The sequence below is a fragment of the Flavobacterium segetis genome (assembly GCF_900129575.1).
Lineage (GTDB): Bacteria > Bacteroidota > Bacteroidia > Flavobacteriales > Flavobacteriaceae > Flavobacterium > Flavobacterium segetis.
The window spans coordinates 1-57,671 of sequence record NZ_FQWE01000011.1 but is presented as its reverse complement, the minus strand read 5'-3'; the positions used below and the strand labels follow the sequence as shown (position 1 = coordinate 57,671).

49 protein-coding genes and 2 pseudogenes (1 of these 51 running past the window's edge) are annotated in these 57,671 nt (G+C 31.7%); 33 read left to right on the top strand and 18 right to left on the bottom strand.

Annotation, left to right across the window (positions count from 1 at the left end; translation table 11 throughout):
- Positions 1-517, bottom strand: the 5' portion of a protein-coding gene (locus BUA99_RS13655) for a ketopantoate reductase family protein (protein WP_072993501.1). The gene continues 407 nt to the left of window position 1, outside the view; 517 of the gene's 924 nt are visible here — the first part of the coding sequence; its start codon is at positions 515-517; the stop codon falls past the left edge of the window.
- 138 nt (positions 518-655) lie between these two features.
- Here BUA99_RS13655 and uvrA point away from each other — a divergent pair, with 138 nt between their 5' ends.
- From uvrA to BUA99_RS13640, 3 genes are all read left to right on the top strand, one after another.
- Positions 656-3,487, top strand: coding sequence for an excinuclease ABC subunit UvrA (gene uvrA / locus BUA99_RS13650; protein ID WP_072993498.1), 2,832 nt, complete (start codon positions 656-658; stop codon positions 3,485-3,487).
- A 160-nt stretch (positions 3,488-3,647) separates the two neighbouring features.
- On the top strand, positions 3,648-6,113 hold the full coding sequence (locus BUA99_RS13645; protein ID WP_072993495.1) for an AAA family ATPase: 2,466 nt from the start codon (positions 3,648-3,650) through the stop codon (positions 6,111-6,113).
- 11 nt (positions 6,114-6,124) lie between these two features.
- Complete coding sequence (locus tag BUA99_RS13640; RefSeq protein WP_072993492.1) at positions 6,125-7,849, top strand: McrC family protein; 1,725 nt, start codon at positions 6,125-6,127, stop codon at positions 7,847-7,849.
- 339 nt (positions 7,850-8,188) lie between these two features.
- Here the strand turns inward: BUA99_RS13640 and BUA99_RS13635 are convergent, their stop codons facing one another.
- Positions 8,189-8,539, bottom strand: coding sequence for a heavy-metal-associated domain-containing protein (locus tag BUA99_RS13635; RefSeq protein WP_072993490.1), 351 nt, complete (start codon positions 8,537-8,539; stop codon positions 8,189-8,191).
- A 991-nt stretch (positions 8,540-9,530) separates the two neighbouring features.
- On the opposite strand from BUA99_RS13635, the gene BUA99_RS13630 reads away from it, so the two are divergent.
- The 22 genes and pseudogenes from BUA99_RS13630 (at position 9,531) to BUA99_RS13535 (ending at position 28,937) form a co-directional block, all read left to right on the top strand.
- Positions 9,531-10,259 carry an LOG family protein gene (locus tag BUA99_RS13630; RefSeq protein ID WP_072993487.1) on the top strand — a complete coding sequence of 243 codons (729 nt, stop codon included), beginning with the start codon at positions 9,531-9,533 and terminating at the stop codon, positions 10,257-10,259.
- A 101-nt stretch (positions 10,260-10,360) separates the two neighbouring features.
- Positions 10,361-13,189, top strand: a complete 2,829-nt coding sequence (locus tag BUA99_RS13625) for a gluzincin family metallopeptidase (RefSeq protein WP_317045045.1) — start codon at positions 10,361-10,363, stop codon at positions 13,187-13,189.
- Positions 13,190-13,374: 185 nt separating this feature from the next.
- A complete protein-coding gene (locus BUA99_RS13620; RefSeq protein ID WP_072993484.1) occupies positions 13,375-15,783 on the top strand; it encodes an alpha-ketoacid dehydrogenase subunit alpha/beta in 2,409 nt (802 codons plus the stop codon).
- Positions 15,784-15,986: 203 nt separating this feature from the next.
- Positions 15,987-16,280: a putative quinol monooxygenase gene (locus BUA99_RS13615; RefSeq protein WP_072993481.1), complete on the top strand. Its 294-nt coding sequence runs from the start codon at positions 15,987-15,989 to the stop codon at positions 16,278-16,280.
- Positions 16,281-16,390: 110 nt separating this feature from the next.
- Positions 16,391-17,068, top strand: coding sequence for a peptidoglycan DD-metalloendopeptidase family protein (locus BUA99_RS13610; protein ID WP_072993478.1), 678 nt, complete (start codon positions 16,391-16,393; stop codon positions 17,066-17,068).
- Between the two features lie 3 nt (positions 17,069-17,071).
- Positions 17,072-17,551: a hypothetical protein gene (locus BUA99_RS13605; RefSeq protein WP_072993475.1), complete on the top strand. Its 480-nt coding sequence runs from the start codon at positions 17,072-17,074 to the stop codon at positions 17,549-17,551.
- Positions 17,552-17,584: 33 nt separating this feature from the next.
- A pseudogene (locus BUA99_RS13600) lies at positions 17,585-17,887 on the top strand (response regulator); the annotation flags it as partial.
- Positions 17,888-18,412: 525 nt separating this feature from the next.
- Positions 18,413-19,795, top strand: coding sequence for an NAD-dependent succinate-semialdehyde dehydrogenase (locus tag BUA99_RS13595; protein ID WP_072993469.1), 1,383 nt, complete (start codon positions 18,413-18,415; stop codon positions 19,793-19,795).
- 152 nt (positions 19,796-19,947) lie between these two features.
- Complete coding sequence (locus BUA99_RS13590; RefSeq protein WP_200778670.1) at positions 19,948-21,036, top strand: alkene reductase; 1,089 nt, start codon at positions 19,948-19,950, stop codon at positions 21,034-21,036.
- Between the two features lie 299 nt (positions 21,037-21,335).
- Complete coding sequence (locus tag BUA99_RS13585) at positions 21,336-21,809, top strand: Dps family protein (RefSeq protein ID WP_072993674.1); 474 nt, start codon at positions 21,336-21,338, stop codon at positions 21,807-21,809.
- Between the two features lie 269 nt (positions 21,810-22,078).
- The gene (locus BUA99_RS13580) at positions 22,079-22,519 is read left to right on the top strand and encodes a hypothetical protein (RefSeq protein WP_072993671.1); all 441 of its coding nucleotides are present in this window, start codon (positions 22,079-22,081) and stop codon (positions 22,517-22,519) included.
- A 409-nt stretch (positions 22,520-22,928) separates the two neighbouring features.
- Complete coding sequence (locus BUA99_RS13575; protein WP_084673562.1) at positions 22,929-23,720, top strand: MlaE family ABC transporter permease; 792 nt, start codon at positions 22,929-22,931, stop codon at positions 23,718-23,720.
- Position 23,721: 1 nt separating this feature from the next.
- Positions 23,722-24,498: an ABC transporter ATP-binding protein gene (locus BUA99_RS13570; protein WP_072993466.1), complete on the top strand. Its 777-nt coding sequence runs from the start codon at positions 23,722-23,724 to the stop codon at positions 24,496-24,498.
- Positions 24,499-24,516: 18 nt separating this feature from the next.
- Complete coding sequence (locus BUA99_RS13565; protein ID WP_072993463.1) at positions 24,517-25,398, top strand: MlaD family protein; 882 nt, start codon at positions 24,517-24,519, stop codon at positions 25,396-25,398.
- A gap of 190 nt (positions 25,399-25,588) precedes the next feature.
- Positions 25,589-25,795, top strand: a complete 207-nt coding sequence (locus BUA99_RS13560; protein ID WP_072993461.1) for a hypothetical protein — start codon at positions 25,589-25,591, stop codon at positions 25,793-25,795.
- A gap of 346 nt (positions 25,796-26,141) precedes the next feature.
- Positions 26,142-26,603 carry a sll1863 family stress response protein gene (locus BUA99_RS13555; protein ID WP_072993458.1) on the top strand — a complete coding sequence of 154 codons (462 nt, stop codon included), beginning with the start codon at positions 26,142-26,144 and terminating at the stop codon, positions 26,601-26,603.
- A gap of 193 nt (positions 26,604-26,796) precedes the next feature.
- Positions 26,797-27,420 carry a porin family protein gene (locus BUA99_RS13550; protein ID WP_072993455.1) on the top strand — a complete coding sequence of 208 codons (624 nt, stop codon included), beginning with the start codon at positions 26,797-26,799 and terminating at the stop codon, positions 27,418-27,420.
- A 30-nt stretch (positions 27,421-27,450) separates the two neighbouring features.
- On the top strand, positions 27,451-27,603 hold the full coding sequence (locus BUA99_RS15030) for a lmo0937 family membrane protein (protein WP_143151777.1): 153 nt from the start codon (positions 27,451-27,453) through the stop codon (positions 27,601-27,603).
- A gap of 46 nt (positions 27,604-27,649) precedes the next feature.
- Positions 27,650-27,802, top strand: a complete 153-nt coding sequence (locus BUA99_RS15025) for a lmo0937 family membrane protein (protein ID WP_139257287.1) — start codon at positions 27,650-27,652, stop codon at positions 27,800-27,802.
- Between the two features lie 36 nt (positions 27,803-27,838).
- Complete coding sequence (locus BUA99_RS13545; RefSeq protein ID WP_072993452.1) at positions 27,839-28,165, top strand: YtxH domain-containing protein; 327 nt, start codon at positions 27,839-27,841, stop codon at positions 28,163-28,165.
- A gap of 66 nt (positions 28,166-28,231) precedes the next feature.
- Entirely contained in the window at positions 28,232-28,579 is a 348-nt protein-coding gene (locus BUA99_RS13540; protein ID WP_072993449.1) for a hypothetical protein, read from the top strand.
- Between the two features lies 1 nt (position 28,580).
- Positions 28,581-28,937: a hypothetical protein gene (locus BUA99_RS13535; protein WP_072993446.1), complete on the top strand. Its 357-nt coding sequence runs from the start codon at positions 28,581-28,583 to the stop codon at positions 28,935-28,937.
- A 271-nt stretch (positions 28,938-29,208) separates the two neighbouring features.
- Here the strand turns inward: BUA99_RS13535 and BUA99_RS13530 are convergent, their stop codons facing one another.
- The 8 genes from BUA99_RS13530 to BUA99_RS13495 all read right to left on the bottom strand — a co-directional run bounded on the left by BUA99_RS13530 (position 29,209) and on the right by BUA99_RS13495 (position 38,236).
- Entirely contained in the window at positions 29,209-30,252 is a 1,044-nt protein-coding gene (locus BUA99_RS13530) for an o-succinylbenzoate synthase (protein WP_072993444.1), read from the bottom strand.
- A gap of 141 nt (positions 30,253-30,393) precedes the next feature.
- Positions 30,394-31,599 (bottom strand): tetratricopeptide repeat protein, encoded by a 1,206-nt coding sequence (locus BUA99_RS13525; RefSeq protein WP_072993441.1) that lies wholly within the window; start codon positions 31,597-31,599, stop codon positions 30,394-30,396.
- A gap of 171 nt (positions 31,600-31,770) precedes the next feature.
- On the bottom strand, positions 31,771-32,448 hold the full coding sequence (locus tag BUA99_RS13520) for a metal-dependent hydrolase (protein WP_072993438.1): 678 nt from the start codon (positions 32,446-32,448) through the stop codon (positions 31,771-31,773).
- A 209-nt stretch (positions 32,449-32,657) separates the two neighbouring features.
- Complete coding sequence (menA, locus tag BUA99_RS13515) at positions 32,658-33,620, bottom strand: 1,4-dihydroxy-2-naphthoate octaprenyltransferase (protein ID WP_072993435.1); 963 nt, start codon at positions 33,618-33,620, stop codon at positions 32,658-32,660.
- Between the two features lie 55 nt (positions 33,621-33,675).
- On the bottom strand, positions 33,676-35,190 hold the full coding sequence (locus BUA99_RS13510; RefSeq protein WP_072993432.1) for a PH domain-containing protein: 1,515 nt from the start codon (positions 35,188-35,190) through the stop codon (positions 33,676-33,678).
- Positions 35,190-35,711 (bottom strand): PH domain-containing protein, encoded by a 522-nt coding sequence (locus tag BUA99_RS13505; protein ID WP_072993429.1) that lies wholly within the window; start codon positions 35,709-35,711, stop codon positions 35,190-35,192. Before BUA99_RS13505 ends, BUA99_RS13510 begins: the two co-directional genes overlap by 1 nt.
- 195 nt (positions 35,712-35,906) lie before the next feature.
- Positions 35,907-36,737, bottom strand: a complete 831-nt coding sequence (locus BUA99_RS13500; protein ID WP_072993426.1) for a 1,4-dihydroxy-2-naphthoyl-CoA synthase — start codon at positions 36,735-36,737, stop codon at positions 35,907-35,909.
- Between the two features lie 644 nt (positions 36,738-37,381).
- Positions 37,382-38,236, bottom strand: a complete 855-nt coding sequence (locus BUA99_RS13495; protein ID WP_072993423.1) for a CvfB family protein — start codon at positions 38,234-38,236, stop codon at positions 37,382-37,384.
- Positions 38,237-38,429: 193 nt separating this feature from the next.
- Between BUA99_RS13495 and BUA99_RS13490 the strand changes: the two genes are divergently transcribed.
- Positions 38,430-38,768, top strand: a complete 339-nt coding sequence (locus tag BUA99_RS13490) for a cupin domain-containing protein (protein WP_072993420.1) — start codon at positions 38,430-38,432, stop codon at positions 38,766-38,768.
- Positions 38,769-39,646: 878 nt separating this feature from the next.
- Complete coding sequence (locus BUA99_RS13485; protein ID WP_072993417.1) at positions 39,647-41,002, top strand: M20/M25/M40 family metallo-hydrolase; 1,356 nt, start codon at positions 39,647-39,649, stop codon at positions 41,000-41,002.
- Positions 41,003-41,073: 71 nt separating this feature from the next.
- Here the strand turns inward: BUA99_RS13485 and BUA99_RS13480 are convergent, their stop codons facing one another.
- The gene (locus tag BUA99_RS13480; protein WP_072993414.1) at positions 41,074-41,415 is read right to left on the bottom strand and encodes a DUF2853 family protein; all 342 of its coding nucleotides are present in this window, start codon (positions 41,413-41,415) and stop codon (positions 41,074-41,076) included.
- An 87-nt stretch (positions 41,416-41,502) separates the two neighbouring features.
- Positions 41,503-43,164 carry a 2-succinyl-5-enolpyruvyl-6-hydroxy-3-cyclohexene-1-carboxylic-acid synthase gene (gene menD / locus BUA99_RS13475; RefSeq protein ID WP_072993411.1) on the bottom strand — a complete coding sequence of 554 codons (1,662 nt, stop codon included), beginning with the start codon at positions 43,162-43,164 and terminating at the stop codon, positions 41,503-41,505.
- A gap of 96 nt (positions 43,165-43,260) precedes the next feature.
- On the opposite strand from menD, the gene BUA99_RS13470 reads away from it, so the two are divergent.
- The 3 genes from BUA99_RS13470 (at position 43,261) to BUA99_RS13460 (ending at position 45,743) form a co-directional block, all read left to right on the top strand.
- Positions 43,261-43,758, top strand: coding sequence for a GNAT family N-acetyltransferase (locus BUA99_RS13470; protein WP_072993408.1), 498 nt, complete (start codon positions 43,261-43,263; stop codon positions 43,756-43,758).
- 291 nt (positions 43,759-44,049) lie between these two features.
- Entirely contained in the window at positions 44,050-44,631 is a 582-nt protein-coding gene (locus BUA99_RS13465) for an LOG family protein (protein ID WP_072993405.1), read from the top strand.
- Positions 44,632-44,792: 161 nt separating this feature from the next.
- Positions 44,793-45,743 (top strand): tRNA dihydrouridine synthase, encoded by a 951-nt coding sequence (locus BUA99_RS13460; RefSeq protein WP_072993402.1) that lies wholly within the window; start codon positions 44,793-44,795, stop codon positions 45,741-45,743.
- Positions 45,744-45,821: 78 nt separating this feature from the next.
- On the opposite strand, the gene BUA99_RS13455 is transcribed toward BUA99_RS13460, so the two are convergent.
- Complete coding sequence (locus BUA99_RS13455) at positions 45,822-46,409, bottom strand: glutathione peroxidase (protein WP_072993399.1); 588 nt, start codon at positions 46,407-46,409, stop codon at positions 45,822-45,824.
- 142 nt (positions 46,410-46,551) lie between these two features.
- Positions 46,552-48,765, bottom strand: coding sequence for a TonB-dependent receptor (locus tag BUA99_RS13450; RefSeq protein WP_072993396.1), 2,214 nt, complete (start codon positions 48,763-48,765; stop codon positions 46,552-46,554).
- Positions 48,766-49,006: 241 nt separating this feature from the next.
- On the opposite strand from BUA99_RS13450, the gene BUA99_RS13445 reads away from it, so the two are divergent.
- From BUA99_RS13445 to BUA99_RS15530, 3 genes and pseudogenes are all read left to right on the top strand, one after another.
- A complete protein-coding gene (locus tag BUA99_RS13445; RefSeq protein ID WP_072993395.1) occupies positions 49,007-49,537 on the top strand; it encodes an RNA polymerase sigma factor in 531 nt (176 codons plus the stop codon).
- Positions 49,537-50,322 carry an anti-sigma factor gene (locus tag BUA99_RS13440; protein WP_072993389.1) on the top strand — a complete coding sequence of 262 codons (786 nt, stop codon included), beginning with the start codon at positions 49,537-49,539 and terminating at the stop codon, positions 50,320-50,322. Before BUA99_RS13445 ends, BUA99_RS13440 begins: the two co-directional genes overlap by 1 nt.
- Positions 50,323-50,656: 334 nt before the next feature.
- A pseudogene (locus tag BUA99_RS15530) lies at positions 50,657-51,096 on the top strand (tRNA-dihydrouridine synthase family protein).
- 485 nt (positions 51,097-51,581) lie between these two features.
- Here BUA99_RS15530 and BUA99_RS13430 read toward each other — a convergent pair.
- The 4 genes from BUA99_RS13430 to BUA99_RS15155 all read right to left on the bottom strand — a co-directional run.
- A complete protein-coding gene (locus BUA99_RS13430) occupies positions 51,582-53,030 on the bottom strand; it encodes a hypothetical protein (RefSeq protein WP_072993387.1) in 1,449 nt (482 codons plus the stop codon).
- Between the two features lie 107 nt (positions 53,031-53,137).
- Positions 53,138-53,323 carry a hypothetical protein gene (locus tag BUA99_RS13425; protein WP_072993385.1) on the bottom strand — a complete coding sequence of 62 codons (186 nt, stop codon included), beginning with the start codon at positions 53,321-53,323 and terminating at the stop codon, positions 53,138-53,140.
- 124 nt (positions 53,324-53,447) lie between these two features.
- Entirely contained in the window at positions 53,448-55,928 is a 2,481-nt protein-coding gene (locus BUA99_RS13420) for a fibrinogen-like YCDxxxxGGGW domain-containing protein (protein ID WP_072993383.1), read from the bottom strand.
- A gap of 53 nt (positions 55,929-55,981) precedes the next feature.
- A partial coding sequence (locus tag BUA99_RS15155; protein ID WP_159430954.1) for a beta strand repeat-containing protein occupies positions 55,982-57,671 on the bottom strand: 1,690 nt, incomplete at its 5' end.

Sequence of the window (57,671 nt, the reverse complement as noted above, 5' to 3'; positions counted from 1 at the left end):
TAAAAATGGAATGTATTTTATTTAAAGTGGCAATTGGTGCCATAGTAGAACCAAAAAACAACTTCTCATATGCACCAATTTTCTTAATTATTCCTGTAGAAGCGATCATTGAAACAATATAAGCACAACCCTGTAAAACTTCATTTTCAGGAAATAAAGTATTAATTCGCTCAGGAGCATCGACACCGTTGTATAAGGGCAGAAAAACAGTGTTTTTAGTAATACAGTTTTTAATAGAAAGCAAACTCTCCTCAAGATCGTAAGTTTTTGTACAGCAAATAATAAAATCCAATTTTCCAATTGTATGCGGATCATTAGAAACTAAATGAGGAAACACGACGGTATCACCAGTATCTGTAATAATTTTTAAACCATTATTTTCGATCGCTTTTTGCATTTCACCTCTTGCTATAAATACAACTTCTACAACATCTGATTTGTAAAATTCTTTAGCCAGCAACCCCCCAAAATAGCCACCTACTCCACCTATTCCTACTATTCCAATTCTTGTTTTCATATAAAAATTATGTACTTATAATTGTAAAACAGCTTTATTTCGCTTTTTTCAAAAGTACATAATCTTTAACATAAACTTCTAAACTGTTGTAACGAAAGAATAAATCAAAATGTTAACTTTGCGTTTTTGCAAAAAATTATGTTAGACAAAGACAATACTATTGAAGTTCAAGGCGCTCGAGTTCACAACCTTAAAAATATAGATGTATCCATCCCTCGGGAGAAACTAGTTGTAATTACTGGACTTTCAGGATCTGGAAAATCATCCTTAGCTTTTGATACCATTTATGCCGAAGGCCAACGCCGTTATGTAGAAACTTTTTCAGCCTATGCGAGACAGTTTTTAGGTGGATTAGAGCGCCCAGATGTGGATAAAATTGACGGACTTTCGCCTGTAATTGCCATCGAACAAAAAACAACCAGCAAAAGTCCTCGTTCTACAGTAGGAACGATAACTGAAATTTACGATTTTCTACGTTTACTCTATGCTCGTGGTGCAGATGCCTATAGTTATAATACTGGAGAAAAGATGGTCTCTTACTCTGACGAGCAAATAAAAGATTTAATCATTCAGGATTTTACAGGGAAACGGATTAATATTTTAGCACCTGTTATTCGTGCTAGAAAAGGACATTATGCTGAACTTTTTCAACAAATTGCTAAGCAAGGTTTTCTTAAAGTTCGTGTGAATAATGAAATCTTAGATATTACTCTTGGAATGAAATTAGACCGGTACAAAACACATGATATTGAAATCGTTGTGGATAGAATGGTCATTGATGATAGTCCGGAAAATGAAAAACGATTAATAGAGAGTATCAATACTGCCATGCATCATGGTGAAAATGTTTTGATGGTTTTAGAGCAAGACACAAATGAAGTACGATACTTTAGTCGGAACTTAATGTGTCCAACCACTGGAATTTCATATCAAAATCCAGAGCCTAATTTATTTTCTTTCAACTCTCCAAAAGGTGCTTGCGATCATTGCAATGGTCTAGGAACTGTAAATGAAATTAATGTCAAAAAAATTGTTCCAAATCCAAAACTAACAATTAAAGCGGGCGGATTTGCTCCTTTAGGCGAATATAAAAGCTCTTGGATTTTCAAGCAACTTGAGATCATTGGAGAAAAATACGGATTCAAATTAACGGATGCCATCGAGAAAATTCCCGCTGAGGCAATGGAAATGATTTTGAATGGCGGTAAAGAAAAATTCACCGTTAACTCAAAAGATTTAGGGGTTGGTCGTGATTATAAGATTGATTTTGAAGGAATATCACATTTTATCAAAAATCAGTTTGATGAAAGTAACTCCACTTCCATAAAGCGTTGGGCTAAGGAATTTATGGATGAAATTAACTGTCCTGTTTGTGCCGGTTCACGCTTAAAAAAAGAAGCACAATTCTTTAAATTAAACAAAAAAAATATAACCGAATTGTGTGACATGGACATTTCGGATTTGACCGCTTGGTTTCAAGATTTAGACAATCATTTATCGGATAAACAAAAAAGAATAGCTACCGAAGTTATTAAAGAAATCAAAGATAGATTGAACTTCTTGATGAACGTAGGTTTAGATTATTTGGCTCTAAGCCGTAGTTCAAAATCACTTTCGGGCGGCGAAGCGCAACGCATTCGACTAGCAACCCAAATTGGCTCGCAGCTCGTGGGTGTTCTCTATATTTTAGATGAACCAAGTATAGGTTTGCACCAAAAAGACAATGAAAAACTAATTCACTCACTCGAGCAATTACGCGACATAGGAAACTCAGTAATTGTAGTCGAGCACGATAAAGACATGATTGAACGTGCGGATTATGTTATTGATATAGGTCCAAAGGCTGGTAAGTATGGTGGTGAAATTATCAGTAAAGGAACGCCGGCTGAAATCCAAAAACACCATACCATTACAGCAATGTACATGAATGGTGAAATGAAGATTGAGGTTCCTAAAAAACGTCGAGAAGGGAACGGTAAGTTTTTGAAACTGACTGGAGCAACAGGCAATAACTTAAAAAATGTTTCTATTGAATTGCCTCTAGGCAAAATGATTTGTGTTACGGGTGTTTCAGGAAGTGGGAAATCCACGTTGATTAATGAAACGTTATACCCTATTTTGAATGCCTATTATTTTAATGGTGTCAAAAAGCCAAAACCATATAAAAAAATTGAAGGATTAGAACATATCGACAAGGTGATTGATATAGACCAAAGCCCAATTGGCAGAACGCCGCGATCGAATCCAGCTACATATACCGAAGTGTTTACAGAAATTAGAAATCTGTTCACAATGACTTCAGAGAGTATGATACGGGGTTATAAAGCAGGACGTTTTAGCTTTAATGTCAAAGGAGGACGCTGCGAAACCTGTGAAGGTTCTGGTGTTCGAACAATCGAAATGAACTTTTTACCTGATGTTTACGTAGAATGTGAAACGTGTCAAGGAAAACGTTTTAATCGAGAAACATTAGAAATTAGATACAAAGGAAAATCTATTTCAGATGTGTTGAATATGACTGTCGATGAAGCAGTACCATTCTTTGAGTTGATTCCCAAGATTTATAGAAAAGTAAAAACAATTCAGGATGTAGGTTTAGGATATATTACCCTTGGTCAGCAAAGTACCACTCTTTCAGGCGGTGAAGCACAACGCATCAAACTAGCTGGAGAATTATCTAAAAAAGATACTGGGAATACATTTTACATTCTGGACGAGCCCACCACAGGACTCCACTTTGAAGATATTAGAGTTTTGATGGAGGTAATTAACAAACTTGTAGATAAAGGAAATACGATCCTTATTATCGAGCATAATATGGATGTCATAAAACTGGCAGATTATATAATTGACATTGGCCCCGAAGGAGGAAAAGGCGGTGGACAATTGATTGCAAAAGGAACGCCTGAGGAAGTAGCAAAAAGCAAAAAAAGTTATACAGCGCAGTTTTTGAAAAAGGAGTTAGAGTAAATTCCCCGCGTCTGGAGGGATACCCACCGCGGCGGGCAGGGTGGTTTTTCTTTAGTTAGTGAAAATTGTCTCTGATTATTAAAGAAAATACTTATTAAGCGCTTAAATTATTACTACATTGCAATCTATTTTGAAAAAAAACACTATTAAACCTCAAATTATGAGCAAAATAATTATAAAAAAAAGTAATTCTACCTCCTGGGAAAACAAAACTGGATTAGTGTTACCTATCTTTAAAATTGAAAGTAACGAATTTACTACAGTTGAACCTAAAGAATATCCCAATAATGGGAATATATTTGTCACAATAGGCTTTGAAAGATTTGAAAACAATTGTTTTTACGAACTAAATGCAGATAAAATACAAGATAATACTAAAAATTATGAAAATGACTTGAAAGCGTTTTTAGATGGTAATACAACTAAAAACCCAAGTTTTAAAATCATAACTAATCATAATGGAGATACAAGAAAATTAGCTCCAAATGAAATAATACCAATTTACCATAATAAATTTTCAATAAATTCAAATAAACTTATTACAACAGAAGGTATTATAAATGACATCTTTTTTTTAAAAGAAACAAGTTCAGACAAAATATTTGGTCCTTTTGAGAGAGATGGAAATGAATTAAAAGCCGCTAATTTTAAAAATTATGAGGAAGATTTTGAAAAGGATATTGACTTTTTGGATTTTATAGATAGTTATAACCATTACAATGGAACTATCATTTTTGACATCGATACCGAAAATGCGACTAATTTTATCATTGTAGATATTGAAAAGAATGAATTTTTGGTGGGTTTTAAAAATTTTATTGATAATAGCATTGGAAACCCAATTGATTTTACCCCAATACCAATATTACATAAATGGGCAATCGATAAATTAACCGAAAACTCTCCAAAAATAGCTAGTACCCTTAATGAAATTAAAAGTTTACAAAAAACTAATAACAATAAAATTGATAAACTTAAATGGAATAAGTATATCTCACTCCTTGATGAAATTGAGGATAATGAAAAAGAAATTAATGATTTAGTAAAAATATTACACACCAAAAACTTTATTGAAAAAGGAATTGATAGCTCTGAAATTGAGATTTTAGAGAAAGAAAAAGAGGACATAAGAATTGAGCGAGATTCTAAAGATAAGGTTATTATAACTTTGAAAGATAGGATTAAAGAACTAAATATCGAAATTGAAGAGGATAGAAGCAAGAACAAAGAAAATAATAAAATAGATTCAGTATTATATCCTATTTTATCTAAAGCTATAAATGTTGAAAGTAAGCTGAATGAAATAGAGCAAATATTGAAAGAAAAAGTAATATCTAATTCATTAAAAAGTGAAAACGATCGACTTTCTATTAGAAAAGACTTGCTGGAAGAAGATATCAAGAAAATTGAAAACAACCACAGAAAAATCAATGATGCTGTAAAAGACATTACAAAAACATTTGAAAGATCTGCATCTGAGCATACTGCAAAATTAGCCGAGGCAAAAATATATACAGATCTTTTAAATGGTATAGAAATTATGCCAATTAAGATCCATACTGAGGTGACACATTCAATGAAAGCTAAAATAATTTCGTTAAATTCGGAAATTAGTTCACCTAAAAATTATATTTCAGAGATTCAGAAAAGATTAGCTGATCAGGGTAGAGAGCTGGTTTTCAACGATGTTGCAAATCTAGTTATTACAATAAATCAAACTTTTATTACGATCATTGCAGGGGCACCTGGAGTTGGTAAAACTTCATTAGTTGAAAAATTATCTAAAAGTTATGGTTTAAGCGAGGATTTTGGTTATTTGGAAATTGCATGTGCAAAAGGTTGGACATCAGCAAAAGATTTGATAGGTTTTTTTAACCCATTGACTAATAAATTTCAACCTGCTAAAACTAAGTTAAAAGAAGCTCTAAAAAAATCAGAAGAAAAGCAAAACTCGCCATATATCGTATTACTTGATGAAGCTAATCTAAGTCCTATTGAACACTATTGGTCTGATTTTATAAAACTTGCAGATGTCGATTATCCAAGAAAAATTAAAATTTCTGAGGGGGAGGAAATAAACTTTGGATCTGGATTTAGATTTGTAGCTACAATTAACCACGATCATACTACTGAAACTCTTTCAAATAGATTAATTGATAGAGCATCTATAGTGCAATTAGAAAAACCAAATTCTATTACTGAAATAACTGAAAATACAACTAACATTGATACTATTTTTGATTTTTTAGAATTACAGAAACTCTTTACAGAAACTCCTAAATGGAAAACCGAAGAAGAATTAATAAAAGACACTTTTAATAAAATTAAAGAAAAATTAGAATCAAATCACACAATTATTATAAGTCCAAGAAAAGAAATTGCAATTTATAAATATTGTAAAGTTGCTACTGGGTTAATGGAAGGTAATAGTTATGTTGCGCTAGATTATGCAATATCACAGCACATACTTCCATTAATTAACGGAAGAGGAGAATCTTTTCAAAAATTACTCGAAGGCTTAAAAAGTGATTTGAATGATAAAGGAATGACCAAATCAGAAAAATTATTGACCAAAATAATTGAGAGAGGTAAAGAGTTAAAACACTTCAGATACATTTACTATTAAGCGATATATTTATGATGAATTGTATTTTACATTGCTTCAAAAACAATCAGAATCAAACTTTTGGATTATACCAAGGAGATTATATTGATGAAACTGATAATTTTTCTTTCTATTTAGAGAGTGATTCCGATTGTGGTGATGTTAGAATTGATATTACAGATATACCTTTAAAAATCACTAGACTAACACAAATAAAGCATAAATATATCTATGTGCTTGATTACGATTCTCTTCAAGATTATTTTCAAAGTCAAAAATTTAGGATTGAGAATTACAGTAAAGAATTGTTTTGTGCTTCTCTTCATCAAAAAATATGGTTTTATAGGCTATTTGTTAACTATCCTATTGGTCGCTGTGACATTCTTTTAATTGACAATAAAACCGAAAAAACAATACATTCTTTTAGTATAAATGTTAATTCATCAAAAATTAATGAGACGGAGTTTGATTCACTGGTTAAATATATAGAATCAAAAAGTACCAAAATATGGACAAAACATTCCTTATTAAAACATACAGCTAGTCCATCAAATAATGATGATAAAGTAGAATGGTTACTTACTTTTTGTGAAAATTTTATTAATGATTTAAAAAAAGAATATCTTAACTCTTTTAGTTTTGACAAAATTAGGATTATCAGACAAAAAAATGAAATTGTAAACTATACATCAGAAGTAAATACTTCGGACGAATCATTAATTTGGTTGATAAATAATTTAGACACTTTATATCCTACTACATCTTGTGATCTTAACAAAATAATAATAAATAATAGACTCTTCTCTCCTGTAGAAATACTTTCAAATGAGCTTGACGAAAGTACAGATACGATTGAAAATCAAATAATACATGGTTTTATAACTGAATTAAAACTTTTTTTAAATCATATTAAAGATTCATTTGAAGAAGATATTAAAAATTTTTCTAAAATTACTTTTGAGGGTCGATTAAATTTTTATTCCTACAAAAGGAGTCTAAAGCGTTTAAAAGACATAGATGAAAACATAATTAAAATTAAATTTCATTTAGATCAACATATTCCCGTAAGTACTGAAACTTTAGATTTCCTAAATACAAACAAAATAGAATCGAAAGAACATTATAATTTCGTGTTTGAAAAATTAATAGAATGGTTACTTAATAAAAATGCTACTTATTCAAAAGATAAAAAATTATTTAAAGGAATAAATAGAATGGATCAATTATTTGAAAAAGCTTGTTTTTATAAGCTAATAGACTCCTTCAAAAAATTGGAATATGACGCTGAAGAAATTAGTCAAAATGATGATGGTTTTCCTAATAAAATAAAATTGATTAAAAAAGGAATTAATCATTATTTGTATTTTGAAATTATACCAAACAAACTTATTACAGTTCGAAACAATTCTGGAAAATTAAAACCTGATTTTTTCATCGAATTAGAAAATGGTAAATTCATCATTATCGATGCTAAATACAAAAAATTAAGAACTATTGAACAAAAAGATTATCCTGAATTAACTTTGAAGTACTTACACGGTATAGGAAATAAAACTGGTGCTTATTTCGACCCTTTAGCATTATTTGTATTATTTCCTGGAATTGAAGATTCTATTGATTACTATCAAAAAAAGGAATATGATTTAAATAGTGATAACCCTGTCTATCCCTCAATTGGCAGCATTGGCCTAAACTTTGAAGATGAAAGCGATTTATTGAATAATAGCATCAAAAAGTTATTAGAAATTAATTCATAAATAATATATGATGAACATGATAACTCCAAAGAAGTAGCAAAAAGCAAAAAAAGTTATACAGCGCAGTTTTTGAAAAAGGAGTTAGAGTAAAGTTTTGTTACAATAAACTTGACCACGGCGTAATAATTAACTGCAGTAATACTATCGAGTGTTTTTTAACCAACTTTCATTGCGGTGAAATGGTATGCAATGAAAGTAAATAGCTGCATTATAATCGGTATTTTTTAAACCTTTACAGCTTTCTCTCGGCTGCAGGGTTTTTCGTAGAGGATTGATTACGGCCTGCTGGTACGATTAAAATATAAAAAAATATATTCTAATTTCGCTGGCCTTCTAAAATTATACTTTTTTACAACAATCATCGAGTTGACTTACTCCTGATGCATCAGCTTTAATATCATCAGCATCATAGCCCATTTTTGAAATAGCGCCTTTAATAGTATCTAAATTTGTTTTTTGAGTATTATAAAAAACAGTGATTGTCATATTTTTTTCATCCAGTTCATACATCTTTACACCTTTTATTTTAAGCATATTAGATTTAAAATTCCCTCCACAAGTTTCACATTCTTGACAATGATCACACACAATATTAGTTTTTATTATTGCTTTTTGATTTTTCTTTACTTCTTGAGCTGACAAAACAATTGTAAATAGCGAGAAGAAAATTAGTAATAATGAATTTTTCATATTTAGATATAGTTTATTATTTATTGATTCTTATAGCTATCAGCGCTAATTAATTTACTTTTATCGGTTCATGGGACCAAACTGAGTTCATACATAATGAACGTATAATTTTTCCAAATATATTGAATCTATCGTTATTGTTAACTAGTTTAACATAGTTGTAACAACAATTTGATTGTATTAATTTTCAAGAATACTCGCTACAAAATAAAATGTAGAGCAATGAAAAATGGAGTGGATTAGCTAATTAGTTGTGAGTACTTTAACTGAAATCATTAAAAATTAAAAAATTGATTTTTTCTATATCTTGAGTCGATAATTTCACTTGTTTTTACGTTAATTGTATTCGATGGTTTCATCAGTCACAGCATTTTAAACGAATTTTAGTATAAAACTATTATTGTTTTAAAGTTCCCAGAAAAGAGAATTCAAATTTTTCATTTTGAATACAACGTAATAATTATAATGAAGCACGTAAAACTGTTTGAAATTCGTTTATAATCTCAAAGAAAATTTCTTAGTAAATGCAAAAACTACAACGCCAATTTATACTTATAAAGTTAAAATATCATGTTTAAACGCATCAACAATTGAAAATAGAAATAATTACATTCCCTTTCTGGCAGAAAACAGCAAAAATAGCATTATCAAACAGTTGTCTAGAGCAATAAAAATGCTATTGATGGTACAGCTTCACAAATTATTTCTGGTAAAAAAATAAGTGCAAATGACTACAGCTATAAAAACGAAATAAGGAATGCTTTTAAAAAAACATATACTGACATTGTAAAATAAATATGTACTTTAGTGGATCGATTTTAGCCCTGATTGCAGTGAAAATCCTTTTAAGCTATTGGTGAATTTTCTTGAAAATACAAAGCGACCAGCGGAAGCTCTTGTAAGTTCTTAGAAAAAAAACCGATGGCGGAAAAGATTGAAGCGGAAAACAGGATTAAGCTTAAAAAATAAAAATTTAATGATATTTTAAAATATGAGAATAGAAGATTTTGATAATGATGATGATAAAGTAATCCAAGATCGATTAAAGCAAAAGAACTGGAACGAAATTCGTACCAATGATAGTTGGGCAATTTTTAAGATCATGGCCGAATTTGTTAACGGTTATGAAAGCATGGGGCGAATAGGACCTTGCGTAAGTATTTTTGGTTCAGCGAGAACAAAATCAGATAGTCCAAATTATTTATTGGCTGAAAAAATCGCTTTTAAAATCAGTAAAGCTGGTTATGGTGTAATTACTGGTGGTGGACCAGGAATTATGGAAGCGGGGAACAAAGGTGCTCATCTTGGTGGTGGCACATCGGTAGGATTAAATATTGAGCTTCCATTTGAACAGCACTTTAATCCATATATTGATAGAGATAAAAATCTAAATTTTGATTATTTCTTTGTTCGCAAAGTGATGTTTGTCAAGTACTCCCAAGGTTTTGTAGTAATGCCAGGCGGTTTTGGAACTATGGATGAACTATTTGAAGCGATAACGTTAATACAAACTAAGAAAGTTGCTCGTTTTCCTATAATATTAGTGGGAACCAGTTTTTGGTCCGGTTTAGTTGATTGGATTAAAAACGTTTTGGTCGCGCGCGAAGCTACTGTTAGCGAAGATGATTTAAATTTATTTAAAATTGTAGATACTGCAGATGAGGTTGTTGAAATCCTCGATAAATTCTATAAAAAATATGATTTATCACCTAATTTTTAATGCAAAGCTGTCGTCCTGACAGCTTTTTTTATTTAACTACATTATACATTTTGAAGTGAATTTTAAGTATATTTATTTTTTCAAATTTTAATTCTCACTGCTTGAAATTATCCTCTAAAATTGTTTTGATTTTTATTGTTTTGTTAATATCTGCAAAACAGTATGCGCAACATCATTCTAAAATGGTAGTTGAGCTAAATTCTGAAAAGAAAACAGTGCTGGTAAATCAGCAGCTCACATTTTTCAATGAGACAAATGATACTTTAAAAACGATTGTTTTAAACGATTGGAACAACGCATACTCTAACAAAAATACTCCCTTAGCAAAGCGTTTTTCTGATGAATTTTATAGAGGTTTTCATTTGGCTAAAGAACAAGAACGCGGCAGCACAACGGATTTAGTTATAAGCAATACTAAAAATAAAATTTTGCTTTGGCAGCGACCAGAAAAAAATCCAGATTATATTATCTTACAATTACAAGAGCAACTTCTTCCACAGCAAAAATTAATTGTAAATCTTTCCTATGAAAGTAAAATTCCAAGTGATAAATTTACAAGATATGGTTACGGTGAAAACGGAAATTTTACTTTAAAAAATTGGTACCTCACTCCCGCTCGATATGAAAATCATATTTTTATAAGTAATAGTAACAACAATTTAGATGATATCGCTAATGCCAACACCAACTTTGAAATAAAACTAAAAATTCCAAATCCGCTTGTTGCGACAACTGATTTAGAAAGTACAAATTCAAAAATAAGTAATGGCTTTGTTACTTATGAATTATCAGGTAACAATAGAACTGATTTTAATTTGACAATTGAACCAAATTCTAATTTTGTTGTTTTTAAAAACGAAGCAGTTGAAGTCGCAACTGACTTAAAAGATAATAAGCTAAATGACATTCAAAAGGCAATTGTAATTGATAGAATTGTAAATTACACCAAGGATTTAATTGGTGATTATCCTTATAATAAGATAGTTGTTAGTCAAGTAAATTATGAACGTAATCCGTTTTACGGTTTAAATCAACTGCCGTCATTTTTGAGTCCGTTTCCCGATGAATTTATTTATGAAATAAAATTTTTAAAAACGTATCTAAATGAGTTTTTGAAAAGTAGTTTGCATTTAGATCCCAGAAAAGACAACTGGATTTATGATGGAATTCAGGTTTATGCTATGATGAAGTATATTGATGAGCATTATCCTGATACGAAAATGATAGGAAGCGCCTCGAAAATTAAATTATTAAAAAGCTTTAATCTTGCCAAAATAGACTTCAATGGCCAATACAGCTATTTCTACATGCTGATGGCTAGAAGAAATTTAGACCAACCACTTGGAAATCCCAAGAATACGTTGATCAAATTTAACGAGCAAATAGCTAGTAAATATCGCGCTGGTTTAAGCATTCGTTTTTTAGACGATTATTTGCAAAACAATACGGTACAACATAGCATTGGTCAGTTTTACAAAAAAGATAAGATATCGCAAGTTTCTAGATTTGATTTTGAATTCATATTAAAAGAAAATTCAAAGAAAGATATTAGTTGGTTTTTCAATACGGTCATTGATTCAAGAGCGATTATTGATTATAAATTCTCAAAGGTTACGAAAACTAAAGATAGCATAACTTTTTCAGTGATAAATAAAACAGGGGCACCAATACCTATTCCTATCTATGGAACAAAGAAAGGTGAGATTGTATTTAAACAATGGTTAGATATTGAAGAATGTGACAGTACTTTTACAATTTCCCGAGGCAATATAGACAAGCTTGTTTTAAATCTCAAAAATGAAGTACCTGAGTACAACTTAAGAAATAACTGGCGAAAATTAGACGGTTTTTTTCCAAATAATCGACCTGTGAAATTTGCCTTTATGAAAGATTTAGAGGATCCTTATTACAATCAAATTTTATATGTTCCTTCATTAGGATATAATCTATATGATGGGATTACTCCTGGATTGCGGCTACACAACAAAACAATTTTAGAGAAACCATTTATTTTTGATATTAACCCATCTTACTCCACTAAATCAAATAATTTATCTGGTTCAGCTGTATTTGTGGTTAATCAAAATTTTAGAAATACCATTCTTTACAATGCACGATATTCCATAAGCGGATCTTATTTTCATTACGCTGAAGATGCAACTTATTTACGCTTGAACCCATCACTTCAATTGCGAATTAGACAACCTAATTTCAGAGATAATCGAAAACAACTTATTTCATTCAGACAAGTAATTGTTAACAAAGAACAAAGTTTAATAGCTTTAAACGATTCTCCTTCAAATTATTCCGTTTTTGATGCTCGATATATCAATACAAAAACGGAGGTAACTAATCACTTTAACTTTGCTACCAATGTTCAAATAGCTGGAAAATTTGGAAAGATCACTAGTGAAATTGAATACAGGAAACTTTTTGAAGACAACCGTCAAATAAATTTGCGTTTTTATGCAGGAGCTTTTTTATATAATAGAACAAAATCTGATTTCTTTAGCTTTGCTTTAGATAGACCCACTGACTATTTATTTGATTATAATTACCTTGGAAGATCAGAAAACGCTGGACTCTTTAGTCAACAATACATTATTGCCGAAGGTGGATTTAAATCAAAAATAGCATCCCCTTTTGCTAATCGATGGATTACAAGTTTTAATGCGAGTTATAGTATTTGGAATTGGATTGAAGCTTATGGCGATATAGGAATAATAAAAAGTGAATTTAAAAACGGGAAATTTGTATATGATAGTGGCATTCGCTTAAACTTGGTCACTGATTACTTTGAATTGTATTTTCCAGTTTACTCTAATAACGGGTGGGAAATTTCACAAAATAATTACAATGAAAAAATTAGATTTATTTTCACTTTTTCGCCTAAGACGCTAATCAATCTTTTTAATCGAAAATGGTTTTAATCCCTTGCGTATTTACTTAAACATTACATTATTCTCTTCAAATCGATAATAAAATTAAATAAAGTAAAAAAATAAAGTTCATTTACTCACAATAAAATATATAAATTAGATTCTATTTTTAAAATGACCTTTGAAAATTAGTAGTTTTTGATTAATTTTGTGATCTAAAGCTACACTTTTCAATTATGATTAAAGAAAAAACGAATTCTGCACTGACATTTGAAGATTTCAAAGTCGAAGTTTTAAAGGACTATACCACAGCGATAGTAAGCCGAGAATGCAGTTTATTGGGACGTAAAGAGGTTCTAACCGGTAAAGCAAAGTTTGGAATTTTTGGTGATGGAAAAGAAGTACCACAGTTAGCGATGGCAAAGGCTTTTCAAAATGGTGACTTCCGTTCTGGTTATTACCGTGATCAAACTTTCATGATGGCTATAGGCGAACTTAATATTCAGCAATTTTTTGCTGGTTTATACGGTCATACTGATATCGTTCAAGAACCTATGTCAGCAGGAAGACAAATGGGCGGCCATTTTGCAACTCATAGCTTAAATGAAGATGGTTCTTGGAAAAATCTAACACAACAAAAAAATTCAAGTGCTGATATTTCTCCTACTGCAGGACAAATGCCACGATTATTAGGTCTGGCACAAGCATCAAAAATTTATAGACAACTTGATGGAATACCTAACGCAAGTAATTTTTCTAATCAAGGAAATGAAATTGCATGGGGAACAATAGGAAATGCGAGTACATCAGAAGGCTTATTTTTTGAAACTATAAACGCAGCTGGTGTTTTACAAGTACCAATGGTAATGAGCGTTTGGGATGATGAGTACGGAATTTCAGTACATGCAAGACACCAAACAACCAAAGAAAATATATCTGAAATTTTAAAAGGATATCAGAAAGAAAAGAATACTAATGGCTTTGAGATTTTAAATGTAAAAGGTTGGGATTACGCAGAATTAGTTGCTACTTACGAAAAAGCTGCTTTGATTGCTAGAGAAAATCATATTCCAGTTCTAATACATGTTGACGAATTAACACAACCTCAGGGTCATTCTAGTTCAGGCTCACACGAGCGTTACAAAGATGGAAACAGATTAGCATGGGAGAAAGAATTTGATTGTGTACGCCAAATGCGATTGTGGATGATTGCAATAAATATTGCTTCACCAGAAGAATTAGAAGCCATTGACTCACAAGCAAAAAAAGACGTTTTAGAAGGTAAAAAGGCTGCGTGGAATGCGTTCTTAGAACCCATAATTGTTGAACAAAAAGAGCTTATTATCGTTTTACAAAAAATTGCTAACAGTAGTGATAATAAAGATAAAATACTAAAATTTAACGCAGATTTAACGGCAATAAAAGCGCCTATTAAAAAAGAAATATTGATCACAGCTCGTAAAGTTCTGCGACTAATCAATAAGGAAGCAAGTAAAGCTGAACTATCGCAGTGGATCAGCAACTATACTCACAAAACGCAAAAGAATTTCAGTAGTAATTTATTCTCTGAAACCGATTTAAATGTTTTTTCAGTTGAAAAAGTTCTACCTCAATATGCTGATGATGCTAAAGAAGATACAGATGGAAGAATGATTTTACGTGACAATTTTGATGCTATTTTTACTAAATATCCTGAAACTTTAATTTTTGGTGAAGATGCAGGAGCTATTGGCGATGTGAATCAAGGTTTAGAAGGAATGCAAGAAAAATATGGCGAACTTCGAATCGCCGATGTTGGAATACGTGAAGCTACCATTTTAGGTCAAGGAATAGGAATGGCAATGAGAGGCTTGCGCCCTATCGCTGAAATTCAATATTTAGATTATTTATTGTATGCAATCCAAATCATGAGTGATGATTTAGCGACATTACAATACAGAACACTTGGTAAACAAAAAGCGCCACTAATTATTCGTACACGTGGTCATAGGCTAGAAGGAATTTGGCACTCAGGATCTCCTATGGGAATGATTATTAATGCAATAAGAGGAATTCACGTTTTAGTTCCAAGAAATATGACACAAGCCGCTGGATTTTATAACAGTTTACTTGAATGTGACGAGCCAGCTTTAGTGATAGAGTGTTTAAACGGTTATAGATTGAAGGAAAAAATGCCATTAAACTATGGAGAATTTAAAACACCTATTGGTGTTGTAGAAACTATTAAAGAAGGTTCTGATATTACTTTAGTTTCTTATGGCTCGACTTTACGGTTGGTGCAACAAGCAGCTAATGAATTAATGGAAATTGGTATTGATTGTGAAATAATTGATTTACAATCCTTACTCCCATTTGATAAGAACCAAGATATTGTAAAAAGTATCGCTAAAACCAATAGACTTTTAGTAATTGACGAAGATGTTCCTGGAGGAGCTTCAGCATTTATATTACAGCAAATTATTGAACAGCAAGATGCATATAATTATTTAGATAGTAAACCTCAAACTTTAACTGCTAAAGAGCATAGGCCAGCTTATGGCACTGATGGTGATTACTTTTCAAAACCATCAGCAGAAGATATTTATGAAAAAATATATGCTATGATGAATGAGGTTAATCCTTTGAAATATCCAAGTTTATATTAAAAAACTAAATTGTAAATCCTAATTCTAAAGATTAGGATTTTTTTTATCAATACAAATAATAGTAATTAATTGAAATTTTAACTTAGAAATTGATCTTTAAATATCGATTAACTTTCAAACTACAATTATATTGCTCAACAAAAGTTAAAGAATAAAATAGAAAACCAAAATTTCGTAATTTCGATATATATAAAATTAAAATCATGGAAAAATATGCTTTATTAGCTCGATTAGAAGCTAAGCCTGGAAAGGAAAACGATGTTGCAGCATTCCTAAAAAGTGCTTTACCACTTGTATTAGATGAGCCCGATACTGTAAACTGGTACGGTTGGCAAATAGGAACCTCAACTTTTGGTATTTTTGATACTTTTGAAACAGAAGAGGGACGAAAAGCTCATCTTGCAGGAAAAATTGCAGAGGCACTAATGGCAAATGCAGGCGAACTTTTATCAAAAGATCCAGTAATTGAATTCGTGGAACTACTGGCAGTTAAATAAAATATTACATTTAACTAAATAATATTATTTAAAAAATACAATTGTGCCAGCTTAAAATTTTTATGCTGGCATTTTTTCTTTAAATTTAGTGTTTTAAAAAAAGTATTAAAATGAAACTATTAGAAACAATTTTACATGAAATTGAAGATGTCAAAGTGATAGATGCATCGATAGATTATAAACAATACGTTCATTTAGATTTATCGAACAAAAATGAGAGTTTAAGAGATCTTAAAATTGATAATGCAACCGACTTCGAAAATTTCATTGAAGATTATTTGCAACAAAATAATGCGAAAGTTGCTTTTGGTGGTTATTATGAAATAAGAAATTTATATAAAAGAAGCACTATTTTTAACGATTACAGTACAGATGAACGCAATATTCATATTGGTTTAGATTTATGGATTAAAGCAGGAACTTCAGTTTTAGCTGCAATTGATGGTTTTATTCATAGCTACAATAATAATTTTGGCGTAGGTGATTATGGACCAACAATTATTTTACAGCATCAAATCAAAGATCAGATTTTTTATACTTTATACGGACATCTTTCTTTAGAAAGTATATCATCAATAGCTGTGGGAAAGAAAGTTAAAAAAGGAGAGCAAATTGCCACACTTGGTGATGCTAAAGTGAATGGGGATTATGCTCCGCATCTACATTTTCAAATAATAAGTGAAATGCCAACCATTTTTGGTGATTATCCTGGTGTTTGCAGTAAAAAAGATCAAGAGTTTTATTTACAAAATTGTCCTGATCCTAATATGTTACTTAAAATAAAATAGATTATGAAAAAGGCAATTATTGTTTTGACAATCCTTCTATTTATTGGTTGTAACACCAAAAATAGTATTATCAATTCTACTGAATCTCCAGTCGCAAAAGTGGAAAAAATAGCAACAAATCAAGTTAGTGATATACAAAAAGCAAAAGCTTATGAATTAGGTAAAAGAGTATTAATGACATGTAATACTTCTAAATTTAAGCCTTTTGACACAACTGAGGCCACGGAATCAGTTATAAATAACACTACCGAAGAAACATTGTCTAAAACGTGTACTCGTTTCCGACAATATTATGGTAGTTTTATAGACTTGGAACTAATTGAAGCTTATAAAAATAATATTGATCAATCAATTACTTTTAGATATAAAGCCTCATACTCTAAGAAAGTTGCAAATAAAGAGCTTCGAGTTATTATGAATAGTGATAATAAAGTTTCTTCCATCAAATCAATGGACTGGAAAGATACATTTCCACTTAATTAAAAGTTTACATGTAAAAAGTAAGTTAACAACAATGCTCTAAATCAATTATTGATGAAAAAGATTTTAAACGATTTCGGATTCGAGCGTGATGTTGCAACAAACGGCAAAATTGTTATTGTAATGCCTGCACAAAAATCCTATGACATAATTTTAATGGATTTGCAAATGCCAATTATGAATGGAATTGACACTACAACATACATTCGTAAAACAATGCAAATTAGTGCACCTATAATTGCTCTAACCGCCGATGTTACATCTGTCGATTTAGGAAAATGTAAAAGTATGGGAATGAATGGTTATGTCACCAAGCCGATCGATATTCATCAACTTTGAAGCAAAATTAGAGAACTTATTTCATAATTTAAACATTTAATCTATTTGAAAACGCCATCACTCTTTTCTAATTTTTTACTTAAAAATGTAAACTACTGATTGATGCTGAAAATTTGTGTAAACAATTTAAATTACTCTTCTTATTATTTAAAATAAAACAATAAAGAATAAAAATTGAAAAAGTTTGGATCTTATTTTGCTTTAGATTCTATTACAACTCAGAAGATATGCTGATCGAATAATGCCATATTTAATTAGAGAATGTAGCAAACTGTGTCGAAATTGATAATTATTTTTTTACATTTTTATCATGATATGTGAATGTTACAAATTGTAATTAATATTCTATAACATTCTTAAGTATTAAATAAAGACCTTTACATTTCGTAATTAAACCTACATTGCGATTTTCTTCTCTAAAACTATTTCTTCTAAACAATTTGATTTTATAGTTTCTCAAATTGAGAAGGTTGTTATGAATTATCACATAGCGTGTAATTTTTTTAATCTTTTAAATATAAAAAAATGGCAGTTCAAACCGTTAACCCTTTTACAAATAAAGTAGTACGCACATTTGATGAAATGACTGATGAAACAGTAGATATGTTAATATCCCAATCAGCCGAGACATATTCCAGTTGGAAAAATACAAGTTATACCCATCGTGCTAAAATTTTGCATAAAGTAGCATCATTAATGCGGGAAAGAAAAGATGATTTAGCTAAAACGATAACATTGGAAATGGGTAAATTAATCGCTCAGGCCGAAGGCGAAATAATGCTTAGTGCATCAATATTTGATTACTATGCAACAAACGCAGAGCATTTTTTAGCTGATAAACATTTAGATCCTGAATATGGTAGTGCTTATGTTCAAAGCAGTCCGATTGGAGTGATATTTGGTGTTGAGCCATGGAATTTCCCTTTTTATCAAGTAGCTAGATTTTCGGCTCCAAATGTGATGGTAGGTAATACAGTGCTTGTGAAGCATGCTTCAATGGTGCCACAATGTGCTATTGCAATCGAAGATCTTTTTAATGAGGCAGGAGCACCAAAAGGTCTTTATACTAATTTATTTCTTTCAGGCGAGAGAGCTTCTGAATTAGTCTCTGATAAAAGAATTAAAGGCGTTGCGCTAACAGGAAGCGAAGCTGCTGGAGCGTCACTGGCAACGGAAGCTGGGAAAAACCTAAAAAAATCAGTTTTAGAATTAGGTGGTAATGATGCTTTTATAATCCTAGAAGACGCAGATATTGATAAAGCTGTAGAATGGGCAGTTGTAGGTAGAATAAACAATAATGGGGAGTGCTGCGTCGCCTCCAAAAGATTCATTGCAGTTGAAGCTATTGCTGACGAATTTTTAGAAAAATTTAAAAATCAGTTGGCTAATTTGGTTGTGGGTGATCCTATGGATCCGAAAACAGAATTAGGTCCTATGAGTAGTGAGGAGGCAGCAGTACACATCATTGATCAAATAAAAAGATCAACTGATGCTGGAGCTACTATTTTAATAGGAGGAAACCGAGTTGATAGAGCCGGAGCTTTTGTTGAACCAACAATACTAACTGATTTAAAACCAGGAATACCAGCTTATCATGAAGAAATTTTTGGACCTGTGGCTTCTTTTTATAGAGTAAAAGATGAGGCTGCCGCAATTGCTCTAGCAAATGATTCTGATTACGGATTAGGTTGTTCAATTTTTACACAAGATACTAAACGAGGAGAAAATGTTGCAAGCCAAATCGATGCTGGAATGGTGTTTATAAATCATCCAACTTGGACACAAGCTGATTTACCATTTGGTGGAACAAAAAATTCTGGTTACGGAAGAGAGCTTTCAGAATTAGGAATTCAAGAATTCGTAAATAAAAAATTAATTCGAATCAGCGGTCTTTCTGATCCACTTTAAAACTTATAATTAAAGTGGTAGCTCGAAGTGAGCTACCACTTTTTATTTTAGAGAATTAGGGTAATTAAAATCAATAATTATTTCACGTTTTTTCCTCGATAAAATCTAATTACAAAAACCCTGCAACAGGATCAAAAATTAAATTTAAAAATATGAATATAAACGAACTGTTTACACCAAGAAAAGTTGGTGACATCGAATTAAAAAATAGTATTGTCATGGCGCCTATGACTCGGTCACGTGCCATTGATAATATACCAAATGAACTAATGGCTGAATATTATGAACAACGTTCAACAGCAGGGTTAATAATAACAGAAGGAACATCACCATCACCTAATGGATTAGGATATGCAAGAATTCCCGGAATTTTTAATGCGGAGCAAGTTGATGGATGGAAAAAAACAACGCATGCTGTTCACGAAAACAATGGTAAAATATTTATTCAGCTAATGCATTGCGGTCGTATAAGCCATCCTTTAAATATGCCGAAAGACACCACCATTTTCGCTCCATCACAAGTGAAAGCTGCGGGACAAATGTTCACAGATGAAGAAGGATTACAAGATTTTGTTGTTCCATCAGAAATGAGTTTGCAAGATATCATTCATGCAAAAACAGAATTTATTTCGGCAGCAAAAAATGCGATATTTGCTAATTTTGACGGTGTTGAAGTACATGGAGCTAATGGATATTTACTTGAACAGTTTTTATCTCCCATCAGCAACATTAGAACTGACGATTATGGAGGAAATATTAAAAACCGATGTAAGTTTGTATTAGAAACGGTTGAAGCTGTTGCACATGCCATAGGAAAGCATAAAACCGGTATTCGTCTTTCTCCGTACGGTGTTGCTAGTGATATGCCACACTATCCTGAAATTCAAGAAACCTATGATTATTTATCTACAGAACTAAACAAACTTGATATTGCTTACATTCACTTAGTAGATCATTCAGCAATGGGTGCTCCCGAAGTTCCATCTCAAATAAAGAAAGTAATCCGAAATAATTTTAAAAATACATTAATCTTGTGCGGTGGTTATGATGAAGCAACTGCGAAAGAAGACTTAGAAAATGGAATTACTGATCTCATTGCTTTTGGCCGTCCATATATTAATAATCCTGACTTAATTGATCGTTTTAAAAATAATTATCCAATGGCAGATAATCTTGATGATAGTACTTTTTATACTGCTGGTGCAAAAGGTTATACGGATTATCCAACTTATGATAGTTAATATTTAAATGATAGCATTCTCTTTACGTCATAGAATATACAGCCTTTAAAAAGCAATTTTTAAAGGCTTTTTTATATCATAGTAACAAATACTTTATCCATAATACTCTAAATTTTAATTAAATTACTTATTGCAATTAAAAAAATAACATATCTGTGAATATTATAACTTATTTATATAATCATATAATGCTTCTTACTCCCAATAAAATGACCTTTGTAACAAGGAAACTACATTAGTTTTTAAATTAAAATGTAAAATGCACTTTAATTAAAATGAATATTTTAAAATCACACGACATGAAAGTTAAAATCGGAATTACAGAGGCACATTTAAAAAATAACATATCAATATTAAGTTCAACACTAGCTAACCAAATGACTTTTTACGTTAAGTTACGAAAATTTCATTGGAATGTTTCTGGACCCAGTTTTATGGAGTTACATCTTTTATTTGAAGGTCAGTACAAAAAGCTTGAAATGGCAATCGATGAGACTGCTGAACGTATTGGAAAACTTGGAGGAAAAACAATTGGAACCCTAAAAGAATTTGCTGATTTAACTGTTATAAAGGAATCGCCAAATGAATATCCAGAACAAAAAGATATGCTTTCAGAATTGATTGCTGACCATGAAACATTGATAATTCAATTGCGTAAAGATGTTGACATCAGTGAAGATGAGAATAAAGATGCTGGGACTGCTGATTTTCTAACTGGTCTAATGTTAGAGCACGAAACAATGGCATGGAAACTAAGACGTTATTTAGAATAAAAATATAGGAGTTGATTGCAAAACGACTTAGAATACGAAGATTAGGTTAGGTTTTTATTTAGTTAGTAAGGGGCTGTTGGAAACGACAGCCCTTTCTTTTTAAGAAAAATTTTAAAGTTTAGTTTTTTAAAATATGTATAGAAAGGTCAAATTTGGTGTAATCTCAACTTGATTTTTTAAATGTAAATAATATAAATTATACTTTTTTTGATGTAACATTTCTTACTGATTTGATAATTATTTTTGATACTGATTTAAATCACAAAATTATGATTCAAACCTTACGCTCTTTTGTAGCACGATCCATCAGAACTACTATTGCATTAGCTTTAATTGCAATTTGTTACAGTTGTGAAAAGAACATTCCATTTGAAGAATCAATCATAGTTCCTGCTGCACAAGGAAACGTGACAATTAAAAAAGACAATAATAATAATTATGCGATAAGCATTAAAATCTTCAATCTCGCAGAGGTTGGACGGTTACAGCCAGCAAAAAGTTTTTATCTCATTTGGGTAGAAACAGAACAGCATGAATACAAAAATGTAGGCCAGATTGATAGTGAGAAAAATTTAATCTCAAATAAATTAAAGGCTAAGTTTGAGACCGTAACTTCTTTCAAACCAGTAAAGATTTTTATCACAGCCGAAAACGAATTAGATCCACAACGGCCAGCAAAGCAAATTATATTAGCGACAAAATTTTTTTAATTTTTGATTGACATTCTTAAATTTAAAAATCGTAAATAATATAAGTTTAAAAGAACCTTGTTAAATGAACAAAATCAGATCGTTACAAAATAGTGATAGAAATGTAAATTTAATATTCATTTTTAGTAAGGATTTAATGATAAAAAATAAGACAATAATGTAATTTATTAAATAATTATATGATTAATCACAGCGGTTACAACATAAATAATAGCAGCTCAAAATCAGTAAGTAAGTGTAAATATCGAGTTTTAAAAAACTAATTTAATACTCGTTGGGCGTAATTATTCAAAACGTCAGTTCGAGTATTTTTTGTGGAGTAAAACGGTGTGAAAAATACTCGAACTGACGAAAAATCACCATCAAAAACTAATTACACCTAACTGGTTAATTTAATATCAATTTTTAAATGAATACAGTACTTACTAAAAAAAAAGAAGATCTGATTCAGTACTTTAAGGAGGTATGCGAAGACGTTGGAAAAACAACTTCATTTTCGATCCGTTTTTTTAAAGAAGTGATTAGACCTCCTTACGAAATGAAGGAATTTATTAGACAGTGTTACAGTATAGGATATAAATCGCTACCATTAGTAACTATCACAGGTTTCATTATGGGTTTAGTACTTACATTGCAATCAAGACCGACCTTAGCGAAGTTTGGCGCTGAGTCATGGCTTCCTAGTATGGTAGCTTTGTCTCTTATTCGTGAAATTGCTCCTGTAATTACAGCATTAATTTGCGCAGGTAAAGTTTCATCAGGAATTGGCGCAGAATTAGGCTCAATGAAAGTTACCGAACAAATTGATGCTATGGAGGTTTCTGCTATAAATCCCTTTAAATATTTAGTAGTTACAAGAATACTGGCCACTACATTAATGATCCCATTACTTGTGTTTTATGCTGATGCAATTGGAATCTTAGGAGGATACATGGGTATTAATATTCACAGTGAAGTTGGTTTATATCGTTATTTAGCTGAAGTTCTGGAATCGTTAAAGTTTGTAGATATTTTCCCAGCTACCATAAAAACCTTTTTCTTTGGATTTTTTATTGGAATGATCGGTTGTTATAAAGGATTCAATGCAGCTAATGGAACTGAAAGCGTAGGAAAAGCGGCAAACTCGGCAGTAGTAACCGCCTCATTAAGCATTTTTATTATTGACATGATTGCAGTACAATTAACTGATTTATTTTTATGATATGGAGAATGTAATTATGCAACATCAAAATAATGATGCTGAAAAATCGGATGTTCCTGTTATAGTAATCAAAGATCTTCATAAAGCTTTTGGAAAGAATAAAGTTCTAAAAGGAGTTAATCTTACTGTCAAAAAGGGAGAGAATTTAGTAATTTTAGGTAAGTCAGGATCGGGAAAATCTATAACTATAAAATGTATTGTAGGACTAATTGAAGTTGATGAAGGGGAGATTAATGTTTTTGGTACTGATATAACAAAAGTCGATACTGATGAATTAAATAAAACAAGAGTTCGCATTGGCTTTCTATTCCAAAATGCTGCTTTATACGATTCAATGAGCGTAAGGGATAATTTAGGATTTACATTAAAGAGACATGAAAAAGATCTATCAAATGATGAGGTAGAGCAACAAATAGGAGAAATATTGGAAAGCGTTGGTTTAGCAGAGGCTATTGATAAAATGCCATCAGAATTGTCAGGCGGTATGCGCAAGAGAATTGGTCTCGCACGTACTTTGATTCTTAAACCAGAGATTATATTATATGATGAACCAACAACAGGACTCGATACAATCACCTCAAGAGAAATAAGCGAATTAGTTGTAGAAATTCAAAAAAAGTATAAGACTACATCCATTATAATCACGCATGATATGGCTTGTGCCAAATTTACAAGTAACCGTTTGATGATATTAAGGGATGGAATAATTTATGCCGAAGGTACATACGATGAATTAGAAAAAACTGATGATAAATGGGTTCGCTCTTTTTTTCTCTAAATTTTAAATAATAAAAAAATGAAACAAGAAACGGGATATCAATGGAAACTAGGAATGTTTGTAATTATCGGTTTGGTATTATTTATAGGAACAATATATTTTGTTGGAAAACAAAAAAATCTTTTTGGATCTACATTTGAATTGTATTCGGAATTCAGATCAGTTAATGGTCTTGAAGTTGGCAATAATGTACGTTTAGCAGGAATAAATATCGGAACAGTTGATGGAATAGAATTTTTAAATGACTCAGCAGTTGTTATAAAACTTGTAATAAGAGACGAGGTTCGAAAATATATTAAAAAGGATGCGATTGCAAGTATTAGTTCTGACGGATTAATGGGCGATAAAGTCTTAACCGTTTCGGCAGGAAAAGGATCAAATACTATTGTAAAAGATAATGACGAAATTGCTTCAAAGGATGCTATTGAAATGGATGACTTGATGGTCAGCGTTAAGAAAAGTGTCGATAACGCAGCTATAATTTCAACTGAATTAGCTACTTTTAGCTACAATATGAATAACGGAAACGGTGCATTATCAAAATTAGTTTCTGATGAGCAATTTGGTAACAGTATAAAAAATACAGTTTTGAACTTAGAAAATAGTACAGATGAATTTAAAAAATTCACTGCAAAAATGAACAATGGTAAAGGAGCACTCTCAAAATTAGTAAGTGATGAAAGGATGGGTAAAGTGATTGACTCCTCTTTGAATAATGTAAAAACTGCTACTAAAGGAATGAATGAAGTTATAGAAGCTGCAAAAAATAATTTCCTTCTGCGCGGGTACTTCAAGAAAAAAAAGAGGGAAGAAGAAAAAAAGCAAGATGAACTAGATGATTTAGAAGAAGCTCAGATGAAAAAAGAGCTAAAAATTGATATTGAAAATGATTCGTTATAAATTAAATGAGTGCTTTTCTAAACCATTTAGCATAAGTGAAATTTTAATATTAGTTAGTAGTGCTAGCAATACCTTATCAGATATCATAATTTAAATAAAAAATAGCTAAAGAGAAAGATCTCTTCCAATCTCAAATAAAATTATCATTACGGTAAAAACATAAGTAAACAGAAATAAATAATATATCATTATGAAAACAGAGAAAGAATTAAATCAGGAAATTTTAGAGACTACTACAATGATACGTAATGAGTATCCAGAACTTATTAAATACTTAGACGAATTACCGCTTACAATTCCTATTGAAGATAGTCCAGCAATCAATATTAAAGTGTTAACTGACTACTCGCATTCACTGAAAAATATCATTGTAAAATATGGAATAAAGCATGAATAAGTATAAATCATTAAATTTTAAAAGTATATATTTTTAAATTTTGAATTTAGCTATTAATGTTGACAAAAGATATTTGTTGCCAGTTTAGCCCTCAACATTAAAAGTTGACAAAAGTAAAAATATCAATTAGTAAGTGACAATTTAATTTTTAAAATGAAAAAACATAAGTACTAGTAGAGAGGTTACCTCAGAAATTTACATGATTGTTTTCTAAAAATAATAAGATAACCCGACAAATTTATCTTTTCGCAAGAAGGTCGCTACCTGGCAAGTGGATTAAAGAACAAAGCAACTTGGATATAATTAAAAATAAATAATCAATTTAATAACTCAAAAAATAAAAATCATGAAAAGATCAATTTTAAATTTAGCATTAGTCGCCTTGATTTCTACTACAGCGCTAATGGGGTGTAAGGATTCAACAAAACAAGAACTTGATGCAAGAGAAGGAGTAGAAGATGCAAGAGCTGATCTTGACGAAGCAAAAGCTGAACTATCAGATGCTAGAAAGGCCGCAACTGAACAAGAATGGAAAGAATTTAAAGAAAGCACTAATGCCGCTATAGCTAAGAATGAAAATCGCATCTCTGACTTAAAAATGCAAATGAAGAAATCAGGTAAAACAATGGATGCAGAGTATACAAAAAAAATAGAGGAGCTTGAAGTAAGAAACAGGGAAATAAAAGATAAGGTAAACGCTTATAAAAATAGCGCCAGTGATGATTGGGAAACTTTTAAAGAGGAATACAATCGTGATATGGAAGATTTAGGACAGTCCTTTAAAAACTTTACAGTTAAGAATAATTAAAATTCAAAAAAGGTAAATCGTAACAGATTTACCTTTTTTATTATTTACGGATTTAAACGGCGCTGCAATTAAAAATTAATTACAATATTAAAATAACGTGTGAATCTTATAAAATTATAAAAAAGTCTTGTAACAAAAACCCTATGTAAGATCCAGATATTTGTATAATAAATAATCTAATAAATTAAAAAAAATGAAAGGTACTAAAAGTTTAATTTTCGCAACAGTTTTAACAACCATCGCTGCTTTTACTGGAGTTCAAGCTCAGGATAAAATAGCTTCTTATGGTTTTAAAGGAGGACTTAACTTCTCTAATCTTTATACAGATAATGTTGATGATAATAATGTATTAACAGGATTCAATGCAGGATTTTACGCAAAGCTACCAATTACAAATAGCATCGCTATACAACCTGAAATCAGTTACACTACAAAAGGAGCTGAATTAGTTTATAACAATGCATTTGCAAATGGAACAGCAAAATTTAAAACTAACTATATTGAAGTACCAGTATTACTGGTTGTAAATCTTACTGAAAATTTTAATATTCATGCTGGACCATACGCCGCTTATATGGTAAGTGGAAAAACAACTAATGATTCAAATTTTGGATCTTCTCAAAGCGAGTTAGATACTAATGATTTCAATAAATTTGATGCAGGGGTTGCTGGAGGAATTGGAGTTGATTTAGATGCTTTAAATTTTGGAGTTCGTTACAACTACGGATTAACAAAAATAGGTAAGCAAGATGCCTTTTTATCTTCTGATGCAAAAAACAGCGTTTTAAGTGTATACGTGGGTTTAAGATTGAATTAAATCTAAAGAAATTATTAAATTCAAGAAATCATGGGCAATTTTCTATATACAATTGTAATGATATTAGTGATATTTTGGGCAATAGGATTCTTTGCATATAGTGCAGGTACATTCATTCATATATTACTTGTTATTGCTGTCATCGCTATCATTTTTAGATTAATTCAAGGCAGTAAAATTTAAAATAATAATCAAATACAAATATTAATAACCATAAAAAACAAACAAAATGGGAAATTTACTTTATACAATCGCAGTTATTTTAGTTATCTTTTGGGCGATCGGATTTTTCGCTTTTAGCCTAGGATCAATAATTCATGTTCTTCTGGTTATTGCAGTTATTGCAATATTATTCAGATTAATATCTGGAAGAAGCGTTTAATCGCATTATATAAAAACAACAATAAAATAAAAAATTATGAAAGCAGATAAAATAATATTAGGAGTTCTAGGTGGAGTAGCTGTTGGAGCGTTATTAGGGGTATTGTATGCACCTGAAAAAGGCGACAAAACAAGAAGAAAAATAATGGATAAAAGTAATGACTACGCTGACGAATTAAAAGATAAGTTAGATACTTTATTGGGAACAATTAATGATAAGTATGAAAAAATCTGGAAAGAGGGCGAAAATCTACTTGCAGATGGAAAATCAAAAATGCACAATGTTAAAAGCCAAGGTGAAGATTTAATCGCTGAAGGTAATTCTCAATTCAACGATGCGAAGAATGAATTTAAAAATAGCTAATAAGCTATTTGAATATAAATTTTTGTAATATAAATTTTTGAAGAGAAATAAGTTAAAACTTATAGTATGGAAGATAGTACATCAACAATAGAAATGCTTTACGAAAGAGCAGAACAATATACTAAGACAAGCATAGAACTATTGAAATTACAAACTGTAGATAAAACCGCAGATGTAGTATCGTCTTTATTTTCTCAAATCATCGTTTCTGTTGTTTTTGTAGTAGTTTGTTTGTTAGTAAACATTGGACTATCTTTTTGGATCGGTGAGCTTTTAGGAAAAGTTTATTATGGCTTTTTTGCTGTATCAGGTCTTTATTTAATTCTAGTTATAATACTATATAAATTTAGAGTTTCACTTTTAAAAACTCCTATCCGCGATCTTATTATTGTTAAAATGCTTAATAAGAATTAGTATGAAAAAAATTAGTCACGCCGAAACTTTACAAGAAGCGATACGATTGTTAAAATTGCAACAAGCTGGACAACTTGATCAGTTAAAGGAACAATACTATTATACATACGATAGTTTTAAACCTACAAATCTCATCAAAAAAGCATATAATACCATGTCTAGTTCGACTGAGTTGAGAGGTAATATTATAAGTAATCTAATAGGACTAGGAACTGGTTATATCACTAAAAAGATTTTAATTGGATCTACGCACAGTCCTGTAAAAAGGATTTTAGGAACTATTTTACAATTTGTAGTAACAAACGTCGTTGCGAAAAAGACTGAAAAGAAAATTGAAAGTGAGTATGATAAGAGTTAGTTTATTATGAATTCTTGACACTTAATTATAAGGATAGCCAACAAAGCTATCCTTTTTTTATTAGCTTTGACAGATTAAAATTTAAAATACAGTTTTCATTTTATAGAATAATAATTAATATTCATTTTAGAATTTAGTAAATTATATTAATGAAGTTAAGACTTATTGCGCTGCTACAAGTCAATAAAATATGATAATTATTATCATATTACCAAATTAATAATTCTTTATTTAAAAATCTACTCGATTCCTTAACAAGGTATCTTTCAACCTAAAGTGAACCAAAATCAAAATCCCATTTTACCTCTTTTTTATACCACAATTCTCCATTCAACACAACTAAAGGACAGTCGAAGTTGTTAGTATAAAGTCCGCCAGTTCCTAACCCTTGCGGCATTAAGTTATGCTGTAAATAGGTCCACTGCGATATTGCATTTAGCCCAATATTACTCTCTAAAGCTGATGTAATCCACCACTTTATTTTGTGCTTTTCAGCCAAAGAAATCCATTGCTGCGTACCTTTAAAACCACCTATAAAACTTGGTTTTAAAATTATGTATATGGGCTTGATTTTAACTAATAATTTCTCCTTTTCCTCTTCCTTAAATATTCCAATTAACTCTTCATCAAGAGCAATAGGAAAAGGACTCACTTTACATAACTCTGCCATACTGTCAGTGTTGTTTTTAGCAATAGGCTGCTCAATGCTATGTAATTCAAATTCAGATAATTGAATTAATTTATCTAAAGCTGAATCTAAGGTAAAAGCTCCATTAGCATCAACCCGAATTTCGACTTGCTCAGCCGTAAAATGTCGACGAATAAAACGCAATAATTGTAATTCTACATCAAAGCCGATCGCTCCAATTTTAAGTTTGATACAACGAAAACCTTCAGCTAGTTTTTCCTCAATTTGCTGCTTCATAAAAACTTCATTTCCCATCCAAACTAAACCATTAATTTCCATCGCTTTTGTACCAGCTGTAAACTGTGATGGGAACAATAAAAAAGGTGATTCACTCGCTAAAGATTGAAAGGCCATTTCAACTCCAAATTGAATCGAAGGAAACTCTAGCAAATCATCCCAAAGCACGTCTTTACCAAGATGAATATTAGCGCAAGTCCACTGTAATTTTGCTTCATAATCAGGTCGATCATCAATACTCAAACCGCGCAGGATCCCACATTCGCCTATCCCTTTTTTTTTATTATTTTCTATAATAATAAACCAAGTTTCTTTTTCATTCATCACCCCACGAGAAGTGCCAGAAGGACGCTTGAAATTGAGAATATATTTATGATACGTTGCTTTCATAATTTTTTTATTAAATAGAAAATACTATTAATTATTCAAAACTATTATGGTTTTAAATAGTTTTAAAAAATTCGATCTGAATCCATACTCTATTTCGAAGAAGTTGTGCGAAGAAATACAACGTAAGAGCTAAATAAATTATCAATCTAAAAATCGTAAAACTCGCTCAAAATCTTTACTTTGAATTCCAACTTTTCTAAATAATGCAAAATCTAGTTTTATTTTTTGAGTCCAACTTAAACTATCTGTTACATTTTGAGATTGGTATTCTTTATAAATTGCTTTTGCTGCTGAATAATTATCATTTAATAAGTAGGCATGCGCCAAATTTAATTTAATTAAAAGCTCTGTTTCATCTAACTTCTCTCCAGCTCTAAGAAATTTAATCGCTTTACCATATTGCTTTGTAAAAAGATAATTTTCACCAATATCATTATAATCGAGAGCAGTTGCTTTACCATCATTAATTAGTGTTGTAAGCTTTGCAATAGCTTCACCTTGTTTTCCTCTTTTTGAAAGCACTGAAGCTTGTTTACGTAAATCATCATATATACTCTTAGAAAGATTGCTTTCGCCAAAGCAACTATCGCCAAAATCTTTGAAAGCTTTAGCACGCTCTACAGCTAATAATTTTTGAAATTCCTTAAAACTATACTTGGATTGAATCTTGTCAAGAATGCAAACGCAAAAATCATCAGAATTACTCATTTTCTGAGCTAAGTTTGATGTTTTACATTGATCGATAATGGATTTTTTATTTTCGACACTCCAACCGCGACTTAATTTGTAATCCACCCAGGGTACCACTTCAAGAATGACTTTTTGATTCATAATCCAGTTTTTGCTTTCAAAACCAAACCATAATTTCCCAGTGTTTAATTTCATGCAAGAAGATTTATCCGCAGAAAGCAACTTTGCATCTTTACTTACTGGAATATCTTGCAAGAAGCAAGCATTCTCTGTTGTTCCATTTTCTTTATAGGAATTAGCCAAATTTTCATTAGAAAAAATTGCATATTTACATTTATCATCTCCAGAAATTTTTGATAAAATAAAAACCGCACCAGCTGAACCTTGACTAATTCCTGTTGGATCTGGAATTGCTTTTAAAACCGACACTAAACTACTTGCCATTTGCTGGTTTTTGTCTAATAGTGTAATTCTAAAAACAACTTCTGTGGTTCCTTCTGGAAAATCTTGCGTCTTTATTATAATTCTATCTCTTGCAGAAACAGTAATTTCCGCAGTTGTTGCTCTTGTCTTGTCCCAGTATCCATCTTTTTGTGCAAATCCTGACTGAAGTGTGAGTGCTGTAATTAATAGAAAAAATTCTTTTTTAATCTTCATGTTGTTAATTAACGAGATTTTTAGCCCAGATTACTTTACTACAATTTCATTTATTTGGTGTTCAGTGAACTCCGTTTGAGGTGGAAATCCTTTTTTAAAACCTCCAGCCTATCAAGCGCTGAAAATTTTAAAAAATATTGAAACGGATAGCTGGAATAGCTCCAAAAAAAATTACAATTCAATCGAATCCCCTATTTTCAATAACATTAAATCTTTTCCTTTATTAAAGAATTTACGTATCGAATCCTCGTGATCAATTTCAATATAACCAAAAGTATCAAAATGATAACCTAGGATTTTATCGCATTCTACAAAATCAGAAGCAATAATTGCATCTTCAACATCCATTGTAAAGTTATCGCCTATTGGCAGAATAGCCAAATCAAGTTTTGTACGCAACGGAATAAGCTTCATGTCCATCGTTAAAGCAGTATCACCAGCGATGTAAATATTTTTATGTTCGCCCTCAATAACAAAACCGCCAGGATTACCTCCATAACCTCCATCAGGAAACGAACTAGAATGAATGGCATTTACATACTTAACTTTTCCAAAATCAAAATTCCAACTACCGCCATGATTCATGGGATGTGATTGAAAACCTTTTGCAGCATAATAACCAGCAATTTCAGCATTGGAAACAATTACTGCATTAGTTCTTCCAGCTATTGCCTCAACATCAAGAATATGATCACCGTGCGCATGCGTAAGCAAAATGTAATCAGCTTTCAAATTAGCTACGTCAATATGCGCCGCTTTTGGATTAGCAGAGATGTAAGGATCAACTAATATGTGCATGCCACCAACATCAATTCCTAATGAAGCGTGACCATAAAATGTTATTTTCATATTTATAATTTTTAAAGTAAAACGTGATTTAGTTAAATTGTAAAATCTCACCTCAGATTCGCAGATTTTTTATTGTACTTTTTTATTTTAGTTATTTTATAATTCTTTTCAAAAACTTAGCTATAATAATTTTTAAGAACTACTCTAAAATCAAACGAAACTTCTAAGACTTAATTTTTCTTGATATTTTACAAGCTTTGTATAAAATTTTATCTTCCTCCCATTACTGCATTTACAACCACATCCGAAAAGAAATAAATCATACAGAGCGCTAGTAAAATTGAAAGCGCAAATGTGCTTAACGCTAATTTTTTTAATTCAGGGTCTAACAATCTAGGCTCTTGATTATTACTAACGGTAACTAGATGTTTAGTTAACGGAATATAAGCCAATAAAAACAGATATTGATCAAAATGAAAATCACTTAATATTGCAAACAAAACGATTAAAAACATTGCTGAAGTGACGAGGAAATAATGATATTTTTTTGCTCTAGCTCCACCAATTTTTACAACAATTGTATTTTTGTTAGACTTTCTATCTGAGGCTTCGTCTCGCATATTATTTAAATTTAAAACACCAACACTTAACAATCCTATTGCAATAGCTGGCAAAAATAATATCGCGTCCAACTGTTTTGAATATAAGAAGTTAACCCCTAAAGTACTGACTAAACCAAAAAAAATAAATACAAATAAATCACCAAAACCCCTATATCCATAAGCAGTATTACCTACTGTATATCGTATTGCTGAAATAATTGCTAAAATACCAAGCACTAAAAAGAACAATGAGTAAAAAATATTTGTGTCAGCAAACGCATAATAAATTAATAAAATAGCAGAAAGCAACGTCAATAATGACGTTATAATTATAGCACGTTTCATATCTTTTGGAGAAATCACTCCACTCTGAATAGCTCGTTTTGGACCTACTCTATCGTCATTATCTGTCCCTTTCAACCCATCTCCGTAATCATTTGCAAAATTTGATAATATTTGTAAACCTAAGGTAGTTAAAATTGCGAAACCAAAAAGACGCCAATTAAAAACTTCAGTCGGTGTCAAGATGTTTTCTGTTGGATTTGCCAACGCATACATACTCCCCACAATTATACCCGAGACCGATAAGGGTAATGTTCTCAATCGAGCTGCTTCAATCCAATGTTTCATTTCTTTTTATTTATATTTTAGTTTTACGAAAAATCGCTCTCTTACTTATTCTAAATTACATCCAATTGCTATCTGAAGTTTCAATTTCATACAACCATTTGTTGATGTACTGTTTCAAAACAATGTAATCGCCTAATTGAAAAGCGATATCTCCCCCAGCCGTGTGCAATGTTATTGATCCTATATTTAATTTTTTGTGCCAAAAAAGCTGTGACGTTGAAACTGCCTGAATTTTACTCGGTTCAATAATTTCTTTTCTAATATCCCAGGCACCGCTTTGTTTGATGATAAAATTATTATTAATAAACAATCTATTGTTTATGTATTTAAAATACTGAATCAATCCAATGTAAACAATATAAATTGGAACAATAAAAAAATATTCAAATACAGCAGAATCTAAATAAGTTCCGATGACAATAAAAGCAAACAAAGGTAATCCTATTGTAAGAAAGATTGAAAAAATAAGTTTTCGCCAATTAGGTTTCAACATTAAACCTTTAGCAGGAATCTTTTGAAATAACAAATTTAAAATCGCTTCTTCCTCTGCTGTGCTGCATCCTGGAATATCAATTGCTGAACCTTTTTGTTCTTTTTCACCGCTGGTTGCTTGCTTAATCTTTAGTTCCAATATTCCCATTTTTTTTTGGAAAAAATTTCTTGAAGTAACGACAATTTGCACTTTTTCTGGTTTCAAAATGGTGCTTTTAGTGCTTATCAAACCATATGACAACAATAGTGATCCTTTTTGCTGTTTGATAGTATAATTGAAATATTTAAAAATAGTTCTAAATACATTAACAATTAAAACGATGAAAATTAGCCAAAAAATAAAAAATAAAATCGATTGCAAGACTAGATTTTGATCAATATAATTTCCAAATTTCTCTTTATAAATGTTATCATCATCTCCAAATTTTAAAAAGTTCTCGTAAATGGTGCTGAAAAATAATAATAACAACGCAATACTTCGTCCATAATTAGAGGTTACACCGACTTTCAACAGACTTAGAAAACTAATTCTTAAAAAAGGTTCAGCAAAATCCGACTGTTCATTAGCAATCTCTTTAAATGTTGTTGTATCGTTTTCGTCGCCAATCGCTTTAGACTCATTTTCTAATAAGCGTGATTTTAATTCTAAAGCTAATTCATGTGAAATTGCTTTAATAGCTCCTTCTTTTTTATTGCTTCCAGCAGTATCCACATTAAGTTCATAAACACCTATTAAGCGCTGGATGAAAGATTGATTGATATTTACTTGTTGAATTTTATTGAGCTGAATAGCAGTCTTTGTTTTATTGATAATACCTTCATTAATTATAAATTCTTTGTTTTCTGAATCCAAAGCAAAAGTAAAATTTAGGTATTTCAAGTAAGAAATAATTCCAATCACCACAAATAAAGCAATTAACGAAAGAACCAAATAAATTTTATTAATTTGATTAAATCTAAAAGCGTAAATTAAAATTATAGGCCAAAATGCCCTAGCATAACGCTGCAGCGAATAAAAAAACAAAACCCAAATCCCAACTACAGATTGCCTTTGAGGTAAGCTAAAATCAGTACTCATTACAATTGTTTTTGAATTTTACCCATCAATAATTGTTCAATATTTTCAGCTTGTTCTTTTTCGATTCCTGGTATTTGAAGATCACTCGAACTTGCGCCAGCAGTAAAAATTTCTACTTTGGCTAAACCTAAATAACGCGAAATTAATCCTTCGTGTAAAGCTACGTGTTGAACTCTATTATAAGGAATTACAATTGTATTAGTTGCAATCACTCCACTTCTATATAACACATCGTGTTCTCTAAACGCAAAACCTTTTCTTTTATAGCCTAAAATTGAAAATACTGCAATCCAAATAAATAAAACTGGAAGTACAGCACCTAAAATTAACCACAATCTCCCAGAAAACAGTTCAGGCCTAAAAAAGGAGAACATAAGGGGAGCTATAATCATTACTGTAATAATTATAATTAAATTGATTATTACCACCGTAAAATACTTCGAATGAAGCGACGTAAAAATAACTGCTTCAAATTTAGGAAGTTGGGTAGTATCAATCGTTTCGTTTGTAAAATTTTCCATTTAATATTTTTATTTATAGTGCTACTGCAAGATTTTGATATTTTCCCAAAACACTATTTTTTTTGCCATAACGGCACAAAGACACTAATTTTTTATATCCGGTACCAACTTAATCTTAGAAATTTGTGTAACATCAATACTTTTCAATCTCTACAATTTTGACTAAACACTAATTGCTGTTCACTATTCACTAACTTACGGTAACCATTTTTTCTCAAAATTTGGTTTTCTTTTTTCTAAAAATGCATTTCTGCCCTCTTTTGCTTCTTCAGTCATATAAGCTAGTCGTGTTGCTTCGCCAGCAAAAACTTGTTGGCCTACCATTCCATCATCAGTAAGATTCATCGCAAATTTTAACATCTTGATGGCCATTGGCGATTTTTGTAAAATTTCCTGAGCCCATTCGTACGCTGTATCCTCTAACGCATCATGCGGAATCACAGCATTGACCATTCCCATATCCATCGCGTCTTGAGCAGAGTAATTCCGACCTAGAAAAAATATTTCTCTTGCTTTTTTTTGTCCTACCATTTTAGCTAAATAAGCGGAACCATATCCTCCGTCAAAACTAGTAACATCAGCGTCTGTTTGTTTAAAAATAGCATGTTCCTTGCTGGCTAAAGTTAAATCACATACAACATGCAAGCTATGGCCACCGCCTACAGCCCAACCCGGAACTACGGCAATGACAACCTTCGGCATAAAGCGAATTAAGCGTTGCACCTCGAGAATATTTAATCGATGTTGCCCATCATCACCTACATATCCTTGATGCCCTCGAGCGTTTTGATCGCCACCGCTACAAAAAGAGTAAACACCATCTTTCGAAGATGGCCCTTCAGCTGATAATAAAACAACGCCAATAGAAGTGTCCTCCTGAGCATCACAAAAAGCATTGTAAAGTTCAGCTGTTGTTTTTGGACGAAAAGCATTACGCACATCGGGCCTATTAAAAGCAATACGAGCTACGCCATTGCATTTTTTATAAGTGATATCTTCATATTCTTTAGCAGTAATCCAATCCATATTTATAGCGTTAAATTATTTTACCGTAAAAATAAATTATTTTTTGCAGTATATCTATTCTAATTCATAGTCCTTGTGGTAATCCTTCTCTGATGAAACAGTTCAAAATGTTAAATATCAATAAAAAACATTTTTTTTAACAGTAGTCGTTCACTTAATTTTATAACTTTAACTCAAGCTAATCAGATAAATAGACTTTATTTATTTTTTAGCGGATGGCTTTACACTGATTTATTAACCTAAAAAAAGAATGTATTGAATACACTTAAAAATGTTGTCACTCTTCTATGTACGGTAATGAGTAATCCTAAGATTTCAAAAACGTTAAAGGGAGAGTTAATGATAAAATCAGTTTCCACCTTACGAAATTGTAATAAGTAACACCTGCGGTTAAAGAAAAAGATTTATTTTTCTTGCTCTTGCAAATGCGAGGCATTAGTAAAATTATTTTTAGAAAATATTCTTTCAATAAATAATAAAAACCAGCGGCTAACTGTGAACTTAGATTAAAGTAGAGAAGCGACTGTATAAACATTAAAAGACATAAAACATTAAAATTATTTTATGCTGTAAAATTTTAAAATTAAAAGAACAGCATTGAAAAGAGAAAGACTAACCGTTTCCCGATTAGTCTTTCTTTTTTTCTATTCTTTAACTAAGTATATTCCGTCTTCCTTGATTTCAATTAATTTTTCCCTGTATAAAGCTCCAATAGCCTTTTTAAAAGTTTTTTTACTCATTTTTAGGACCGTTTTGATATCCTCAGGATGAGAATTATCAGTTAGTCTCAAAAATCCACGACTGGCTTTAAGCTCTTCTAATATTTTATCTGCATTGGGCTCAATACTTTCATAACCTTGAATTTGTAGCGCGACATCAATTTTATTATCGGGACGTATTGTTTTAATGTATCCTCGCATGCGGTCTCCCGTGCGAATGGCATCATCATAAACTTCATCCTTGTACATTAATCCTTTGTACTTTTCGTTAATTATTACATTAATTCCAATTTCAGTTATGTGCGAAACGATCAAATCAACTTCTTCACCTTTTTCAACAGTTAACTCTTCATTTTTAAGAAACTGATTCGTTTTACTTGAAGCAACTAAGCGATTTGTTTTTTCATCCATATAAAGATAAACTAGATAACGCTTTCCCTTTTCCATAGGACGCGCCTGCTCTTTAAACGGAACTAATATATCTTTTTCCATTCCCCAATCCATAAAAGCACCTACTTGATTGGTGTAATTCACACGCAATAGAGCAAATTCATTAAGCAAAATATAAGGTTCTAGCGTAGTAGCAACAGGTCTTTCTTCATGGTCTAAATACACAAAAACAATGAGCTCGTCACCTATTTCAAAATCATTAGGTACGTACTTATTGGGTAATAAAATATCGTGAATACCCTCAGGATCTTGCTCAGGATTCCCTAAAAACAAACCTACTTTAGTATCACGTAAAATGGTAAGCGTATTGTATTTTCCTATTTCAATCATTTTCTTAAATTCTTAGTCAATTCTAACTTTATCGACTGCAAAGGTACAAAGATTTAATTCACAAATTATTTTACTTTACTGTTATAAAAACCTACCTTTATTAAAATTGAAAACTGTGACAATCGCGTGAAAAGTCATTAAAAATTTAACTTTTGTATTGTCCTTAAAAAAATAATTACTAAAAATATTGATAATGAAAATAGCATCACTAAGAAAAGAAATCGAATATAATGAAGCTAAAGTTGCCATAACGGTACTTATGGAAACTGAAACGGCAAAGGAAATCAGAATTTTGTTTCGAAAAGGTCAGGAAATGAAAGAACACAAAGCAGGATTTCCTATCACTGTAGAAATTCATCAAGGATCTATAACTTTTGGTGCCGAAGGCGAAAAAATGATTTTAAAAACAGGAGATTTAATCGCCCTAGATGCTAATATTCCGCATAATCTATTAGCTGACGAAGATAGCATCGTTCGATTAACCTTGTCAAAACTGGATAGCGTTGAAAGAGTGAAAAAAGTGTTGGACTAAATTTTTGAAAAAGTGATTGAACATTTTTGAATAATTTACCAAAGGTAAATATGCAACTGTTCCTAAAATTAATTTTCTTTTTTTAGGAGCAAATAAATTGTCATTCAGTTCATTTTCTCTCCCGCTATACGCAGTATCTGCGTCTAAAAGCGCAGGATACTTGCTTCTATCGGGGCTACATTACAAATCCTTTTTTTATAACGCTTTCGTTCAATAAATAATAAAAATTCAAATTGGGGTTTTTGAAACGATATAGTAGATATAAAATCAGATACGATTTGTTAATTTATTTTATAATTATGAATCAAAAACACCATAATGTACTTTATCCAAATATTAGTTAAGACCTTAAACTAATAATGTTGCCCTATATAAGATCATACAAAAAAACCTGTTTCAAAATATTTTAAAATGTATAAGTTATTTTATCCATTTAATGTAGCATTTTACTTTTCCCACTCAATAATTTATATGAGCCTAAATTGACAAAAAACAATATTCATTTAATTTTATGTTTTCTCAACTTAATAAGTAGACATATTTGACTTACAAATACAGAAAAATAAGATATTATCCTCTAACCACGTAATAAAGCACAACTTGTTTTAAAGCACTTTTATAATTTAGCAACCATATAAGTTTATGTAACCATTTAATATGGCGTTTATCTTTAGTCGTCTATTTACTTTTATGGATTTAATTTAAAACAAAAAAAATATAATATAATTTATGTTTTACTAAAGTGATTAAAAAACTCACATAGCTTTTATCTTTAAAAAATTAGTTTTATTTTTATCATTACTTAATTGCTAAATCCTCAAGTTGATATAAATTTCGAGCATTTTTTACTAACTTTGAGCAACTAAAAAAAAACATAAATGAAAACAACAACTTCGCTTGTCTGTATATTTCTATTACTCTTAAATTCTCAATTCATTATTGCGCAAACCACTGTCGATGATCCTGAAATAAAGAAAATGATTGCGGATGTGAAATCAGAAAACATGGAGGCAACGGTTCTTAAACTTGTTACTTTTGGAACGAGACATACTTTAAGCGACACTAAAAGTAACACCCGCGGCATTGGTGCTGCTCAACGCTGGGTAAAATCAGAGTTTGATAAATACGCACTTGAATCTAACGGAAGACTGACCTCTAAAATTGATTTTTTCACAATAAAAGCAGATGGTCGTAGAATTGCTACCGATAGCCAGCTCGGAAATGTTATGGCTACTTTAAAAGGAACCGATGCTACAGATGATCGTGTCCTAATTATAAGCGGACACTTAGACTCTCGTGCTTCGGACGTTATGGATTCTAAAATTGATGCTCCTGGTGCTAACGATGATGCGTCCGGAGTTGCAGCCATGATGGAACTTGCGAGAATTATGAGTAAAAGAGAATTTCCTTTCACCTTAATTTTTGTTGCTGTAGTGGGCGAAGAACAAGGTTTATATGGAGCAAAACATTTAGCTGATGTTGCTAAAGAGGGAAAATGGAATGTAGTTGCAATGATCAATAATGACATGATTGGAAACAGTTTAGCGAGCGGAACTTTGATAAGAGATAACACCCAAGTTCGGGTTTTTAGCGAAACTATTCCCTATTTAGAAACAGAGGCAGAAACTAAAATGCGTAAATCAACAAATCGCGATAACGACAGTCCTTCAAGACAGTTAGCGCGTTATATAAAAACGGTTACCAATCAATATGTTGAGCAATTAGCTATAAACTTAGTATATCGTAATGATCGTTTTTTACGTGGAGGTGATCATACACCATTTAGTCAAAATGGTTTCACAGCAATACGTTTTTGTGAAATGAATGAAAACTACAATCAGCAGCACCAGGATGTTCGAAAAGAAAACAACATTCAATATGGCGATTTACCTGAATTCATGGATTTTGAATATATGAAAAAAGTAACTTGTTCGAACTTGGCTACTTTCAGTAATTTAGCGTGGTCACCAAAAGCACCAACAAGCGTTGGAATTGAGGTAAAAGATTTGACTAATTTTTCTACTTTGGTCTGGACAGCTCCAGAAGGTAAAACGGTTTATGGCTACAATATTTTAATTAGAGAAACAGCTTCTCCTCATTGGGAAAAAACAATTTTTGTCAAAGACACAAAGGCAGAAATCCCTTATTCTAAAGATAATTTCTTCTTTGCGGTACAAAGCGTTGATGAACTGGGTCATTCTAGTTTACCTATTTTTCCTATTCCAATCAGATAAATACAAACGATGTAAAATTAAAAAGCGTTTGCCTCGGCAAACGCTTTTTTTTGATCAAACGCTTTTCAAATTTAACTGTAAACGCTTTCTTTATTGAAATGTACTGTCAATAAATAGTAAATGACAACTCTGTATTTATTTTTATTAGATCTTCCATACTTTTCCATAATTGCATCAATAGCTATGTCTAACGCTGGAGAATCATCTAAACCTAATTTTTTAATCAGAAAACTGTTTTTCACAGTATCTAATTCAGCTTTTTGACTTCCTGCCACGGTTGCAGCATCATCGTTATAAATAGACGGACCACAGCCAATGGTTACTTTTGTTAATAAATCCATGTCAGGATTTACACCACATTTGTCTTTCAAATCAGCCGCATACTTTGTAATTAATTCTTCTCTTGCACTCATAAATAATGGTTTAATATTTGATTTATAGATTTTTACATACTCAAATTTATAAAAAAAAATATATATTCCAACATTGACTACTACTATTTAAACCAACTCTTTAAAATATTGAAGCAATATACTATCGTTCTTTAATGTTGGCGTAAAAATTTCTAAAACACAAGGTAATTCATTTTGAGCATATAAATCTACTAGACTGCTCGCTAAGCTCGCTTCATTACTTGCAATTGAATAACTAAACCCATACATTTTCGCTAATTGTTCTGCTGTTAAGCAGTGAGAAGTTTCAAAAAAAGTATTAAAAACAGTACTTTCTTCATGTCCAGGCAAAATTCTAAAAATACCACCACCACCATTATTAATCAAAATAATTTTAAAGTTTTTAGGAATATAACTATTCCATAAAGCATTGCTATCATATAGAAAACTAATATCACCAGTGATAAAAACTGTTTGCTTTTTGTTGGCCACAGCCGCACCAATTGCTGTTGATGTGCTTCCATCAATGCCACTTGTTCCACGATTACAATATACTTCAATTGATGGTTTAATATCAATTAGTTGTGCATATCTAATGGCTGAACTATTGCTTATTTGAAGTTGACTATCTTCTGGTAAACTTTGAATTACTTTCTCAAAGACAGTAAAATCAGAGAAAGGGATTTTAGATAAGTAGATTTCGTGTTTTGCTAATCGCAATTGTTTTACGGCATCCATCTTCATAAAATAATCACTGTTGATACTATTTGTTACTGGTAAAAAGGCTTTAAAAAAAGTGTTTGGTTCATATACAAAATGATGCGTCAGTGCCCCAAAAGTGTCGTAAGCTCTTAGCGTATCAATATGCCAATGGTGTTTTGGTTTGTATTTTCGTAGGAATGCCTTGATGCGTTTAGAAACAATCATTCCGCCAAAAGTGATAAGTATTTCGGGTTGGAAATATTCAAAATCCTCATTTGAAAAAGGGGTGATTATTGTATCTATATTATTGATAAAAGTACTGTGATGTAAGTTAGATGTTGTCTCTGTCATCACAATAATCGATTCATCTTCTGCAAAAGCATTACTAATTTCTTGATCGATACTATCAGGATCATTTACACCAACTAATATCATCTTTTTAGCTGATTGATTCCAGATACTCGCATATTGACCAAGATCTTGAATAGAGTTTTCGTTCGCTTTATTTGCGACAGCGGTTGTGCTTATCTTTACAGAAAGATCTGAAACAGTTTCATATAGAGGCTCTTCAAACGGAGCATTAATGTGAACAGGTCCTCTTTTTATAATGGCAATAGTTATTGCTTCATTTATTTTTAAATCATTTTCAACGGATACATCTGCCAATAAATTTGCATTGTACAAAGAGTGATTTGCAAAAACATTTTCCTGACGAATGGTTTGTCCATCGCCAATATCAATTTTACTTTGCGGACGATCTGCTGAAATCACGATCAACGGAATTTGACTGTAAAAAGCTTCTGCAAAAGCAGGATAATAATTCAACAAAGCGGATCCCGAAGTACAAACTAAAACTGCTGGTTTTTTAGTCTGTTGCGCAATTCCCATCCCGAAAAAAGCAGCCGTGCGTTCATCAGCAATACTATAACATTGAAAGGCTGGATTGTTAACAAAACCTATCGTTAAAGGAGCATTTCGTGAACCAGGAGAAATAATTATGGTGGTAATTCCTTTGGCCAAGCAAATTTCGATTATGCTTTGCGCTAAAGGTATTTTTGGGTAAATCATTGTATCATTTTTCTGAAATACAAAGTTACAAACTTGCAATGCGTTTTCCTTTAATTTTAGTTGTTTTTTATTAATTTTGAAGCAAATTAATAGCCAATGAAAATCCAATTACGCGCTTATAAAACAGAAGATACGCACGCCATTTTAGCAATCATTAACTACAACATATTACACTCAACCGCACTATATGATTACAATGTGCGAACGGTTGAGCAACAAAAATCAATTTTAGAAGATAAAGTTGCTAAAGGTTTTCCTGTTATAGTAGCTGAATTAGAGGGAATTGTTGTTGGTTTTGGAATGTATAGTGAGTTTCGTTTTCGTGAAGCATATAAGTTTACTGTCGAGCATTCCGTTTACGTAAATGACGAATATCATGGAAAAGGAATAGGTAAATTATTACTAGAAGCACTGATCAAAAAGGCAAAAAACCAGAAACTACATACAATGATAGCTGTTATAGATGCTGAAAATCAAAGCAGCGTAGCGTTTCATGAAAAATTTGGTTTCAAAACCGTGGGAATCATTAAAGAATCTGGTTATAAATTTGATCGCTGGCTTGATTCGGTTTTTATGCAATTGATTTTAGCATAATTAATTTGACAAAAATCTTAAGAATTTAAGCAGGAAAAAACCAATTGAAAATAGAGATAAAAAACACTTCGTTAACGCTAAGTTGGATAACTAATCACCCACTTTAAATAAAAGGTTTTAGAAGATTTGATTCCACACCTCTTTTCGAGATGGATTACGAGTTAACTAAAACACAGTGAATTCGGATCTGCTTTACCTTCATGTTAAAGGTAAATTTAAAATAAATCAAACGCAGTATAATTTTACTGCTGTAAAAATTCTAATTACAAACGTAATTTATAAGAACTATAAATGAAAAGAATAACAGTGTTTTGCGGATCCAGTGTTGGCGAACAAGAAATTTTTAAATCTCAAACCATTTTATTAGGTGAAACACTAGCCAAACAGGGTATTGACATTGTTTATGGCGGAGCAAACGTAGGACTTATGGGAGCACTTGCAGACGCCGCTTTAAGCGCAGGCGGAAAAGTGATTGGAATTTTACCTAATTTTTTAAAATCAAAGGAAATTGCTCATCTTCATTTGACTGAATTGATTATAGTTGACAGTATGCATGAACGAAAACTAAAAATGAATGAACTTTGTGACGGAGTGATTGCATTGCCAGGTGGTTTTGGAACCTTAGAAGAACTTTTCGAAATGATAACTTGGGCTCAACTTGGCTTGCATACTAAACCCATTGCTCTTCTTAACATAAATGGTTTTTATGATCCATTACTTATGATGTTGCAAACAATGGTTGACAATGGTTTACTGAAAGAAATTAATCGAAAAATGCTCCTCACAAGTGATACCATTGACGATCTTTTACTGCAAATGAAAAATTATACTGCACCAACTGTTACTAAATGGATCACATCAGCTAAAGTTTGACGACAACGTAATTTACATTGACTAAATTCTAAAAACTCAATTTCTGGTATCCAGTAAAACCTTTTAGCGGACCAAAAAACATTGGTAAAATTTCTATAATTTATTAATTTCAAAAAATCTTCCTGCTTAAAGATTGTTATATTTGCATAATTAAAATTTTGATGGACTACACCTTACTTTCTTCACCTTTACAAGGATTTACCGATTTCCGATTTCGAAATGCTCAAAACAAAATTTTCGGTGGAATTGATACTTTTTATTCGCCATACATAAGGCTGAATGGAAAAATGATTATCAAGCCTTCCTACGAACGCGATTTACTTCCCGAAAACAATCTTGATTTAGAAGTGATTCCGCAGGTGATTACTAATGATGCTGATGAATTCTTATTTGTAGCTAAGTATGTCCGTGAATTAGGTTATAAAGAATTAAACTGGAATTTAGGTTGCCCTTATCCTATGGTTACTAAGTCAGGAATGGGATCTGGATTGATAAGTAATCCAGAAAAAATAAATCACGTTCTTGAAAGAGCGCACAGTGAATCGGATATTATTGTTTCAATGAAAATGCGTTTGGGATATGAAACTACTGAAGAAATTTTAGACGTATTACCCATTTTAGATCAATATCCAATAAAGAATATTGCTATTCACGCACGCATTGGTAAACAATTGTACAAAGGCGGTGTACATCTTGATGCTTTTCAGCAATGTATTGATAATACTAAGCACAAACTCTATTACAATGGTGATATTACATCAGTTGCAAAATTCCATGAAATGCAACAGCGATTTCCTTCAATCGATCACTGGATGATAGGTCGTGGATTAATAGCTGATCCTTTCTTACCTATGATGATTAAAAATAACACCCAAGAATATCCAGAAAATAAAATAGAACTATTTAATGCTTTCCATGATACTTTATATGCGATTTATAGTGAATCACTATCTGGAGCCACACATATTTTATTAAAAATGTATCATTTATGGGAATACTTTTCAGCTACATTTTCTAATCCTCATAAAGTACTAAAGAAGATTAAAAAAGCACAAAGTATTCGGAATTATGAAGCGGCAGTTGCAGAGATTTTTAGAAACGAGAAATTTTAAAAATCGAAAGTGGAATTACTATTAAAAAAAAACGATCTTCAGTTTCCCAAAAATCGTTTTTAAAATGACCAATATTTTTTAAGCTTTAATCCAATTCATTACTTCAGGATCAGTAATTAATGTTCTAGGCGAAATCACCTTTTCCAATTCTCCTTTTTCGTTAATTAAATATTTCTGAAAGTTCCACTCCACTTTTGAATCTTGTAATCCATTTTTAGATTTTTGAGTCAAAAATTGATAAATTGGACACATATCATCCCCTTTCACGGAGACTTTGTCCATCATAGGGAAGGTTACACCGTAATTTTTTTGACAGAAAGTAGCAATTTCCTCGTTAGTTCCTGGCTCTTGTGACATAAAGTTGTTAGCTGGAAAACCCACAATTACAAAACCCTTGTCTTTATATTCCTTGTAAGTCGCTTCTAAATCTTTATATTGTGGTGTATTTCCACATTTTGAAGCTGTATTTACAATCATTATTTTTTTACCTTTCAAAGAAGCAAAATCAAAAGTATCTCCTGATAAATCTTCGACTTTAAATTGGTAAATTGTTTCTTTTACTACATTTTCTGTACTCATATTATTGTCTGATTTTTTAGGTTGCGCTTGATTCTGGCAACTGAATAAGAATAAAGCGCATGACGCGATAGTTAAAATATTTTTCATATCAAATTTTTGATAAAATTAAACATTTATTTGTCTCACTAATATTTAATTTTGTTAAACGACTGTTAAAAATAGAAGTACTCAAATTTTTTGTAAATTCACTCTACTATTTAACAGAAATAATGTAAACCGAAAAAAAAAGTTAGAAAGTAAATGAAATTTTACCTTTTATAAAAAATGGCGTTCCCGGTGTGAAATGAATCTCTTCAACACTATTTGTTTCGCTTTGTAGTCTCGACTCCGTCGCAAATTGCGTTTCATTCCATTCAGAATCAAACAAATTTTCTACTGAAACACCAAAATTTATATTTTTATATTGATAATTTACATTAAAATCAGAGATAAAATATCCTCTTGCAACAATCGAATTATCTTCATTCGCAGGACGACTTTTTAAATAGCGATAGCGTAGTCCTCCTGAAAAACCATTGATTTTTTGAAAACTTAAGCCTCCCGTTGTCGTCAAATCAGGAGCAAGCGGAATATAATTTTGACCTTTTAATTCTTCAATGCTTCGTGCATGAGTATAATTTGCATCTATATCAAAGTAAAGCCAATCATTTAGTTGATAGCGTAAACCTAGCTCCGCTCCCATTCTTCTTGATTTTCCGCTTGGCTCAATAATTCCAGCATCGCCTACATAAACAAACTCTTGTTCTAAGTATAAGTACCATAGCGCTGAACTAACAATTAAGTGAGGAAAAGGTTTCCAAATTGTTCCAATATCAGTGCCTAAAGCTGTAGGTAAAATTTCTTTGCCATTATTCTCAACCACCACTCGCGTATCATTTGAATGAAATCCCATTCCTGACTTTATAAAAAACTGTACATTATTATTTTGAGAATATAATAAATTAAGTTTAGGAGAAAACTTCACTTTCGATTCGGATTGTGTTTTGTAATTCTCTAACAATTTATCTTGATAATTAAATTTAAAATAATCCAATCGAATTGCTGGATTAATCACCAGTTTTCCAAATGTAAATTCAGAGTTCAAATAACTAAAAAGGTTTGATTGATCAATATCCCCTAATTTAATATTAGATAAAACTGTTCTTCTGTTTACGGTACTAGAAAGTTCTGAATCTGAAGTGGCATCAGATCGAAAACCAGCTCCAAATTGCAATAAAATATTGACATCATTTGCTTTAATCTTTTTATTCAACTCGGCATTCATTCCATAAATATCACGATATTCTTTTTGCTTAATTTGATCACCATTGATAGGATCATTCAAAAAGAATGTGAAATTTGAAAATAATTCAAACTGATAATTAGAATAAAAAGCGTTCGCTTTTAGAAACATATTTTCATCAATTGGTTTAGTTAAACTTACATTTAAATTAGTTCGAGAAGTGTTTCCGCCTTCAGTATCATCTATTGCACCAAATCTCGAAATGCTCCCATTATCAATTGATCGTTGTGGAATTTGTCCAGACGCATCCCACGTACTTGAAAAACGAGATCCTAAAATTGAAAACTTACTGTTATCAGTCAAAACTGCCGAATATTTACCTAATAAATTGATTCTATTGAAATTTTGAGGTGATTCAAATGGTCCATCAGTCAAAATATACTCTGTAGCAATATATGCGCTTTGTTTCTTTTGATTACCTAAAAGATTAAAAAGTCCTACTGTTCTCAGCGTGTTGAATTGACCAATTTCAATACTGATACTACTCTTTTCAATTTTATCTTTAGTTTGAAAAGCAACATATCCCGCCGTAGCAAAATCTCCCTTAGTAGCATAGTAAGTTCCTTTTCCAAAATCTATTTTCTCAACTGTCTCCGGAATAACAAAATGTAAGTCAGCGTAACCTTGACCATGCGCATGTGAAACCATATTTACAGGCATGCCATCAACAGAAATAGAGATATCGGTGCCATGGTCTATATCAAAACCTCTTAGGAAAATTTGCTCTGCTTTACCACCACCCGCATGTTGTCCAATAAATAGACCAGGTACTTTTCGTAAAATTTCTTGAGAGGAATTCACAGGAGTAGTTTCTAAATCAATTTTTGAGATCACGTTCAACGCTGAAAGTTTTGGTTGAATAACAATTTCGTTTAATCTAAAAATATCATCTTCCAAAATAATTGTTTCATCTGAAGAAGCAATCGTGTAATTTAATTTTTTATATCCTAAAGCTGAAATTTTTATAGCATTTCCAAAAACTGTTTTATCCAAACTAAATATTCCAAATTCGTTAGAATGAGCGTGACTCTCGGAAATTGAATTTATCAAATAGGCATTTTCGATAGGATTTCCATCACGATCGATTACTTTACCTTTTTGGATTTGGGCAAAAGTGGAAATTCCAAAACCAATAAAAATTAAAAAAAATATTTTTTTCATAACTGCTGTTTCCGTTTAGGCTTAAAATATAAATTACTAAATCTCAAATCTGTATTTTGGCGAATTTATTTGATTAATCTACCAAAGGCAAATCAAAACATAAAAAAGTCGTAAAAAAATGAAATAGATAAACATTTAGCAAAATCTAATTTGAATCAAAATAAAAAAAGATTGTGAAAAGATAATATTACTGAATATCTAGAATAGAATGTATAAATTTGTAACCGTAAAATAAAATTATATGACTCAAGAGGAATTGCTAGAATTAATTTATAAGAAAGACGAAAGAGCATTTACACATTTGTACGATATGTATTCTAAGAGCCTATTTTCGGTTATTAATGTACTCGTTAAAAACAGAGAAGAAGCTGAAGATGTCCTTCAGGAAGTATTTGTAAAAATATGGAAAAACATCGATTCTTATAATGAGAGCAAAGGACGATTCTATACTTGGATTCTAAATATTGCTAGAAATACATCGATAGATAAATTGCGCTCAAAAAACTTTAATAACAGTCAAAAAAACCTTTCTACTGATAATTTCGTAAATCACTTTGAAGATAGTTCTAAGCTAGCAGATAAAATGGATACAATAGGTTTACAGGAATTTGTAAAAAGACTGAAGCCAAAATGTATTCAAATAATCGATTTGCTTTTTTTTAAAGGATACACCCAACAAGAGGCTTCAGAGGAATTAGCGATTCCTCTAGGTACAGTAAAAACTCAGAATAGAACTTGTATTAACGATTTACGTAATTATTTGAAAGTATAATGGAAACAAAAGAATATATCGAATCAGGAATTCTAGAACTTTACGTTTACGGCTTACTTACCGAAGTTGAAAGTGAGGAAGTTGCCGCTATGGCGAAGATAAATCCAGAAATAAATGCAGAAATCATAGCGATTGAAAAGGCAATTGTAGCTTTATCATCGAGTTTTTCACCATTTCATTCTGTTGCAAATTTTGGAAAAATAAAAGAAAAATTAGAGCTTAAACATGCTGAAATTATCGACCTGAAACCAAGTAGTAATTGGTCACAATATATAGGTTGGGCTGCTGCTGTTCTTTTACTTGCAGGCATTGGTTTTCAATACATGCAAATGGAACAAAATAAAACGCAAGTAGCAACCGCTGCGGTGGAAAAAACAAAATTAGAGAAAGAACTGAAAGCTTTAGATTTAAAAAATAAAACTAGTGAAGGCACTTTAGCAATTGTTAGAGATGTTAAAAACACAGTTGTGGCTCTTGGAGGACAGGCTATTGCATCAGAATCCTCTGCAAAAGTATATTGGAATAAGGAAACCCAAGTAGTTTATGTTGATGCAGCCGGATTGCCAGAACCTCCAAAAGGAATGGTATATCAGGTTTGGGCATTAAAGTTAAATCCGCTAACTCCAACAAGCATTGGATTATTAGACAAATTTGACGAAAACAACCAACGTCTTTTTGCTGTTAACAATACTGGAGAAGCCGAAGCCTTTGCCATTACATTAGAACCAGCCGGCGGAAGTTTAAGCCCTACCATGGAGCAATTATACACCTTAGGAAAAGTATAAATTGTTTCTTCAATTATCAATTACTAAAAAAGACTTTCAAACGGAAGTCTTTTTTTAGTTTCCAATAGTTATCCTTTTCATTGTTACTATTTACAAAATTAAAATTTTCATAAGCTAAACTCTGCTTTCTTCGCCACTTCAAAGATTTACCGATTTTCTTTTTACAAATACAGTAAACAAGAACTTTAGAGACATTGATACTCCTTATTCTCCTTACATCTACTTAAACTAAAGATTAGTTTTCAAGTTTTCCTACTAGAAAAATATTCTCCTAGAGAACATTATTGGTTTAAAAGTTATTATACAAATTAGAATCGCTGATCCAGATAACTTTTTGTTTGTATCGAAGTATATTCAAGAATTAGGATATAAAGAGCTTAACTGGAATTTAGGTTGTCCTTATCCAATGGTCACTAAATGTAGTATGGATCTGATTTAATTAGCAATACAGAGAAGATCAATCGCATTCTTGAAAAGGTACATGACGAATCTGATATTATTGTTCCAATAAAAATACGTTTGGGAGATGATACTACCGAAGAAATTATGGATGTCTTTCCTGTTTTTAAAAAATATCCCAGTAAGAATGTAGCTATTCACGCCCACATTGGAAAACAATTGTATGAAGGAGGCGTGCATTTAGAAGCTTTTCAAGCCTGTGTCGATCAAACGAAACTAAAATTGTATTACAACGGCGATATTTCTCAGGTACCGAAATTCCACGAAATGCAAGCTCGATTTCCCACCGTAGACCACTGGATGATAGGCAGATAATTAATTGCTGATCCTTTTTTGCGAAGCATGATTAAAAACAACAGCTTAAAACACCCAATAAATAAAATGGAATTGTTTCGTGAATTTAATTACACTTTATAAGCAAGATATAGCGAATCCCTCTCTGGCTCCACGCACATCTTATTGAAAATACACCATCTATAGGAGTACTTTTCGGTTACCTTTTCGAATCCTCACAAAGTGGCTAAAAACATACGTAAATCAAAAAGTATCCGTAATGATGAGCAAACGGTGAAGGAGAATATTAAAACGAGCTAAGTTTCTTTTTAAACATAGAAACATAGGTATTATGGTACTTAGAAAGGCGTTTAATTTAGGAATAAACATCCTTATGGCTTATCATGAAAAATCAGTATTAAAATACTGTATGCCTATCAACAACTCAACAGTTTGTTTTTTTAAAGTACGGTATCCAATTTTAATTTATACGCGTTTGAATCTTTACAAGTTATTATTGCTGCTACTTAGGGTATTGTAATTATTTTTCCATATTTCGTAAGACCACTTCCACTTCCTATTTTACCATTTTCATCTACATATGGATTGGTATTATCAACGGCAGATTCTCCAGCGGAAGAAAGGATACTAATATTAAAATTCAAAAGGGTAGTATTGTTTTTTTGGACCGCCCCTCCAATGTTACGATTTATGTCGTATATTGAATTTATTATAGGATAAAGGCTTATGGTTTCCGTTCCGTAAATATCGCCAGATAGATCTAATCCTAAAGTATAAATATTGCCATCGGATGAAATACTCGAAGGAGTTACAGATTGTAAAGTTGCATTATTACCCTTAAATAAAAATCTAAAATCTGAGGCTTGCAGTTCCCCACTTCCGGTATTAGTATTAAAAACAGCTCGGTTCATAGTAACTGTTATTTTAGAATCTGATGAATTGAATAAAACAGAGTCGAAAAAATTTCCTAAAGTATTATTGGTATGTATAATTGGAGACCCAGTATATTCAATTCCATTATTAGAAAAAACATTATTTATTATAGTTGTTTTACTTTGATCATTGACACTACCAGTATTGATAACAATACCAGAGTTATCAGTAAATAGATTGCCATCAAATAGATGATGATTATTACCTAAAGTTTCCATTCCCCAACCATCATTAGAAATCCAAGACGAGAATGAAAAAAGAGTAGCCCCGGTATTATTTGTAAATGTTGAGTTTAAAACTTGAAATCTATTGACTCCCCTAAAATTACCTATCAGTCCTGAATTATTATCAAAAATACAATGATCTAACTTTACATATCTTTCTACGAAAAAAATCATACCACTGTTATTAGAAAAGGTACAGCCTGTAACGATAATTTTATTAGTATAATCTGCATCGTTGTCAGATGTCGTATCAGGTGTCGAACCAAAATCACTAGTAATAAACCTATTACCACTATTATTGGTAAACGTCGAATTAGTAAAGCTGATCAATGAATTGTCACTTCCTGCATAGAAGGCATAACCTTGAGTATTTCCCGTGATACTAATGTTTGATGCTAAAACAGAGCTCTCAAAAGCATATAAAATAGTTCCTGGATTTGTTGATGTTCCTTTTGAATTTTCAGTTAAAGTTAAGCCTGTAATGGTCAAAACTGCACTCGGATCTAACGTAAACATTTTATATTTACTATTACCTGAAATGCTTATAATGCTAGTTCCTGGTCCCGAGATAGTATAACTACTTTTTACATTAGGTAAATTACTAGTTAATGTTATTTTACCTATTAGTTCGGCAGAAAAAACTATTTCATTGATAGCAGAATCAGAGTTTGCGGTATTAATAGCCGTTCTTAAAGTCCCTACACTGTTATTGTCAATTAAACTTGTCACTGTATATGTACTTTGAGCTACACTTAATAATGTAAAAAATAGACTTATTATTATAATTATTTTTTTCATATTTTAAATTTTAGATTTATAATTTTCGAGTCGTCAATTACTTTTATTAATAAGATACTTATCAAAAGTTGGATCATTTTTTTGTCTTAATGAATCCATATTAAAAATTAAATTTCGTGAGAAGAATTATATTCAACACTATAATCAAGTCCTTCATAAGCAATACGAGTAAACCCTGACGGTGTTTGAGTATTTGTGGTAAAACCAAATAATAAGATAAGATAGCCGCAACTAATTAATCTTTTAGAAATTTTGTTTAATACAACGTTCATTTGAAATAAAATACAACTCATAAAGTATAATTTTATTAAATGTAATCGTCGTGTCTCAAAACCTTTTTTATCCAAATAAGATAAATTTATTACTTGTTTTAACAGATGCTAAATATCCAATTATTAAAATGAACTTTATTATATTTTATCGTATCCATGTTGAAAACCACGCATCTCTTGGGTCGGAATCTTTTCTGCCACCACCGATATCCGCAAACCAGTGTACACCATTAGTATAATTACTTGAATGATACATTTTTGGCCATCCTGCAGCAGCGCCAGGACAGCAATACGCCCATTGCCAAGTCCCCGAATTTACAACAAAGGTAGATGAGGCTCCATTTGCCCAGGTTGCTTCCCCATTCACGTCGTTCGCAGAACTCTTTAATGCACCTATTGCTAATGGAGACGTCGAAGTTACTTTGTTTGCATAAGAGGTAGAAGAATTCCCTGCGCGTAATTGAACATCTGTAGATACGTTAGCTAATTCAATTACAGTCGCTCGCGGTAAATAACCCAAAACATTTGGAGAGGTAACGCTGCTGGCTAATGGTGCTGGGGTATACCCTGCCCCGACATTTAACAGCATCCATCCACCACCATCGGTACTCATATCTGCATAAATCTGAAAAGGAGTCCCGCTATTTATGTTAGGGATAGAAATCCAATAAATACCATCGGTAGAAGCGGGATATGCTTGTTTTATTGCCGAAGCGCTTAAAGCTGCAGAAGCAAATGTAAGACCACTTCTCGGTTTTATACTTATTACTCGACCAAATTTATCTAAAGATGTGTCGGCTCCTGTTGCGCCATTAAGGTCTATATAATTTGGCAAATTGAGCTCAAACCTACCGTTACTAGTTAAAACTGTGGCATTAATAACGGATACTTGTCCTATTCTACTCCAAGCAGAACCACAAGTCCCACTGGTTAACAGTACTCTATACTTTCTGGTCGATGTTATGCTAGAAAAAGCATAAGTAGTAGCAGTATTACTAATATCTGTCCAAACTATTCCACCGTCAGTAGAATATTGCCATTTACTAATTGTGCCTGAATAACCACTCAATGTTAATGTTCCCGAATTAGAGCCACCAAGAAAACTTTGATCTGAAACTGTCCCTCCCATAGGAGCTGTACCTGCTATACATGAAATAGTATAAGCAACAGTATAAACTGTACTAGAACAACTTGCTATCACTGCTCTGAAATAATACGTACCTGCTGCGGTAATTTGATGTGACAAAGCCGTTGTACTATTAGCAATATCTGTAACGGCAGATGCAAAAGTACTACTAGTTGATACTTGCCATTTAGTAACATTACCACTGTTACCATTCAAGGTAAAGTTAACATTAGCATTAACACAAATAGTGTTGTTATCAGCAACAATGTTTCCAGCAACAACATTATTCACATAGATTCTTGTAGATGAAGTATTCAAACCAGTACAACTTGGCGTATTTACTACCGCTCTATAATAGGTGTTTTGAGTAATATTAGTTACAGTGTTTGTAGTTGTTGTGTTAGCTATATCAGTACCAGCAGTTAAAAAGTCATCATATGAATATTGCCATTTTACCACGGTGCCTCCACTAACTAATCCGACCAAGTTTAATGTCGTACTGTTTGTAGGACAAACTGTGGTGTTCCCGCCCGCAATACTTCCTGATGGCGCTCCCGTTAGTAACAAATCTCGAGTAAAAAAAACATTAGATCCTACATTATCCGTTGACATACCACCATATTCAACTATATAGGATGCAAGATTTGCACTAAAACTTAAATCATTCCAACGACCTCCACTCGAGGCATAAAATTGTCCTGCATCTTCTCCAGCAGAATCATTGGGCTCATTATTGTTCCAATATGAAAATTGGTCCGTTTGCGTTACTGGTGACCCATTTCCTACAGAAAACAAGGTTCCTTTTTCTGGACCAGAAACCCAATGCCATTTCCCTTCTGCATTTGCAGCATTAGCATATTTTGTTGTGCCAGTAGCCGCGTTAATGTAAACATCATTATCAGAGGCCCCCATCCAAGAATCTACTTGTATGATTTTCCAAATGAAATTAGTTTCAGCCAAAGATGTCATCGTTACTAAATATCCTTGACGACCAAAATAGGACTTGGTTGCCGCTGCTGCTAATGCATTTGGCCAATTTATAGCTCCAGAAATATTTTCATAAAAGTGACCGTTCAAATTATTGTAATATTTATTTCCTGCAACAAAGCTCACTTGCCTTTGTTCTTGGTAACAAGTTGCAGAAACAGTTTTAATAGTAACAGTTCTCAATAATGTTTGCCAATTTGAAGCAGTGGTTGTTCCTGTAAATACCAAACTTCTGGTGTTTGTATTGAAAGCAGCGGCAGTAACTCCAGAAGGCAAAGTCCCAGTATAAGACAAGACATCTCCTAATGTATAACTACCTGAAATCGTAACTGTAAACGATGTAATATTACCATCCGCAGTTATGGTAACTTGAGGATCTATTGTCGATTGAACATTATTGTTAATAGATAACGTAATGTTTGTTCCAGATACATCAACAGTAGTGGCTTGTGAAAAGCCCTTGCTCACAAAACACAATACTATTAATACAATATTTAGTGATTTTCTTATCATGTTTTAAATATTATTAAATATCTAGTCTTTTTCGTTTTTATTACTAAAAAATATTAGTAGAAATAGTCAAACTGAATTCTGTCTCCCATCACTAACGCATATCCTCCATTACTTGCTGGAGTATAAGTCAAAGTAGTTCCAGCCACGCTGTATGCGGTATTACTTATCCTAACTCCATTGATATACATTTTTACTTTACTATTTATAGATTTAGTTTGTGCTAAAGTAAAACTGCTTTGCGATGCTGTAGCACTAAATTCATCAGCTACTTCACGAACTGAGGCTGTTGGAGTTCCCCAAGAAGTAACTCCAGCTCCATTAGTCGTTAATACCTGCCCGATTGTTCCGTCCGTTTTAGTGTAAATTACAGCTCCTGCGGTTATCGTACCGCTAGTTTGTACATTCGTTACACCTGTATTTCCTAATTGAATAGTATTGCTAGCAGTGACACTAGCTTGATAACCAATAGCAGTAGTATTTGAAAATGCTCCGTCAGCACCAGTAGTGTTCATACCTAAAAAAGTATTTCCAGAACCCGTCGTAGTGGAATTTCCAGCATTAGCTCCTAAAGCAGTATTATTATTCGCTGCGGAATTCATTAAAGTTTGATTTCCAATAGCTGTATTGTTATTATTCCCTGCAATGTTAGACATGGTTTCAGCACCAACTGAAGTATTTCCATAACCGGTCGTTAAGCCCGTCATATTAGCATATCCAACCCCCGTATTATTACCAAATGTAGTTCCAGAATACGAAGTTAAAGCCCGTGCTCCTAAACCTGTATTTCTTGATCCCGTTCCTAAACCAAGATTAGTTCCAATAGCTACGTTTTCAAAATTACCGCCATTGCCCCTTCCTATATTTATTCCATTTACAGAAATATCAGAATTAAAAGTTTTAGCACCAGCAATAGTTTGAGTAGTAGTTATGTCTACAAAGTTTTTAGTTGCTGATCCTGTGCCACCATTGACAATAGGCAATATGCCTGTTACTTTAGAAGTTAAATCGATACTACCTGCAAGCATTGTATTAGTTACTTTGCTAGCTCCAATAGTAGTTGCATTACCAGAACTTGTAATATCTCCTGTTAAATTAGCATTGGTAGTAACGTTTCCAGCAGTAAGGCCAGCAGCTGTACCTGTAATATTTGTCCCAACAAGTGCAGATGGTGTTCCCAAAGATGGTGTTACTAATGTTGGGGAAGTTGATAAAACAAGACTTCCCGTTCCTGTTTCATCAGAAATCACTCCAGCCAATTCAGCTGAAGTTGTTGCTGAAAGTACATTTAATTTATCAGTAGTTACCACCAATGTTTTTGACGTTGGTATTGTGCTTCCGTTAATACTTGTTGCTGTTGCAACTCCTAAAACAGGTGTTACTAATGCTGGTGAAGTCGATAAAACAAGACTTCCCGTTCCTGTTTCATCAGAAATAACTCCAGCCAATTCAGTTGATGTAGTTGATGAAAGCACATTTAACTTATCAGTATTTACCACCAAAGTTTTTGACGTTGGTATTGTGCTTCCGTTTATACTAGTCGCTGTTGCAACTCCTAAAACAGGTGTCACTAATGTTGGTGAAGCATTCATAACAAAGGTTGAACCTGTTCCTGTTTGAGAAGCTACAGCAGTTGCATTCCCAATACTTGTTATTGGACCTGTTAAGTTAGCATTCGTTGAATTATTTCCATTCAATTTTTGTATTGCCTGAAGTATATTATCTGTTGATGATACCGTACCTGCA

Excerpts from the sequence above, each read along its gene's own strand:
- uvrA (WP_072993498.1), top strand. The coding sequence starts at position 656 with ATGTTAGACAAAGACAATACTATTGAAGTTCAAGGCGCTCGAGTTCAC.
- BUA99_RS13645 (WP_072993495.1), top strand. The coding sequence starts at position 3,648 with ATGAGCAAAATAATTATAAAAAAAAGTAATTCTACCTCCTGGGAAAAC.
- BUA99_RS13640 (WP_072993492.1), top strand. The coding sequence starts at position 6,125 with ATGATGAATTGTATTTTACATTGCTTCAAAAACAATCAGAATCAAACT.
- BUA99_RS13635 (WP_072993490.1), bottom strand. The coding sequence starts at position 8,539 with ATGAAAAATTCATTATTACTAATTTTCTTCTCGCTATTTACAATTGTT.
- BUA99_RS13630 (WP_072993487.1), top strand. The coding sequence starts at position 9,531 with ATGAGAATAGAAGATTTTGATAATGATGATGATAAAGTAATCCAAGAT.
- BUA99_RS13620 (WP_072993484.1), top strand. The coding sequence starts at position 13,375 with ATGATTAAAGAAAAAACGAATTCTGCACTGACATTTGAAGATTTCAAA.
- BUA99_RS13615 (WP_072993481.1), top strand. The coding sequence starts at position 15,987 with ATGGAAAAATATGCTTTATTAGCTCGATTAGAAGCTAAGCCTGGAAAG.
- BUA99_RS13610 (WP_072993478.1), top strand. The coding sequence starts at position 16,391 with ATGAAACTATTAGAAACAATTTTACATGAAATTGAAGATGTCAAAGTG.
- BUA99_RS13605 (WP_072993475.1), top strand. The coding sequence starts at position 17,072 with ATGAAAAAGGCAATTATTGTTTTGACAATCCTTCTATTTATTGGTTGT.
- BUA99_RS13595 (WP_072993469.1), top strand. The coding sequence starts at position 18,413 with ATGGCAGTTCAAACCGTTAACCCTTTTACAAATAAAGTAGTACGCACA.
- BUA99_RS13590 (WP_200778670.1), top strand. The coding sequence starts at position 19,948 with ATGAATATAAACGAACTGTTTACACCAAGAAAAGTTGGTGACATCGAA.
- BUA99_RS13585 (WP_072993674.1), top strand. The coding sequence starts at position 21,336 with ATGAAAGTTAAAATCGGAATTACAGAGGCACATTTAAAAAATAACATA.
- BUA99_RS13580 (WP_072993671.1), top strand. The coding sequence starts at position 22,079 with ATGATTCAAACCTTACGCTCTTTTGTAGCACGATCCATCAGAACTACT.
- BUA99_RS13575 (WP_084673562.1), top strand. The coding sequence starts at position 22,929 with ATGAATACAGTACTTACTAAAAAAAAAGAAGATCTGATTCAGTACTTT.
- BUA99_RS13570 (WP_072993466.1), top strand. The coding sequence starts at position 23,722 with ATGGAGAATGTAATTATGCAACATCAAAATAATGATGCTGAAAAATCG.
- BUA99_RS13565 (WP_072993463.1), top strand. The coding sequence starts at position 24,517 with ATGAAACAAGAAACGGGATATCAATGGAAACTAGGAATGTTTGTAATT.
- BUA99_RS13560 (WP_072993461.1), top strand. The coding sequence starts at position 25,589 with ATGAAAACAGAGAAAGAATTAAATCAGGAAATTTTAGAGACTACTACA.
- BUA99_RS13555 (WP_072993458.1), top strand. The coding sequence starts at position 26,142 with ATGAAAAGATCAATTTTAAATTTAGCATTAGTCGCCTTGATTTCTACT.
- BUA99_RS13550 (WP_072993455.1), top strand. The coding sequence starts at position 26,797 with ATGAAAGGTACTAAAAGTTTAATTTTCGCAACAGTTTTAACAACCATC.
- BUA99_RS15030 (WP_143151777.1), top strand. The coding sequence starts at position 27,451 with ATGGGCAATTTTCTATATACAATTGTAATGATATTAGTGATATTTTGG.
- BUA99_RS15025 (WP_139257287.1), top strand. The coding sequence starts at position 27,650 with ATGGGAAATTTACTTTATACAATCGCAGTTATTTTAGTTATCTTTTGG.
- BUA99_RS13545 (WP_072993452.1), top strand. The coding sequence starts at position 27,839 with ATGAAAGCAGATAAAATAATATTAGGAGTTCTAGGTGGAGTAGCTGTT.
- BUA99_RS13540 (WP_072993449.1), top strand. The coding sequence starts at position 28,232 with ATGGAAGATAGTACATCAACAATAGAAATGCTTTACGAAAGAGCAGAA.
- BUA99_RS13535 (WP_072993446.1), top strand. The coding sequence starts at position 28,581 with ATGAAAAAAATTAGTCACGCCGAAACTTTACAAGAAGCGATACGATTG.
- BUA99_RS13530 (WP_072993444.1), bottom strand. The coding sequence starts at position 30,252 with ATGAAAGCAACGTATCATAAATATATTCTCAATTTCAAGCGTCCTTCT.
- BUA99_RS13525 (WP_072993441.1), bottom strand. The coding sequence starts at position 31,599 with ATGAAGATTAAAAAAGAATTTTTTCTATTAATTACAGCACTCACACTT.
- BUA99_RS13520 (WP_072993438.1), bottom strand. The coding sequence starts at position 32,448 with ATGAAAATAACATTTTATGGTCACGCTTCATTAGGAATTGATGTTGGT.
- menA (WP_072993435.1), bottom strand. The coding sequence starts at position 33,620 with ATGAAACATTGGATTGAAGCAGCTCGATTGAGAACATTACCCTTATCG.
- BUA99_RS13510 (WP_072993432.1), bottom strand. The coding sequence starts at position 35,190 with ATGAGTACTGATTTTAGCTTACCTCAAAGGCAATCTGTAGTTGGGATT.
- BUA99_RS13505 (WP_072993429.1), bottom strand. The coding sequence starts at position 35,711 with ATGGAAAATTTTACAAACGAAACGATTGATACTACCCAACTTCCTAAA.
- BUA99_RS13500 (WP_072993426.1), bottom strand. The coding sequence starts at position 36,737 with ATGGATTGGATTACTGCTAAAGAATATGAAGATATCACTTATAAAAAA.
- BUA99_RS13495 (WP_072993423.1), bottom strand. The coding sequence starts at position 38,236 with ATGATTGAAATAGGAAAATACAATACGCTTACCATTTTACGTGATACT.
- BUA99_RS13490 (WP_072993420.1), top strand. The coding sequence starts at position 38,430 with ATGAAAATAGCATCACTAAGAAAAGAAATCGAATATAATGAAGCTAAA.
- BUA99_RS13485 (WP_072993417.1), top strand. The coding sequence starts at position 39,647 with ATGAAAACAACAACTTCGCTTGTCTGTATATTTCTATTACTCTTAAAT.
- BUA99_RS13480 (WP_072993414.1), bottom strand. The coding sequence starts at position 41,415 with ATGAGTGCAAGAGAAGAATTAATTACAAAGTATGCGGCTGATTTGAAA.
- menD (WP_072993411.1), bottom strand. The coding sequence starts at position 43,164 with ATGATTTACCCAAAAATACCTTTAGCGCAAAGCATAATCGAAATTTGC.
- BUA99_RS13470 (WP_072993408.1), top strand. The coding sequence starts at position 43,261 with ATGAAAATCCAATTACGCGCTTATAAAACAGAAGATACGCACGCCATT.
- BUA99_RS13465 (WP_072993405.1), top strand. The coding sequence starts at position 44,050 with ATGAAAAGAATAACAGTGTTTTGCGGATCCAGTGTTGGCGAACAAGAA.
- BUA99_RS13460 (WP_072993402.1), top strand. The coding sequence starts at position 44,793 with ATGGACTACACCTTACTTTCTTCACCTTTACAAGGATTTACCGATTTC.
- BUA99_RS13455 (WP_072993399.1), bottom strand. The coding sequence starts at position 46,409 with ATGAAAAATATTTTAACTATCGCGTCATGCGCTTTATTCTTATTCAGT.
- BUA99_RS13450 (WP_072993396.1), bottom strand. The coding sequence starts at position 48,765 with ATGAAAAAAATATTTTTTTTAATTTTTATTGGTTTTGGAATTTCCACT.
- BUA99_RS13445 (WP_072993395.1), top strand. The coding sequence starts at position 49,007 with ATGACTCAAGAGGAATTGCTAGAATTAATTTATAAGAAAGACGAAAGA.
- BUA99_RS13440 (WP_072993389.1), top strand. The coding sequence starts at position 49,537 with ATGGAAACAAAAGAATATATCGAATCAGGAATTCTAGAACTTTACGTT.
- BUA99_RS13430 (WP_072993387.1), bottom strand. The coding sequence starts at position 53,030 with ATGAAAAAAATAATTATAATAATAAGTCTATTTTTTACATTATTAAGT.
- BUA99_RS13425 (WP_072993385.1), bottom strand. The coding sequence starts at position 53,323 with ATGAGTTGTATTTTATTTCAAATGAACGTTGTATTAAACAAAATTTCT.
- BUA99_RS13420 (WP_072993383.1), bottom strand. The coding sequence starts at position 55,928 with ATGATAAGAAAATCACTAAATATTGTATTAATAGTATTGTGTTTTGTG.